The sequence below is a fragment of the Enterococcus ureilyticus genome (assembly GCF_001730315.1).
Classification (GTDB): Bacteria; Bacillota; Bacilli; order Lactobacillales; family Enterococcaceae; genus Enterococcus_L; species Enterococcus_L ureilyticus.
Genome location: NZ_MIKC01000042.1, coordinates 1 through 57,671, shown reverse-complemented (window position 1 = coordinate 57,671; position 57,671 = coordinate 1). Strand labels below are relative to the sequence as shown.

Below are 57,671 nucleotides of genomic sequence, written 5' to 3'. Positions count from 1 at the left end.
GATAATAATCGTTGCTTTTTCTTTTGAACTATTACTAATCGTTAATGACACGTCTTGTTTTTGTCCAGGTGTCATTTTCAAATCAAAATATGTTTTACTCTTATCTATTTGATTCTCCGGAATATTTGCTTTAACAGAATAGGCCATTGTATCAGCATATACTGAATGGCTGAAGAAAAAACAACCGACTATTAAAGCTACTAATGCTGTTAACCTGTACTTCATATTAATTTATGCCTCCATTACTTTACTAAATTGTTACTATCAACACTGCATACCCATGACCTATCTCATTTTTCTATCTCTTTGTTTCTTGAACTAAATTTATTTTTGAGGAATTTGGTATCGCCAAACGATTATTTAGGTGCGTCTGCTAATTCCCAAAGAATTGTTGCTGTGTATTCTGTATTTGCATCTGCCGAACCAGCTAATACTTTTAATTGAACATTGTCATTTTTTTCGCCCTTAGCACTCCAAACATTTAACCATGTTCCACGTCCTTCTCCAGCTTTAGCAGTGAATACAGGCTGTGCTTCAGTATTAGAAAATACTATGTCAGAAGCTTTTGGTTCTACAGAAACTGAATTTGTGCTAGTCGCTTTTACTTCGCCATTTTTAAATGAAAGCTCTGCACCTTTCAACGTTTTAGTCTTATCAGCAGATTGGAAAGTAGATGCTTTTGCCGATAAATGCCAGCCTGCGCCTGTCCCTCTTGTATCTGTTACTTGGACAAAAGGATCTTTATTAATTGCTGAGTAGACCATATCTTTACCTGCAATTTTTTGCTCACCAAATTTGATATTTGAAGCATAGTCGATGGATAATGGTCCTTTATTTCCAGTCCCTGGGTTCGTTGGATCGGTTGGATCTATTGGTGATGGAGCGACTGGATTGGTTGGATCAGTTGGGTCTACAGGCGTTGTTATATCCCCTTCACCAGCTTTAAAGTTTACTGTATTGTTTGAATTTGCTGTGTCACTGACTTCGGCAAACATTGCTTGCGGTGCGTATAAAACAGCTCCTGTGATTAGTGCAGCTGTTAAAAGTCCTGTTGTTTTTTTCATTTTTATTGCTCCTCTTTATTGATTATTTTGGTGCGTCTTGTAATGACCAGTTGATTGTTGCTGTATAAGCTGCAACATAGGCATCAGACGGTACAGTCAATTCTACTTTTTGATTATTTCCTTCAAATAAATCAGACCAAGAACCCATTCCGTTATCTTTGCTTGCGCTGAACACTGTACCTGCAGTGCTATTTAAGATAATTTCACTTGCAACAGCTGCTTTTGAGCTATCTGATGCAGATGTGTTAACTTGACCTGCAGGAATTTTAACGCTGGCTTTCAAGGTTTTGGTTTTATCGGCATTTTGAAATTCAGTAATACTTGCTGAAAGATCCCAACCAGCACCTGTACCACGTTTGTCAGTGACTTGAACTCCGAGTGCTTTTCCTTCAGGAACAACGGCTTCTTTTGTCAGTGTACCTAACTTGATTTTTCCGAAATCAAATGATGACACTGCATCAATCACTAAAGGTCCTTTTTGATTGGTTGGTGGTTCGATGGGATCGATGATTTCATTTGTATCATCCCCTGCGATGATTTCAACGTTTGTTGTTGAAGCGGCTTTGCTTGCTTCTTCTGCAAATGCAGGAACGGATACTGCTGTTGCTCCTAAGAGAAGTGCTAGACATGCGGTTGTTTTAACTGTTTTCATTTTTTATTCCTACTCTCTTTATTATTTTGGTGCGTCTGCTAATGACCATGTGATCTCAGCAGTGTATGTGTCTGCATAGTTTCCTGTTGGTACTTTCAACTGAACTTTTTCGCCTAATCCTTCAAATTCATTTGCCCAAGTTCCCATCCCATTGTCTACTGCAGCTGAAAAAATAGTTGCTGGTTCTTCATTTAAGGTTAGGCCTGAAGCTATCGCGGGTTTTGTATCGTCTACACTATTTGTGCTAACTTTCCCTGTTGGAATCGTTACTTCTGCTCCTTTTAAGACTCTTGTTTTTTCTGCATTTTCGAATGTACTGATTTTAGCAGTTAAATTCCAGCCAGCTCCTGTACCACGAACATCTGTTACTTGAGCCCCTAAAACTTCTCCCTCTGCAACAACCGCATCATAGGTACTTGTTACCTTATCGATTTTCTTTTTACCGAAATCAAAATTTGATACTGCATCAATTGTTAAATTGCCTTTTTGATTAGTTGGTGGGTTGATTGGTACGATTGGATCTACTGGTCCATTATCATCGCTACCTGGTTCTAAAATAAATTTAGCTGTTCTGTCAATATCTTTGTTTACAGCTTCTGGGTTTTCTGGTGGTACTGTCTCTTCAGCAAATGCTGTTGTTCCTAATAAAACGGTTGAAAATAAAGTAGCCGTCAATACCGTTAATTTAATAGTTTTCATTTTTCATTTCTCCCTATCTCTGTTATTATTTTGGTGCATCTAATAGTGACCATGTCATCGTTGCTTGGTAATCGCCTTTTAAGTTCCCTGCTGGAACCATTAATTTTACTTGTGATGCATCAAATTCATTGGTCCAAGTACCTAGTCCTGTTTTTTCTTTTGCTGAAAAAATTGTTTGAGCACTGTCGATGCTTCCTGCAATGACAACGTCTTTAGTTTCTGGTGGGAGTGCAATATTTCCTTCACTTTTGCCCACTGTTCCAGCAGGTATTGAGAGTTCTGCTCCTTTTAAAATCTTTGTATCATCTGTTTTATCAGCAAATTCAGACATGCGGACTTGTAAATTCCATCCTTGTCCTTCACCTCGTCTATCTGATACTTGAACATTAGGTGCTACTGTTTCTGTTGAGAATTCTGCTTTTCCACCGTCAATTTTGTGTTCTCCGAATAGTAACGGACTTACATTGTCAATTGTCAAAGCACCTGTATTCCCTGTTTCACCACTAGGCTCAGACGGCTTAATTGGCGGAACTACGCCTTCTGTATTTGCTTCAAGCTTTAATGTTCCGTATGAAGTTGCACCTTTTCCAGTTTCCGTCCCTTGAATGCCATCTGCCGGTGCAGCACTAGCCATACTTGGCGCAAAAACACTCATACTACCAAACAAAATCAAACCTGTAATTATCTTTTCTTTTCTTTTCACTTTTTTTCCTCCTTTTTTCAAATAGAAAGTTAGCGCAAATATAATGAATAGTGAACCTACTATAAATAGGAGCATACTGGGAGCACTCTCTCCTGTTTTTGGAAAACTATTCGCTTTTTGCGATTTAAGTATCGAGTCATCATTTCCTCCCTTAATAGGAGGATCTTTGCTCTCACTTGTATCAGAATCTTTTGTTTTGTCACCTTCTATAAATTTAATTCCTACTTGACTGTTTGTTTGACTTTCAACAGCATTCACTTGTTGAAATGAGCCTACTCCCAAAAATAAAATCAAAAATACAAACAATCGAATATTTTTCAATTTTCACACCTCCTTTTTAAATAAAATCGAAATTTCGTTTAATTAATTTCTTATTTTATTTTTAGTTTTATTTTTAGTCAGTTGACGAAAACTATTATAGCTTTATTTTTCATACGTTTAGATTCATTTTTTTCGTACAAGCACAACACAAAATGGTCAAAAGCTTGTTTAAGGACCGTTTTCACATTCTGTTTTCTTAGTTTTATCCTTCATTTGAAATAGAAGTAGAAAAAATTGGAAAATTATCAAAAAAAAATTTAATATAATATTTAAAGCATACTTTTTTGATATGCGCTATTTCATTTAATTTGAACTAGTAGAAAAAGGAGGAGCGCTTTTGGAAAAAGAGTTAAAACTAGAATCTTTTCTAACACGAATTGATTCTCGTAGATTTTCAGTTTTAAAACTTTTTGAGCAGGAACATAAAAATTCGCTCTCAGTTGAACAAATTTCGCTTAAATTAGGATTATCTGAACGAACTGTCAAACAAACCATCATTGATATTCAGTCGGACATTGAAACATTTGGCTTTAAGGAGAACGTTAGCTTAGATCTTTATATAGGCTCCAATAGTAAACTTTATTGTTCTCTTCACTACCAACTCACGTTTTCAATACATTACATGTTAAGAGAGTATCTAAAAAATTCGATTTTTTTCTTAATTATTAAAGATTTGCTCTTTGACTCTTCGTTCTCAATAAAAAAGGCTATTGATAAATATTTTGTAACCAATTCAACATTAAGAAGATACTTAAAAAAAATCGATACAGAGTTACATACATTTAATTTAGCCTTATCGGTCAAAAAAGAACTGACTATTACAGGTGATGAGGCTACTATTCGTTTATTTTATACCTCTCTTTTTTTTGAAGTATATGGCGGGGAAAATTGGCCATTTTCTTTTATCTCACAAAAAGAAGTGAATGATTTATTAAACAAATTTCCTTCTTCCATCTATACACCAACTGAGTACTCAAAACGAAATTATTTTCAAATTTTTCTATCCATTTCCATCTTAAGAATTCGTAAAAAGAAACAAATTGAAAATAGAATGCTCTTTTATACTTACCAAAATGAGGCAGAACATCAGCATTTCCTTGAAGAAGTCGATTTTATAAAAGCATTATGTCCCGTAAGTTCTATTGCTCAACTTAAAATCGAATTAGCTTTCATGCATAGCTTAGTTTTATCATACGGTCCTTATTCAAGTTCTATTTCTATTTCTCATTTTTTCATCAAAAACTCTGAACTATCAAAAGCTAATTTCTTTGCCAATGTCCTACTTTGGGTAAACGATATAGAACAGTATCTTTATGAACCGCTCTCTCTAGAAGAAGAAAATGAGTTGATTTATGCAACATGTATATTATTCTATCGCTTAAAATTATTCAATCACTTCAATTTTTCGGCTGATAAAAATTGGATTGAGGAATCGACTTTAGATAAAACGTTCAAATTTCAAATTGATTTATTACGAGGTATTCTTGCGAATATCACAAAAACAACCTCACTTTTGAAAATCAATGATCATTATTTGAAGTTTCATTATATAGAAACGCTATTTTCTTGCGTTGATGTAACAAAATTTATGCCTCCAGTTCATCTAGTTATTTTCTCAACACTCGGGCAAACACTGAAAAAATATATTCTGAATTATGGCGATTTATTTAATAAGTTCAACTTATCGATTGTAGATGATGTACAAACTACTGTCGATGTCGTTATATCTGATCGCCCATTATCAAAAGATAATTTTTCTTATTTGGTTTCAGAACAAACGAATTATGTTTTATGGCAAGAATTCCCTACAAAACAAAATTACGAAGATTTAAAAGAATTATTAGTAAGAATCTGTAAGAACAAACTTCCTTTCGCCATTTAGGCTATTCTTTGTCTCATGTACTTTAGACAATTGTTTCCTAATTAAATAGAAATCTGAAAAACGTATTATATGGAAAAACTTAGGAGGAATATCATGTATAAAATAGGTGAAATCGTTACATCTAAAGAAGAACTCGCTTCATATATAAGTAGTTTAGAAAATGCTGGACACACTATTATTGATTGTAAAAACAAAAAAATACTTTCTGAATTAGATATCATTTTGATCCAAGAAAATACTCCAAATGATTTGAAAGTTATTTGCGAACAAATTTGGGAAGTGAAAAGTCAGACCAATGCACCGCTTTGGATACTCTCAACTCACTTCATCCAAATCAATCGTCTCATTTATTTGCAATTAGGCGCAGACTTAATCATTGACCTTAACCAAGAGCAACCAGATAGTTTCATTTTGCAAATGGAAAATACAATCAAACGATTAAAAAAAAACAATGGCTCTGCCTCTTCCACTGATGATGCTTCCGAGAGTTCAAAAAGTAATTCTAGAATAGAATTATTTCCTGATAGCCTTAGAGTGACCATTGGCGATCAAAAAGAAATCCAACTCACACCTTTAGAATTTTTAGCATTATCCGTTTTAGTAGAGAATACTGGAAAATTAGTAACCTATGAAGATCTTTTTCAAGCTATTTGGAAAAATAATGACAAAGAAAAAGCATACCGTCTAAACAATTTAATTTTTCATTTACGAAAAAAAATCGAAGTCGATACTAAAAATCCAATTTTTATTAAAACGATTCGTTCTAGAGGATACATGGTGTCCATTTAGTTTCACAATTACTGAATGGCTCATTTAACACGACTCTACGTAGAAAAAACTAGGTGTACCTTGGCTTAATGGTCAAGATACACCTAGTTTTTTTCTTTGCTATTCTCAAGTACTTGCAAACGACTTAACAGGTTCTTAAAATAGACTTTTCAAGCTGACTATTTTATGATTACTATAGGACGTTATTCGTACTAAATAAGGAGAGTTTTGTTTATGAAGGAATTATTAAATAAAGAATTCGTTCTTCGCTTAGAATTATTAGATAACCTTTCGCGAGAACGCTTAAATGGTACGAGTGCTCTATCTGTTTCAGATTATGCTAGTAAACTTTCTAAAGATCGTCGAACTATTCTTAAAAATATAGAAGCTTTGAAAATTGATATTAAACATTTAGGCTGCGAAAAATATATCACAATCAGCTTAAGTGACGAAAGTACTATTTATACCGACATTACGCCGGATTTTGATACAAATTATTTTTTTCTTTATTATCTAGAGCACTCCATTTTGTTTAATCTTTGTCTTGAAATTTTCAATGAAACCTTTGTTGATTTGCAAAGCTTCGCTACAAAACGATTTTATAGTTATTCTACTGTCTACAGAAAAATGACTGATTTAAAAAAGATAGTAGCGCAGTATGATTTAACTTTGGATTTAAATACCTCTACCTTAATCCAGGGAAAAGAACAACATATTCGTTTCTTCTTTTTCTCTTTATTTTGGGGATCTTACAAAGTCTTGGAATGGCCGTTCCCAAGTATTGATTTCGATAAACTTAAAAAAACGTTAGAAAGTAGCAGTCTCGAAGTACAACCATTTTTAGAGAAACCAAATATGGTGTTCATCTGGTTTGCTGTGACAATTTTCCGCATAACTAATGACCATATTATTGATGAAGAGTATGAATATAATGAATCAACTTTCCCAATGTTAGCGAAAGAAAAATTTCTCTTTTTTTTCTCAACCTTTACTAAAAACTATTCTCAATTAGATAGTTTAGAGCAGCTAAATTGGCATTACGAAGCAAATTTTTTGTATTTCACACTCTTGACCAGTCAAATCTATCCATTAAAACGAATTCCAACATTGAAATTAACAAGTTTTGTTGCGCCTAAAGCAAATAGTTCCACTTTGATTACAGAGGCTTGGATCAATCAATTTATGAACGAATTTGAGCTTTCCCTAGATATTAATGAATACTTTTATCTTTATTATAATTTACTTTCACTTCACAGTAGATATCTGTATTTGCCTGGTCCCGTTCAAATCATCAATATTTTTAATGATAGTTCCTATGCTGATATGGATTTATTCATTGATTATGAGCTTATTTACGATTTTTTAAATAACTTGTTTTTAGACCCTGTGATTGCACCATTGAGTAGTCAAAAAGAATCATTGAATTATTTTTACCTACTACTTATTTCAGAACTAATGGATAGTAAACGTCCAGCTTTGAATATTGCGGTTTTCTCCCATTCAAGCGTTTTCCAAAAAGATTTTTTTGAAGCAATGCTCACTAAAAACCTCTCGTTCCCTGTGAACTTCCTGCCTTACACTTCTGAGCAGGTAGATTTTCTGATTACTGATGTCAGTTTATCTAAATGGCTTACTAAAGAACTGCCTACTTTTGTCTGGAATTCAACCGTAGAACACGGAAAAATCACTCGTTTGGTTTCCTATTTAAATAAAGTATACACTGAAAAATATAAGGTCCGAAGTCGCTCTCTAAACAATTAGCCTATCCCCCACACCCTATTCTCTTTTTGATCAGTTCGAAAGAGAAAGGGTTCTTTTTTTTACTCTAATTCAAAAAATGTAAAAAATAACAACATTTATTGAAAAAAGAAACTACATATTTTTTATAAATATTGTTGTATGATAAGCTTCAACATTACATAACTATCAATTTTAGTGTAATGAAAAGAATAGACGGAGGAAACATATGACTATAGAAAAACACGATTATGCTTTTATATTAGCCTTATTAATTAGCTTTCTTCTTTTGGCTCCAAACTTCTCCCTAGCTCAAGCTACTCAAACAACGTTCAGTGTGAATCCTAATTATCCTAGTCAGCAAGCACCTGACGTTAATGGCTACTATGATCTTACCGTAACAAACAATGAAGAAGTCGATTTACGCTTTTCTCTTAAAAATCCATCTGATAAAGAGATCATCGTTACGAATACAATCAGTCCTGCAACAACAAACAAAAATGGTCAAATCATTTACGGCCCTACAGAAATCGCTCTTGATGCTTCTGCAGACTATAATTTAGCTGACTTAATCACTGGAGCAAAGGAAACAACTGTACCAGCAAACTCAACAACAGATTTAGTCCTACACTTAAAAAGCCCCACCAAAGAATTTCAAGGAATCATTTTAGGTGGCATTGAATTTGAAGAAAAACGAACGGATAATGCTTCACAGACAATCCAAAATGTGATTGCTTATGACATTCCCATTTTATTACGTCAAAATAGCCAAAGTGTTCCACTGTCTTTTACTTTTGACAAACTCAATCAAAACAAGCAAGCGGATCAACTATTCTTAACTCAACGAATCTATAATTCGACACCTGCCATTGCAAAAAAAGGGAAGCTAGTGACCGAAATACGTAGAGATGGCACTACCGAAATTCTGTACAAAGAAACCAATAACGAGGTCAACTTTGCCCCGAATTCTACCATGGATTTTGAAATTTCTTTGACTGATTCTTCATTGTCTAATGGGAATTATACCGCTAAAACAATCATTCAGTTTGGTGAGCAAAAATGGGAAACAACCGAGTCCTTCACTATTACTGGAAAGACAAAAAGAAACTCTGCCACATCTAATATTGAAAACAAGAAAACAACTAAAGGAATATACCCACTAGTAATTCTAGGGCTAATCGCTGTTATTGTTCTGTTATTGTACAAAAATAAAAAAACGTTGACGTAATTTTTCTGATGTATATAAGGAGGTGTCTAGCCTGAAAAAAGGAATTTTATCCATTATCGTTGCCAGTATGCTGATTGTTTCTATTCTACCTAGTAGTAAAGTTAGCGCTGACTATATTTTTAACCCTTCTGATTCGACATTTTCTAGCAATGAATCGGAAACAAAAATTTCTCAAACTGAAAATACTTCGTCTCCATCAGAAGAAGTAAACATTATAGAATCAACAGAGGTCTTGCTAGAAAAAAGGTCGGATCAACAACAGGATGTAGCCTCAACTGCACCTGAAATTGATTCAACACTTCTTCGCTCTGATTTGACAACACTAGCAAAAGAAAAGCTTCAAGAATTAAAAAAACAGCTAGATCAATCAAAAGGAATCGGTATCTATATTGGAGATAAGTTAACGATTTCAATCGATGGAACTGTTCATTTAGACTATACCCTTTCTGATCAGTCTGTCGTAGCTTACGATGGTCTTCTTTCCTTCGAAAAGCCAACGTATCAAAAGTTTCCCGGTACACAAACTGAACTCACAGGGCAATCTTTAGACATCATTCGAGAGCGAGAAAGCTTGGATAAAAAATTTTATGAGACCCTTTCAGCAAGATGGCATTTTGCGGGCAAAAAAACGATTGATGGCATGAATTCAGTTGATTTTTCTATCAATCAAGTGGAGAATACCTGGGAATATCCATTGTCTATCTCATTGATTTTAAACGTCGATATTCCCCCCTTGATTGTTGATGCTCCTAGAGGAACTAGCAAGGAAAATCCCATTTTGATACAACAAGGTGCTACGGTTAGTGAGGATCCAAAAGATTATTTCCGTGTGGTTTCAAGTGGGTATGATGCTACGATCGAATGGCATGTTAAACCAGATTTTTCTAAAGAAAATGAATTTACAGCTGAACTTGGAATAAGAGATAAGTTTGATCAGTACTGGACGGTAAATGGTCAAAGTTCTGTGATTATTTACTTCAAAGTGGTTGAAGACACACCAGAATATTTAACTACTTTAACCACCCAAATCTCTTATGCTGATATTAAGTTGGAGAATAATGCGCAAGGAATCAGTGTCTCAAACTCAGTCGATGCCGACACCAATACAAAGCTACACTCAATTCCTGCACAGTTAAACTACATGCGTTTCTCTTTTCCAAAAGAATTCGACCTACTTTCTGAAGCTATCAGTATGGAAGCTGTTGTTAAAAGTACTAATCAGAAAATTCCGATTGGGCAAGAGGAGTATTCCATCTTGATTGCTGGACATTCATTTTCTTTAACAAATCTTTCCAAAAGAATAGAAATGTTTTATGCACAAGAAGAGCTCATTATTCATTATGATTTAAGAAAGCTTACACGCTTATCTAAGGATGCTTACTGTGCATTTGAAACCAATTATAGCCCTCAAAACAGTGAGAATAACGTGGCTAAAACCATGGCTAAAATCCAAGAACCTGAAAATTTATTAATGTTGAGTGTTCCAGAAGATTTAGATTTCGGCTCAATTGAAATCGGTCAAGAAAATCAGGCAGCTTTGACGGCAGTTGCCCCTAATAGTCTTTGCATCACAGACAATAGAGAGCAAAAATCCGCGTTGAAGTTGTTTGTAGACTTATCAAATCCGCTAAAAGAAGCTAGCGGTCGAGAAATGCTTGGTACTCTTTTACTAAACAACTCAAAACCCAAGTCGCTTGAGCCCACTCTGTTTTACGAAGGAGCTTTGACTGGACTTGAAGAAAATTCCGTAGACTTGACCCAGCACTTATCTGAAAGCCTACGATTGACTATTCCCAAAAATGAACAAAGTGGACGCTATCAAGGAATAGTAAAATGGACGTTGATTTCAGATGAACCTTGATATATCAGCAGGAGGTCTTATATGAAAAAAAGAGTAGCGATCTATCTAACATTCTTACTTTGCCTTTTTTCCGTTCAATTTTGTTATGCACAAGAAGATAGTCAAGTTAGTCGAGTGATTGTGGATTTAACAGATATAAGACCTGATTTCATCGACCAAGATACGACGACCTCTTCCTTCTATCCAACTGATACCAAACAAGCTTATTTACCAAAAACAGGTGAGAAAAAGAACTTTTTTGCTTTTGAGCTCGGTTTGACGCTCTGTTTATTCGCGATACTCCTTAGAACAACAAGGAATCGTTTAAATAAAAAATAAAAATTGAAATGGAGAAATGAATTATGAAGAACAAAACAATCAATACTGGAGTCGCTTTAACAATTTTAAGTAGCTTATTACTTTTTCCAATGACTATACATGCAGCAGAAGATACAAATGGAAATTCTAAAGTCAATGCTGAATTGGTGGGGGGAACTTTGTCTCTTGGAGATTTATCCAACGGTACTGCTGATATGAGTTTTGTCGGTACGATCGACGGCACAAGTAAGACCCTAACAGATACAAATAAGAGTACCTCTAACGTAGTTGTAAATGATTTTCGCGGTCTTAGTGATGGTTCTTGGGAACTTAGTGTGCAAGAAGCTATTCCCGAAGATAAACAATCCAGTACCTATGGTCTCGAAAATAACAAGATGACACTCTCAGTTAATCTGCAAGGGGACAATACGACTTCCGTTGGCAAAAAAAGTATCACTAATGCTGCCATCAAAGTCACTTCTTCTGAAAATGATGCTGCTCGTGGCTCTCATTCATTATTACTAAATGGGGAATTAGGAATCAATGAAAAAACCAAAGCCCTGAAAGGTGAGCTAACTACTTTAAAATGGACTCTAATCGGTGAGCAACCTTAAGCTAATAAGGATAATCTTTCATTTCACTAACCAAAATAATTGCTTTTTAGTTGAATGGATGTCTTTTTTGTAGTTGATATAAAGCTTTAACTATTCCTAAAAAAAGAAAGAAGAAACCATAACAAAAGTTCCTTACATTTGTCATGGTCTTTTCTTTTTTATTTACTTTCTTTTATTTCAAACACATGAATTTGTAGCACATTGATATTTTGAAATTGACTATTCAAAATGAACGCATACGGCTAAAACTATATCTAGTTGTCACTTTTCTCCAATTTAAACAACTTAAACTCAAGTTTCTATTTCCTAATCACTAATCTTCTTGTATACACTGCTTGACCCGAGTGCATCACTGCATCATCAATAGCCGAGACGATACGTGCTTGACGCGTAACTGCTGGCGTCCAATTTGTGTCTACGATATCACTAAGGCTTGCTTCTGTTAATGCTTCTAAATACATAACGGTAAAATCAATACTTGCCGCTAAATAATCTTGAAGTATTTTTTTATCTAGTACGATAACTTTAGCCGCTTCCTCAGGCGTATGCTGCCAATCTTGTGTATCATCAGGTAAATCCAACCCAAATTTAGTAGACCAGTCTGACTCTAGCCACAGTGGCTTTGTATTATTTAAGTCAGCCATTTGATAATCCAGTTCACGTGCAGTATGCCAAATGAGCCAGGTTACTGATTTAATCAGTGGATTTGGCATTGCATTCGCCTCCTCGACAGTCATTTGAGCAAGAGTTTCTTCCAAACGCTCTTGCGCTCGTTTTAATGTATCGATGGATAGTTGAGTGATTTTCATAGTAAAACCTCCTTTTGTATTCAAGCTGAATCTATTTTATCGTGAAATTCGCCTCTATTAAGTACTTTACTACAGTGCTGACATGACAGCAAACTTTCTAACCTCAGTACTGAGAAACATGGTCAATCGCTGCCCGTTCTTCCAATTTAAGAGAATGTGTATAGGTCTCCAACCTCATTGCATTTTCTTTTTTTCATTATTGTTAGTTGACAGACAAGGTTTTCGACCATTTTTGACCATTACGTGAGTGACACAACATTTTTTTCAAATTCAGTCTTGTTAAATTTAATCTAATCTCTTCAAACGAAATACAAATAAAAATAGAGGTTGGGACGGGAGTGGTTAATCCCGAAAAATAAGCTGAAATTCACGAAAATTACTCTTAAAATCTTTGTGAATTTCTTCTTATTTCCGAAGCCTTCAAATCTTAATGCTTTAGCACTTAGAATTTGATGTGATCGAAGCGAAGCGTAGTGATTGCTTCTGCTCCCACTATTTATACGGATTCCATGTGAACAGGATATGGCTCAAAGAGGTATATCCCACTCTCTATTCATGATACAATTAGTCATTTATCCGATAACTTAAAGATCTTCGCCATTTGTTTCAATCACTTGTTGATACCAATAAAACGAATCTTTTTTCAAACGTTTAAGCGTACCTTTCCCCTCATTATCTTTATCAACATAGATCATGCCATATCTTTTTTCCATCTCGCCACTGCCAAAGCTGACGATATCAATGATTCCCCAAGGTGTATAACCGATAACTGGAACACCGTCTTCTACAATGGCTTTTTTCATTTGTTCAATGTGTTTACTTAAATAATCAATCCGGTATTCATCGTGAACGGTATTTTCTTCGGTTAATTCATCATAGGCACCGAACCCATTTTCCACAATAAACAACGGTAAGTCATAACGTTGATAGACCGTATTTAAAATATAGCGTAAACCAACTTCGTCAATTGGCCAGCCCCAATCGGATACACTTATATATGGATTTTTCACTATTTTTGCATTGGGAATATCTTCTGTTGACCAACCTTCAACGTCTTTAAGTGTTGAGATCGTACCAGACATATAATAACTAAAACCGATATAATCAACTGTTCCTTCTTTCAAAATGGCTAATTCCTGCTCGCTGATATCAATTTGATAGTTCTTACGTTCCCAATACTTTGTAGCATATGTGGGAATTTTACCACGAGCATGAATATCATTATAAAAGAATCTGCGTTCATTCGCTTTTACCGATGCCATCATATCTTCTGGATTACAAGAGTATGGATAGACCGGAACATAAGCCATCATACAACCAATTTGGAAATTAGGATTTATTTTTTTCCCTTCGATCACCGCAGCCGCACTAGCGATTAGTTCATTGACTCCTGCTTGAAAGACAAGTTCTTCTTTCCTGTCTTCATCTTCAATAATCATCGCTGAGTTCGTCCAAACATGCAGCGGCTCTTGCCCATCAGCTTGGTTGTTGATTTCATTGAAGGTCATCCAATAGGTTACCTTATCTTTATAGCGTTCAAACACGCACTTAGCGAATTTCACAAATAACGGAACCACTTCTTTGTTTGCAAAACCGCCAAACTTTTCATAGAGGTAATACGGCATTTCAAAATGAGACAGCGTAATGACTGGTTCAATTCCATTTTCTACTAATTCATCAAAGAGCCGATCATAGTATAGCAGACCTGCTTCATTCGGCTCTGCTTCAGTCCCTTTAGGAAAAATACGACTCCACGATATGGACGTTCGCAAACATTTTAAGCCTAGCTCTTTAAAAAGCTTGATATCCTCTTTATAATGGTGATAAAAATCAATCGCTTCATGATTTGGATAATACTCTCCTTCAAGAATGCCTTTCGTTATTTTCCGAGGAATTCCGTTGCCTCCTGCAGTCATTACATCGGCGGTACTTGGTCCTCTGCCGTCGACATTCCAAGCCCCTTCTGCTTGATGAGCGGCAATTGCGCCACCCCATAAAAAATCTTCTGATATTTTATTCGTCATAATAGATCTCCTTCAATAAAAATAATACCTTTATAAATCAATTTTTTGTGCACGATTTGATGCAATAACAAATGGTAAATAAATCCCCACAGAGACAGCTAAGCAGACGATTCCAACTAATGCAGCCACTATATTTCCACCTGTTCCTAAGAATAAATTAATGATTCCAGGCGTAGTCCACGGGACACCAATCGCAGGCGAAGGCATAATTGGCCAAACGACCGTCACGAAATAACCAATCATAATATTGACCATTGGTACTAAAATAAATGGAACGATCAATAACGGATTTAAAACGATTGGTAACCCAAAAATGATTGGTTCATTAATTTGAAAAATACCTGGAACTAATGACATTTTGGCAATTTCTCGTTGTTCTGGACGTCTAGATGCAATAAAGATCGCAATAATCAAGCCCATCGTCATCCCTGTACCACCCATATTTGCGAACATGTCATTTAATATGCCCCACGTTTCTTTATAAGGAACATCCCAAAGTGAACCGCCTTTATTAATAAAATCAAGATTGGCCAAATCTTGTTCTGTAAAAATAGCAGAACGAACAGCATTTAACGTGTTTGGACCATGAATACCAATTGAAAATAACAATGTTTGAATAAAAGCTAACAGCATTACACCAACAACATTTCCTCCAAGATCACGTAAAGGACTTTGGATTCCTTTGTAGATCAGTTCATTAACTCCTTCTGGTGCGATCATTAACACTAAAAAGTTAATAATTGCCGAGAGCCCAACTACAATAACAATGGGAATCATACTTGAAAAAGAACGAGAAACAGCTGGTGGAACCATTTCCGGCATTTTAATTTGCAGACGTTTCACCTTAAATAGTTTTGGTAAAAATTCCCCAACTAAGCATCCAACAATCATAGCTACAAATAAACCTTGAGCGCCTAAATACTGTGTACTCACAACATTCAAGTCATCTGCATTAAAGGGTTTAGGATACAAAATCATAAAGCTTGCGATACTTGTCAGCCCAACCAAAGTGGAATCTGCGTTAAAATGTTTCGCTAATATTTGCGCAACAAGGTAGGTGATAAAAATACTCATGATATTGATTGTTCCATTTGCCACGGAAGACAACACCTGTTGTGCACTTTCTAAATTCGGAAAAACACTAGATAAGCGTAATAATTGCACGATAAAACTATCATTTGAAAATAAAATATTGTTGACTAAAATAACCAGTGATGCAGAAATCGTTAATGGAAAAATCAACATAAAAGCATCTCGAACAGCTGCAATGTGACGTTGATTATTCAACTTTGTTGCAATTGGCACTAATGAACGATCAATAATATCATTAAATTTTTGCATAGATAAAACTCCTTTCATTTATAAACCTATTATACCTAAATTATCTCGCAAAAAAGTAAGCGCCTTCTTTTTTAAAATAAATTCTTGGGAAATAGAATAAATTCCTTGTGCGGAACGACTTGTTCCTAATTTTAAACAAAAAAATTAACTAAAGTGGGGATCACTCTAGTTAATTTGTTGTAACAGCTTCTATTTATTCATTACGAAAATCTTTAAGATAACTAATCAGCGTTTCTAAGATTGCGATCGATGGCAACTGACTCGTAAGGTCTAAAAAAATATCTTTGCGTTCTTCTTTGATTTCGTACTCAATAGAGTAATCACAAAGTTGAGCGAGCGTACTTTTTTTGTTTAGTGTAATACAATAGTTTTTGACACTATTCTTATCTTCTAAACCTGCAATGACTTCTATCAATTCTTTTGTTTCACCAGAAACACTTAAAAATACGATGACGTTTTTTTGATCCTTGCGTAAAAAGCTGCGAATAGGGTAGGTCAAATCATCTAAACTGATAGATAGATAACCTAAACTCGCTAATTTTCTAGCAATATACTGAGCAATTGCACCAGAGGCTCCCATGCCCATAAACAATATAACATCACTATCGCACAAATCCTGTGCCATTTTTTTGATTTGATATTCTACATCTGGATGAAAAATTCCCATATTAAGAGAATCCACTCGTTCCTCAATACCAATATGCTTTTTACCCTCTTCTTGACGAACATTATCTAAATGAGACTTAATATAAAATCGAAACTCTGGAAAAGAATGAAATCCTATTTTCTGAACAAAACGAAAGACGGATGTAGAAGAGACATGTGCTCCATCCGCAATATCTCGAACACGCATATACGGGATTTTATCTAGATTATTCACAACAAATCGATAAATTTCTTGTTCTACCGAGGACAGGTCATTTAATTTCAGATAATCGAATATCGCCATTTAGGTTAATCTCCTTTAATTTGCTAAGAAAATTATACCATAAAAGAATTTATTTGCTGACAACTTGATGAACCTGATAAACAGCCCCGATAAGTCCTGCATTATTTTTTAATTTAGTTGGCAAGACTGGAGCAATTGTTTTTCCTCTTAAATAATTGATTGATGCATGTCTTTTTTCAACTTCTTCTAAGGTTTTCTGAAGCTCTTGATGGAAAAATTGGTTTGCGCTCACAGCACCACCAATTAAAATAGCTTCTGGATCAAAGCAACTAATTAGATTGACCAATCCTACAGAAAGGTCAACATAAAATTGTTTAGTGATTGCTATTGCAAGAGTATCCCCATTTTCTGCCAAGGTAAAAATCTCCCTTGCATCACTCACTGGAACAAATTCCTCTGGGCTTTGTTCCAGTTGCGCATCATTATAAAGACGCACTAGACCTCCAACAATTGCGGTCCGTTTATTGATAGATACATCCTCAAGGTTTCCAGTTTCAGGTAGTTTATCGATCATCATCCAGCCAAATTCCCCGGCCATGCCGTGAGAACCACGATAAACTTTTCCATTAATGACGATTCCACCGCCAACACCAGTACCTAAAACTAGGCATAAATAATTTTCCATATCGGTTGCATTTCCAATCCATTTTTCAGCTATGGCAACTGCATTTGCATCATTTTCTACAGTGACAGGTAAACTAGTGAATAACGCTAGCTTTTGTTTGAAATTTTCTCCATATAAAGGTCTGATCGCACCCGCCGTTAGCATATATCCATCTTTTTGGACAATTCCTGGAGCACTTATCCCGATTCCTTTTATTTGATACTTTGCTTGAGCAGCTTCAATAATCTTTAGTAAACTTTTGTAAAAGGCCTCCGGTTCATATTCCGTTCCAATACTTCCTTGTTCTAAAATAGTTCCGTATTCATCCAAAATACCGTACTTAATCGTTGTACCGCCTATATCAAATCCTACATACATGTATGAACATCCCTTATTATTTATTTGAATCGCAAAAAAGATAGCGTATTCATTTTTGAATATTGTATCATAATTTTGGAAGGAATTTTTTCCTTTCTAAAATTCTACTATTTACATTATTCCAGAAAGGACGGATAAGCTCGGGTTTCATTGTTTATTCGTTTGATTCATTTTTGCTACTATAGAAAAAAATCGGAAACAAGTATCTAAATAGGGAGACATGCTTACAATGTTCTTTTGTCCAATGGTCTTGTTGACGACTTAGCTTAGTTTAGTCATAGTATCTACGTATTTAGATACTGTCAGAGACAAAATACTCTATTTTTACTTGCCATAGGAAAGATAACTTATTTTTTTATCTTTAACATGAAACGTATAGGATCTACCGCCTGTTCTTCCGCCATCCTCGGTTACTGTATCGAAAGATAATCTATAGATACCATCATAGAAAGTTGATGTATCTAGCCTTAATATCTTTCGACGTACTCTTCGATCCAATTCGTCAATCGTATCAGGAAATAGTTCTTCTGAAACATTTTCATAGCTTATTTCTACTAAGATGAGCCCAAGCTTCATATATTTTTCTACATTGATATCATAATAGCCTTTAAATGGTCGCCCTGCTTTTTGGTTATTTGCTACGTCTTTTTTATACAGTGCAAAATTATCTGAAAAAGAACCGATCTCTTCCGATGAATCTAATAAAGGAAACGTCATCAAATAAGGTTCTACTTCGATCAAATGCAACTTTTCTATCTCAATTTTTTCACTAAGCTCCTTTTTAATCACTTTTGCTAAAGAAACTGATTCCTCTTGAAAAGCAAAACTTTGGACCACGCCAGAATACATACTAAATTCGGTTAAATCTTCAGCTCCAACTGCTTCACTTTCCTGATTTAATGTAGTTGTTTTATGTTCAAAAAACATCGTGTCATTGACCGTCACAGGTTTATCTCCCACAATCTCGGTGTAATCAAAGACCACTCGTGTATAAGGGGTTGAATAGAAGTAACCTTGCCCTTCAACACTCTCTACTGTTATTTCTCCTTTTAATCGGCTTTGAGCATAAATACCTGAAATCGTTTGTTCATATTTTTCCTTGCTCATACCACTACATCCCGCTACTAAAGACAAGACCAAAAGGAAAAACAAGTATAAATTTTTTTGCTTTAGTCTACCAAACATTTAGGCAACTCCTTTTTCTACTACCGTATGATCACTATCTAAAAATAATATCCCTCGATTTCAAATTCGTTACCTTGACTAAATAAACACTTCAATAACTAGAACATTCACTTACAATACAAAAAATCGCATCATAAGTGAATGAAAATAAGTCTATTAAAAAGGAATCTTTAATACGTAATCCAAACTTCATTTACTCCGCTGCCCTTATTGAGACCATCTGTTAGAACCAAACGAGAGGAATAAGAAAGATAGCCATACAGGTTTTGACTTCCTCCATTATTATCCCATTGAATCGTGATTTTAACATTCGAATTGATCGTCTTTGTACTTGGCATCCTGGTTGGATATAAGGTATCCGTATTGTAACTCAAAATATCACCCGAAGCGTTGACAATTGTGGCTCTACCAAAATATTGCGTACCATCATAATTACTTTGAGTAACGCCTCCGTTAGTCGCAATCGTTAATCGGCTTTGTTTTTGGCTGCTTTGAGAATAATAGAATGTATAGGTATTGGCCCATTTAGCTAAATCACCTGTGAAAGTCGATGGATCATCATTTTGCTGCACATTATCAGATGATTTTTTTTGCTCTTGAAGCCCTTTATTGTTTAAATTTGTTAAATTTTCTATAGCTTCCTTGATAGTTGCCCATTCGGGTTTTCCAAGTACACTGACAGGAATGGATGCTAATTTTAATTCAGATTCCTTGTATTTTCCTTCGATATTTAATTCTTTCGCTACTTTAATGATTTCATCGTAATTTTCTGCCTCTTTTTTTGACGAGGTTGTTTCTGTTTGACTACTATTTTTTGTCGTTGAAGTCGTCTCAGTTCGACTACTTTCTGACGAAAGCGCAGAAGTGTTATTTGGCTTTAAATAGATAAATAAAATAATACCAATAATAATGCCCACTAGTGCCACAATCGCGCCAATTAATACAGGCTGTATATTTTTCTGGGCAACCGTAGACTTACTCGTCTCATGTGGTTCATTTGTTGAGCCATTTTCCCCAAGCGGTTTCCCACATTGCTCACAAAATTTAGATTTATCACTGTTTTTAGTATGACAATAACTACATTCTTTCATCATTAACATCCTTTCTTTGTTCAGACCCCTTTTTTTATGTCAGGACTCTTTACCGCATAGTTAAGAGTTCTCATAAATAAATACACTTAAAGTACCAAAAACCACTAGCAATATTTAGGACAATTTTTTAACTTTCTTCAAATGCTTGCAAAGCAAATCCACCAATGGCCTCTCTCATTGCAGAACTGTCATAAACCTCGTTTGTTAAAATAACGATGGCAAAAGGGTTCTTTGGATCAAGGACTAAGCCGATATCATTTTCCACAGTCGTTAACTCTCCCGTCTTATTCGCCACCTGAACCTCGGATGGCAATTTACTTGGAAGCTTAGTTCTGATTGTTTGGTCACTCATGATGGTTAACATTTGCGAGTACGGCCATTCGTTACGATGAACATACATTTTCTTCAAAAATTCCATAGCATCTTCTACTGATGTATAATTTTCCAGCCCATTCATTCTTGCTTGCTCATCCAGCATTTTCCGTTGTAATTTTGTCCCTTTATACCCTTGCTCTTCAAAATAGTGATTCAAATTATCCATACCCAAAAACTCAATAAGTCTATTAGTCGCTTGATTATCACTAATTTGAATCATTCTCCGAACCAATTCTTGAGTGGTTTCCCCCTCTAGCATTCTGTCTAATGCCAGCTCTTTTTCATAAATATACGCCATTATAAACACTTTAATAACACTAGCAGAGATAAAAGGATCTGTATTGTAATTTGTTAGATAGTCATCTTCATTAAAATAATACACACCATACCCTACTTTTCCAGCATTTAAAAATAATTCGGATGCATCTAGTTTAGTCTGCACACTATTTTGATTTTTAACGGGTTCAAGCGAGCTGCTTTGTGTAGAATCTAGTCGATTTACTGTTGAAGTGGCAGAACTTTTTTTCTTTGTTTCGTTGCTAGTGGTTACCGTTTTGCTACTATTGGAATTGTGTTCGTATGTTTGGTTCGTGTATTTTTTGTTTTTTATTGAAATAGCTAGTAAAACAGCTGCTGTTAAAATGATAGACATTAAAAAGATAGAATAATACGTTCGATTGGTCCTTTTTCGTTTCAAATTAAGCTCCTTTAGCCTATTAATATATAAATAGTTTACCATAAATTAAAAATATTTATATAGAGGATTGTTATCATCTGTCTTTCATTTTATAATCTAGCTTTTTTACAGTAACATTCTACAATTATTTCCTTTTTCTTAGATTCAAGATAAGCTATGAAAACTAGTTCATCTTGTTTATCGCTCATTATTTTTACTTGACTTACATTTTTTTAAATAGAATAGACCAATCACTGATTCCAGATGATTGGTCTTCATTATCACGTTCTTTGTAGAGCACAACTCACTTCTTCAGTGACTATCATTGAACGTTGGCTTGCACCACTAGGCTTGAATCTGTCTGAGTAGAGTCAATCCTACTATTCTAGACCTTCAATCACAAGGTTTTCAATACTGGCAGCTTTTGCATCCGCTGTAACGACCGCTTGAAACGCAACCTTGTCTCCTTCTTTTAAGAAAAGAGCCATTGGGCTGTTATTCGTTGTGACGCTATAAATTGTTTTCTCGTTTTCTAATAAGAAGGAAACAACAGTTTGGGCCTCGCTAGCAACAATCGTAATACGAGAGACCGTCCCTTTTATTTTCTCTAAATCAGCAGCATCAGTGCTTGTGTTATTACTTCCTTTCGTTGCTAATTCGATCCGGTAAGCGTCTAATGCATTTTGTGCCGCATCGGCATCTACCACAATATCATTATCTACTGCGTTGACATAAACATATTTTTTGAAGATTCCCTTACTGTCCATTAGAGACACAATCCAGGTTGGAACGCCATCGATGTTATAAAGAACTGGCATGCTTGCTTTCCATTTTTTCTCTGGGTAAATCTTCGCGGCAATCGAAATGGCGCCGTCACTATCCATAATTCCTACTTTTGTATCACGGTAATACGTTACTTGGCCAGTTCTTGCATTGATCAAGGAATAACCTAAAGCAGAATCTTGCTCCTCGTCACCACTTGTAAAGTCTGTAAAGTACAATAATTGACTGCCTTCTTTATTCATCATAGGTGTAATTTGACCAGATGCATAAATACCATTTTCTGTTGGAATTTTAACCTCTTTTTTCGCGCCAAACATCGTTTGATTCCACCATCCTTGGCTGTAACGACCAAAGTATTCATTGATACTATTTGCAGCAGAACTTGTGATTGGAGCATCTACAAAGGCTGGTGCATCATGGCTATTATAAACTTTCACTTCGCCTGTTGTCGCATTTAAAACAGCTGTCTTAAATTCATTGTAGTTCATCCGACCAGAAACGCCATATTCTTTGTATAATGTCTGAATATAGAAGGGATTTCCTTTTTCATCGATTTCTAAATTAATTTTGCCAGTCGCCGCATAATCTGGATAAGCAGCGTAAATTTTACGTGCCGCATCTTTACTAAAATAAGCAGACGGCGTATACACAATCGGTGTTTCAACAAATTTAGGCTGTGCATTAATATCGGTTGCACTGATAATAAAATACCCTGGAACTGCTCCTAGTTTTGACCATTTAAAAAAGCCATTAAATTCCACTGTGGCAACATATACATACTCACCATTCACAACCTGTGCAGTAATACCATCCAAGGTAAACATATTTGAATTTGGAATCACTGAGAATTTTTGCAGCATCTTGCGCTTAGCCGTTTTCGGTGCAATAGCAATCGGTGTTTCTTTGGCGGAGGTTAGAACTTCTGCTTTTTCTTCTGTCTTCAACGGAATGGTTTGGTAAACATCATCAATTGCCGTTACCTTCGTTATAGAACTGATAATGAATAATAAAACCATTGCAGCAATGCTGATTCCTAAAACACGACCAGACCAATCGTTGACCGTATTTGTCCCAACAGTTTTTCGTTCTTTATGCAGCACGTTCATCGATGCCTTATTAATAGAACGAATGGTCAGCAACAAACCGCTTGCAATAACGGCTCCAACGAGATTAATCCATAAAATAGTTGAAAGAGTTTTACTAGGCAATGCAACAAATAAGAAGCCTCCCAATAATAATAATTCAATAACCATTAGTACAATGGTACTTTTTGTATTTCTCCCTTTTGCAGCAATGAGACTTACACCATTTGCTACTAAGATACCTATACCAAAAAACAACGTTAACCCGATAAAATTTACAAACATTTTCTTCCTCCTTTTTAAGTTGAGATAAAAAAAGTACTTCCACTTTAGAGTAGAAGTAGCTTTAATGCTTGCTTTAATTATACAGTATAGAAATTTCACTTACAATGTTCCTTGCAAAAACTTCTAGTTCTTACACCAATTGAAAACAGTAGTACCAACAAAAAAAGACTTGCATTTGATTATTTCAGACACGATAGTTCTGTTTTTTCTTGTCTCAATCTGTCCTATATGAAAACGTCACAGGACTTCTTAATCCTTTTTAGATTGGTTTTATCATCCAAAAAACTTAAACTTTTTTTGGATTAGTTTTCCTGTTAACCAAAAGGATCCAGAAATAATATTTCCTTCCCTAATCTCTTCAGTAACAAGTTCAGGATCAGCGACTACATCAAATTCCCCACCTAACGTTTTGACTTTTGCATAGTAAAAATAAGCATCAGAATAAGGGTTTCTGAGCTTTTCAGCAGCCAAAACCCGACCTCCAAACAGCCCCATAGAGCTCGGTCCGCCTTCTCCATCTCCGCCAAATAAACCTGATGGAATAAAAAATTCACTAGCAAATTTGGCCTCTGTTTCTTGTCCATTATTATATTCTTCTTCATTAGCGTAAACACTCAACTCATGCGCAAAAGCTGCTAACTGTACTTCTCGTATCACAGGGTATTTTATTTTCTGAGCTGCAATATTCGGCATATCAAAAACAAATGGGTATGCAAACGTCCCATCTTCGCCTGGCTTCGCTTCACTATGAACTCTTCCATTTAATACCGTATCTGTAGGATCTTCAACTTTTTCAAGTAAACGAATGGTTGAAACAGCAGTTCCTTCATAATGTGGATTTAACCCAATCATCTCACCTTGTGTATTTAACTGACCCCAAAGTTCGATTCCGTTTCCCATTTTTAGTAGAAGATAGGTTCCACCAGGTGCCTTGACTTTCTTCCCTGATTCAAACACTAGATTTGCATATTCCATGAAATCGGCTTCAGATGAAACAGGTATACCAACTGTTGAAAAATGATTAACCATTTTATTTTCTCACTCCTTTTATTCCAATCACTATTTATTCTATCATAGGCATGAGAATGGAGGGAAGGTGCTTTTGAGCTCTTATCTATTTAAAAAAATGAAATGATCCTAAGTGTTCAATCCTATACCTAAAAAGTGGAATAACAGACAGATTTTTTCTGCCATTATTCCACTTTTTCCTGCATTAAACATGGTCTTTATTTCTGTCGTTTACTTATTTTTCTACTTAGATACTGTATTCACAGGTTCTTTGGTAATTTTCCCATCTAGCTTTATTCGAATTGCTTGAATGGCTAATTTTTGACCTGTTGTACCTGCTATAGCGCCATTTTTGACCCATGGCATCCAGCCCTTTTCAGATACATGTACTTGATAGTAAATATCGTAGTACTTGTCTAGCCCATTTTTCAAGTTGATTTTGACTGCTTGTAACGAAAGTCTTTGACCCACAGTCCCACCTGCATTTGTCAACCAGCCTTTTTCAGCGACATGAGCATCAATTTGTATATTTTCTTTTTTCCCATCCATATAGACTTCTAAACACTGGCTTTCGATTCCTAAACCTGTTGTTCCAGCCATTTGGTTCTCTGTGACATACCCTAACCAACCTTCTTCCGCTAGATGCATACGGTAGCTTAGACCTTTAGCAGTAGGTTGTTTGCTTCCTTGGACGATTGGTTTTCGAACTAATTTCATTTTAATCGCTTGAAGGGTTTTCTTTTGCCCTGTTGTACCGGCTGTCGCACCGTTATTTACCCAACTTAACCACCCATTTCCATCTACATAGGCTTGATATTCCAGATTATAATAATTTGCGGCTTCGCCTGTTAAACGTGCTTGAATTGCTTCAACTGCTTTTGATTGGCCTGTTGTTCCAGCTACTTGTCCACTTTTTACCCATGACATCCAACCCTTTTCAGAAACATGTGCTCGATATTCGACTGAACCATTAATTTGGCCATTTTTAAAGGTAATTTTGACTGCTTCAACAGGTAATTTAAAACCAGTCGATCCAGATAATGCACCATCTTTTACATTGTTCATCCAGCCAACTTTACTCACATGTGTTTCATAATTGATCCCTTTAGAAATAGGTTGTGCCGGATTTTTTGATGGTAATTTAGGTGCTGTTGATGGATTTTTAAAGTTATTACCTGGTGCGTGGAGAATACATTTGACTGTTCTGTTGCTTGAAAGTCCTGTATAGTTGCTTCCATTGTAAGTATATGTCATTCTGCCACTAGCCGAAGCATTTTGCTCTACTGCATAAATGATTCCTTTATCCACATCTGTATAATCGACAACAGAAACGTGTCCATATGGATTTGAGCTATTTCCTGTTTCAATTATTAAATCTCCAGGTACTGGAATATATTTAGATCCTGGATTATATCGGGCTAAACCTGGAGAACCTTCTGGAATATATTGCGCACCACCATTTCCTGCTGCATAGACTCTTGGCCATCCCATTTTAGGATATAACCTTTGTTGCGGTAATTCGACACATTGATAATACGTACCATAATTACCACCATTTGAATACACATGAACTCCTTGTCCTTGTAACCATTGACTTCCTGAAATTAAAATCGATCCCTCTACTGCCATTTTTGTTTCCTCTTCTCTTTTTATGTTTTATTCTCAATTATTCATTTAGAAGCTTCTGAACTAATAACTAATTGATTAATTAAAGTATAGTGAATAACTAGATCTTCAAACTTTTAGATTCCTTTCGAAATACTCCCAGTTTAAATTCTGTTTTGTAGTCATCTTCCAGCTAGATTTTCCATTGGTTAGGTAGTCGTATAGTCTACTGAAAATCAATCCATAAAAAAGAGACCAATCACCGATTTGAATGATTGATCTTCGCATATATACTGGTGAAAATAAAATTGATGAAGCCCCCTATAATCAAGACGGATTGCCCGTTATTTCAAGATTTTACAAACTTCTTCTTCAATATTTACTGACAATAAATCAACAAACCTCACTTGGACTTTTGCACCTAATTCTGCGTTTGCTTTTTTTATGCTTCTGAATTCTTGTTCATTATAGTTTTCTGAATAGGGATAAAGGAGAATAACTTTATCTACATCTTCCTTATTGTGCTTATACCTAGTGAAATAAACATACATTTGATATAAATCGGCTTGTGTTGGCCCAGTATGGTCAAGAAGTTTCCACTTAGTATCTACAATAATCGTTTGCTTGCTAGTAACATCTCTCAACACCAAGTCAGGTCGAAGTTGATATCCACGACTTGTTTCTTCTGTACCATCGAATAACCAATAAGTTTTGTCTTGTGCAGAAATCTCATATTCAGGTAAACTCTTTATAGCGATACTTGAAATATACGCCTCGAAAATTTTATCCATCGGGAAAAGCAGTGCAAATGCTAATGATGATCCTTTGAACGAAGTAAATGATTGCCCTCTCAAGAAAATTTTGCACCACTCAAGTGCTTGCCTATAGTAAACATAGTCTCTTCCCAGTTGAACCTTATGAAACGTTTGATTTGGGTCACGGATTTCATCAACATTATCAAAATAGAGCAATTGCTCTTTGATCAATCTAAGATTCTGATGATCTTTACTTCTTTTTAGAAGAAATATAAGAGTCGTTTTTAACAATTGATTTTCTGGAATATTTGCTTGGTATTCATCAAATTCATTGTAAAATTTAGAATTATTAAAACTATTTTTCCTAATATGACTTCCTGTTAATAGTTTACCTTTAAGAAAACGTTCATTACTTTGAATTGAAACATAGTTGGCCTTAATTCCTTGCTTAAAAATACGGCTAGATTGGGTTAAAAACATTGAAATGAATACTTCAAAAATTGTATTCCTTCGCATATCAAGATTTGTCATTTCATAGTACTTTCCATTAATATTCCTGGCAGTTTTTAACATTTGAAAAAATAAATTTCTAATAACCTTTTTATCTTCTAATGAAGCAGACTTTCCATAGATTTTGGGAAGAATTTCAATTGTTAAACCTGAGTCAGTTTGCAAGACACCTACATAATTATTTACTTGAACACCATTTCTGATGGGCTTCAAAAAATCATAATAATGTGCTTTTTCACCACTAACTTTTGTATTCTGCTCGTCAATATACCCTCTTAACTCTTGAATATCTTTTGGTTGTATCATCACACCATCATATGTTTGACCAGCATATATTCTACCAAATTCTGAAACTGTGATTGTTCTAGCATCAATAGCTGACATATTTACTCACCACCAACAACTACTGATTGAATAAATTGAACAAATTCTTCATCGCTAACATTGGTCTTCAAAACAAATCGATCTGTATCGTAGTCACTAATTAAGTTAGCAAATTTTGAATCAAAAAGATTGATTGACTGCTTGGATTCTCGCTTGATATAAATGCCGTTTATATCATTTAATACCGCTTGGATTTTTTCATAATCTTCATAGAAGTATTCTTGCAATAGTGGAATTATCTTATTTTCATAAACTGACTGTAATTCTTTAATAGTTGAAATATTCAAGAAAAAGGCATGACCTAAAGTATGTTCACGATCATAAAAAAATTCAATTCGATCATTCATTACTTGGAGTATATCTGCAATTTCAATACCGTCAATTTCTCCAACTTCATCCCTTATAATATCTGCATCGGGCATCCGTTCTATAAATTCAAAGCGTCTACGAAGTGCTGTGTCCATCAATGCAATGGATCGATCTGCTGTATTCATAGTACCTAGTATAAATACATTTTGAGGGACGCCAAAGATATCACCCGAATAAGGAAGGGTGATCGATAGTCCTTCCTCTTTTCCTAAACGTTTACATGGTTCAATTAAAGTAATCAGCTCCCCAAAAATTTTGCTGATATTTCCACGATTAATTTCGTCAATGACAAATAAAAAATTTTTGTTTGGATATTCTTTCGCACGATTACAAAATTCTTTAAATACACCATCTTTAACACTGTAGTGGATCTGACCGTCCTCTGTCTCTGCATAAATACCTTCAATAAAATCTTCATAACCATAAGACTGATGAAATGTCACAAGTGAAAAGTAAAAGTCAGCTTCAGCTAGTCGTTCTGTATTCACAACATCCTCAACTTCATCTGCTTCAATTTTACCATCTTCAGTAAGTATCCATTTTTTTTCAGATAAACCATCTACGCGTTCAAATAAATCCGTGCCCTTTCGATAAATAGTCCCTGTTGATTTTTCAGTTGCATTCTCAATTATTGTTGTACTTAATGTTCCATAGGGTGTTTTGCTGCTTTTCGTTTTTGCATATTGTTTTACAACTTCACTTTGTTCAATTTGTTTAATCGTCATTGGATTATTATTATTTCGCTTGAACGCTAAATAAATAGCTTCTTTCCAAGATAATGTCGCATAATTTAGAAGTGTTCTTGAGGTACTATGTTGACCGTTAATCAGATTTTCTTTTACTTCATTAATACTATACGTTTTACCTGTACCTGGCGGACCGTATAAAATACGATTCCAACCTGAAATATTGTATGATTCTCCTATATTATTTTCCAAACCATTTTCACACTCCTTTAAATACTGCTCGTAATTCTTAGCCCAAGATGTCCTCTTAAAGTTAGAATATTCCCAGCTTCTCCACCTTTTATCTGTTTCTCTATCCAACAAGTTGAAAGAAGTAATTTCCCTATTTACTTCACTAGAATGATCTGAAAATATTTTATTTAATATTTCTTTGGCCTCTTGAAACTCTTTAAGGTTATTAAACGAAAATAGATTTTCTGGTAGCTCCCATACCGCATTTCTTTCATTTTCAGTTAAGCCTTGGATATTTAATGCAATATTTTTAATAGGAATGAATTTTATTTTTTCATACTTAGACCCTTCATCACAATAGCCAGATAGCCAATTAGCTTTAGGATAAACTGAAGTCCATTTCCCTCCACTTTTTTTACTTCCCCACTTCAAAAATGCCGCTTTTCGATTGGCCAGTTCCTCTTTCGAAAGCGAAAGTTTTTTTATCTTGAACCCCAGCTTTTCAAGAAAAGAATTCGTTCGTACTCCCCCTTTAAACCAAGAGGTATCAACTGTAGTATTCGGCTCAATCGAAATCCCCTCCGACAACTGCTTTCCAATAGAGATTACAAATTTTACTGGATACTGTTTTCCGTTATACTCTAATACATAATCTTTCGCTGTCTTTTCATTTGGATACCCATAATTATCAATAAATTGAATAGCTTCAATGATATTTTGTTTGTTAATTGACTCTGGAATTGACACAGTCTGCTTCATCCTCTCCATATTAGGTTATATATCCCTTATTTTATCACAGGATAGGTTTCTAGAATAATTTGTAATGTATGAAATAAATAAAAAACTCTAAGCTATTCAATAAACATCATAAGAATGTATCTTCTTACCAAAAATAGACCAACCACTAACTACAATGGTTGGTTTTTCAGAAATCTACTATATATTTACTCTCTTCTTTTTCTGTAGAATCGTCAGGAAATTCATACATTGACTAGCACATCATTTATCTATTTTGGCCTCGATTGTTTTGATTAAGTAGCCATTTTCGTCATGAACAACAGTCTTGCCATCGGGCTTTACAATCATAATTAGCCCTTTGGATAAAAATATCTGTTCGTCTTCTTTTGATTGATAAAATAACTGTCCATCCTTATCATAGTAATACTTTGTAGTTTTTTTCCCTGGCAAACTCTTTGATACTTGATAGCTATTTTGCATTTGCTCTATCTCGATTTCTGAGCCTTTGCTTGCTTCTATAAGGATCTTCCCTTTTTGATTCACTAACCCTTGATCGTAATTCTTTGTGCTAAAAATAGATAATCCGGAATCTGTAAATTTACCAAAATGATGAATTTCTTTGGTTTGGCTCTCAGTTTTGGAAAAAATTTCTTTTCCAGAACTATTTATAACGGTAGGGAAACTATCTGCCCCAACTTCTCGAATCGAAAACAGGCCATTACCTAGATAAATTGGTGAGGCTTTATAGTCACTTGAAAATTTTTTGACTACTTCGAATTTTTCATTCATCAGAGCATATTGTTCTTCTCTAACATTCCCTAATCTAACTAAAATAGTATTCTCTTTTAAAAAGCCATCAACGATCCTAGCCTCTTCTTTTCGTTGATCTGCAACTACTGTCACCACTTCTCCAGCCTCATTGATGACAAGGTCATCACCATATGACTTAGCTAAAGCAAGACCTTTTTCAGAAAAGGGTGAAATGTATTTAAACAACACGGGTTCTTCATCCTCATAGACTACTTTACCTTCTTGATTAATCAAGCCATACTTTTCTTCTTTTGTTTTATAAATAGCCGTTGCACGTTGTGCATATGGAAAGATCTCTGTTATTTCAAGCTTCTTAGCTTCTTCTGGAGAAAAAATCAACCCCTTCTTTTCGTGGACGATTCCGTAACTTCCCTCCATCCGAATAACAGCTAACTCACCCTCTTCTCCCTCTTTTTCTAGATAACTCAGGTCTTCAGTTTCTTTCAATAACAGATTTCCCTCGTTATTCATTAGCCCAGATGTACCATCTTTAAAGCGAACATGAGCAAAGCTTGCATTGCTAAAACTAAAATCTCTTATACCATCTGGCATATCTTTGGCTTCTTTCACTACTGTGCCATCATTCAAAATAAGTCCATACTTTTTCAAATTGGGATCTTCATAACGACCATATTTACTATTTTTAAACGTCCAATTTGGGATTCTAAGTTCTGGATTTTCAGGAAAAATTTGATAACTATCTGTATTGAAATAAAACACTTCGTGCATAGTTGTAGTATATTGCAACAATGTACTATTAGAAAAGGCCTCAATTTCTTTTACTCGCTCTTTTTCTCCATCCATTAAAATGGTTCCCGTAGTATCCATCAAGCCCATAAAATTATTGGACATGTAAATAATTGGACGCTCTGCTATGGCTTTTTCCGCTTTTTTTATCAATTTTTCTTTATTAGCAGCTCGCTCTGCCTCTTCCTTGTTCGCGCAACCACTAACAAAAAGACTTAAAAGTAACATCATACCTAAACCCCAACGCTTTTTCTTCATTTCAATCCCCCAATAATAATCAACTAGATAGAACTCTTTTATTCTAGCAAATAGTTTAATGAGATTACAAGGGGGCTTTTCTGTGGCTCCTTTGTATGGCATTCAAATAGAAATAACGAATGTGATAACAAGAGCTAATGCTACTTAAAACAGATAAACCCTCTTTGACCTTATCTCTGCAAGCGCAAACTACCTACAAGCCCTTCTTTTGCTTCAGCTTTACTGGCTTGTCACTTGATTCCATTTGTTAAAAACGATTACACAAGTTTTCTATTAAATCATAGATTTGGCCAGTTTTTTTCACTATGAAATCAGGCTCACTAGCTTCATCTGTTATAAAGTGATCACGTTGATTGTACCAAATCGTTTTCCAGCCGGCACTTTTTGCTCCAAGCATATCATTTTTATAAGAATCGCCAATGTAAAATGTCTGTTGTCGTTCCAACTTCATCTGATTTTCTACATAATGAAAAATTTGTTTGTCCGGCTTTGCCATCTTCAATTCACCCGAAATAAATAGATGCTCTGGTTTTATCCAATGAGTGATGTTTAAATTTTTTATCTTGTTTCGTTGATGCTTGGAAGGTCCATTTGTAATAATGCCCGTGGTTACGTTATTTGTTTTACAGTACTGCAATGTTTTCTCCATATCTGGAAGTAAAGTGATTTCCTTTTGAAATCTTGCATAGTCCTTTTGAAAAGCTAAAGCTTGCTGTGGTTTGATTGTAATATCAAACACATTAAAAGCCTTAGTGAGACGGTAGATATGCATTTCATCCATAGAAATAGTTCCTTGTTGCGACTGTTCAAAAACTTCATCACTAAATTTACGACTATAGCGATATAATCCTTCTATAGAAATTTCGTTATTTGTCGAAAAGTTTTCATAATATGCCCTCTTGAAAGGCTCTAGCTGATCGTATAATGTATCATCAACATCGAAAATAAAATTATACAAAGTTTTCCTCCTAACGTTTTTACGTTCCATCTCTCATACGAAAAATGGTTTGACTTTAACTGGATTGAATACAGCTTCAAACCAACATGTAAATTTTGTTTATCTATAGTATACAACGAACTTTCAGCATTAGGTAGACTATGAGAAGATCTCTAAAATTGCGAAAGAGAGGGGAAAGTAAAACAAGAACCGTTTTACTTTCCCCTCTCTTTACTGATTGTTTTTTTACCCTAATTGCTTGATCCGACTTGTTACACCTTTTAGATTGTAGCATTCTGCATAGTCTCTGATTGGGCGCTTAATATGGTCGATAACATACCGTTGTCCATGAATATTATGTTTTTCAAGATTTGCGTAAAGTGTCGCTATTTCATTTTTTACTTCCTCATCATTGAAGGTATAATGTCCAGCGATATCAAGAATTTCCTCCGATAATGCCGCATCTTGAATGATTTCATCGACTGTCAATTCTTTTTGTGCACCAACCATCCATTTTCTCCAGCGTTCACTTTTAATGGCATGTACAAGTAAAACCTCTCTTGTTTTCGACGGTTTTGTTATAAGACCATTCTCTACTAATTTCGCTTCTACTGCAGCAAGATTCAAATAAGCACGGGTTTCTTCTGTTCCATATTGTGGTGCAACATTCGTTGCTGTAATTTCTGAAGGAATATGCTCTAGCAAGGTTACATCATCTAAATAGTCCCCATTGTGCTCCTTCAAACCAACGCCATACCCTTTTGCCATTTGTGCTAAATCATAAGCATTTTTGAAATTGAATGTACCAACCTGCTCTGTTTTACGTGTTAGTGTTCCAGTTTGTCCAACTATAAAGGTTGGCATTGGTAATCCACGTTTTTCTAGTTCTTCTTTTAATTGTAGAATGAAGGTTTCGTATGTTTCTGTAGAGGTTAACCCTCCATTGGTCTCCTCTGTTCCAACTTCATAACCAATTGCTGGTAAGTTTCGTGCTTTTCGTTCATTTTCACAAAATTCAATTAATTCAACCGTTCGATTTAAGACGGTTTCTAAAGGAATCACTTTGCCAACTTCAAAAGGGTCTTTGGTAGGATCAATCATCAATAGATCAAATCCTGCTTCAATATCAGCAACATAAGATTTTCTTCCTAGCTCCATCGCCTTTTCTGTAGGTAAATGGTCATTTCTTTCCTGATCACGCTGCCAAGGACCACCATGATCTCGGCACATATAATATAAGTTGTCATAATCAATTTCTTCTGCTACTTCTTTCACTGCTTTTGCAAAGGTAAACTGATTCCAGCCATTTACATAGCCCCCGCCAAGTTCATCTGCATCTACTTGATTTCGACTCGCGATAAACATCACTGGATAGTCATCTTCTTTGGATAGTTCTAGCGTTGCCTGAACACAATTTTTTGACATCGGTCCAATTCCTAACAGCGTTGCACTTTCACCTGTTTTTTGTAACTCTAGTAAACCTTCTACTACTTTTTTGATTGGTAATTTTTCCATTATGCTCACTATCTCCTATTCGTTTTTTCTAGTTCGAACTATTTTTCTGTTTTTATCTTGTCTTCTTCATCCAAATTCGGTTTTGTAAAATGTAGAATTGCCACAGATATCAAGGTACCGATCAGCATTGATAAAACGTACCAAAGTTTTCCGTTAACAACTGGTAAAATAATCAATCCGCCATGAGGCACCAGCGCCTCGACACCATTTGCCATACCCAATGCACCACCAACGGCGCTACCAATAATAATCGCTGGTAATACTCGTTTTATATCCTTTACGGCAAAAGGAATCGCCCCTTCTGTAATCCCAATCAGTCCCATAAAAAACGCAGAAATCCCAAGGTCTTTATCTTCTGCAGTATATTTTTTACGGTCAATAAAGGTAGAAATCGCCATTGCTAGCGGAGGAATCGCTACCGCAATTCTATGTGCGCCATTTGGTCCATAAATCCCTTCTGACATTAAGGCTAAAGTAAAAGCTGTCGCTGTTTTGTTGATTGGGCCGCCCATATCTATTGCTGTCATGGCACCGATGATCAACCCTAGAACAATGGCACTGCCCCCTTGCATTTCTCCTAAGACTTTGACTAACCAATCCATTCCTGCACCAATTGGTACTGCAATGATGTAGATATAAATCATTCCTAAGACAAATGTCGTTAAAACTGGCACAATTAAAATCGGCATAATTGTTCGAATTGTTGTCGGAACTTTCCATGTTTTACACCAGCGGACAAAATAACCAACTGCTACCCCCATGATCATAGCACCCAAGAAACCGGTCTTTACTTGACCTTCTCCGATAGGATTATTAGCAACAAATCCTAAAATCATTGCAGGTGCTAAGGCTGGTTTGCCAGCCAGCGAATTGGCAATATAGCCCGAAAGTAGTGGAATCATCATAGCGAAACCCGCAGCACCCAAATCATTTAGATTTTGCATGAAGGGATTAGTGATCTCCATTCCTGAGTCTGTCGCTTTTCCTGTAGCCAAAGCGACTGCTAAGAAAATCCCTCCAACGACAACTGCAGGCAACATAAACGATACTCCCGTATTAAAGGCTTTTTGCAAATCTTTAAAAAACTTGTTCTCCTTTTTCATTTTGAGTCCTCTCCTCTATTTTTGATTTATTCAGTTGTTTCAACTATTTTTTCAGCGTTGTCTAACACCTCAACAGGATGCTTGATTGCATCTGACGGATCGATTTGCAGTACCTTTCCTTCATCTGTTTTTTCATCGAAGCGTTCTTCGCCCTCAATTCCTATTGCAACTGCTAAAATCACAACATCTGCCTTGTCTACTGTTTCTTGTTCTAATTCATTTTCAATCCCCATACTACCTTGTGTCTCCACTTGTACATCGTATCCTCTTTTTTTACACTCTTTTTCAATTGCTTCTTGGGCCATATATGTGTGGGCTACTCCTGTTGGACATGCCGTTACTGCTACGATTTTCATTTTGCTTCCTCCTATTCATTTTCAGCTTACTACATTGATCGAACGTAGTAGCTTAAAGACCTTCTCTTGATTTTTTTCTTCGATTAATTGATTTCTGAACTCTTCATCTAATAGCTTTTTACTAAGTTGTGAGATAAATTTCAAATGAATATTATTCTCATTTTCAGCTGGTATACCGATTAAAAAGACAAGTTTTACCTGCTCCTCATGCCCTTTTGTCCAAATAAATTCCTCTTCTGTTTGTAAGAAACCAATAAAAGGTGTTTTCACTACCTCACTTTTCCCATGAGGAATAGCAATTTGATACCCAATTGCAGTAGGTACTTCTGCCTCACGATTCAATACTGCATTCAGAAAAAGAGTTTCATCTGAAATCAATCCCGCTTCACCAGCTTTTTGAACTAATGCGTGTAATACTTCATCCTTCATTTGAAACTTTGTCTGTAATAAAATCATGTCTTTCTTAATTACATCACTTGCACGATTATTCAAGAGTCTCACATCCTATCTTTCGTCTTAACGCTTCTTTTGTTGGGGATTCTGTAAACTGATTCAGTCTTTCTTTACTTTCTACTATTTGGTAGATATCAGATAATATTCCTTTAATTTTTTGGGTGTCCTTTTCAGCAATACACACAATCATCACGGTTTTTACAGAAGATTCATTCCATTTGATGTACTTGTTATTTTTTACAATAGCAACAACCGTTCTCTTAACATATTTGGGATTTCCATGAGGAATAGCTGCTCCAGTCACTAGGTCTGTTCCCCCCAGTCGTTCCCGGCTCATCATACTCTCAATGAATTTGTCTGTTACGACCTTGGCTTTTTGAAGTCGGTTCCCAATCTCATTGAGTAATTCACTTTTTGACTTGAAATTCTCATTCCAAAAGATAAATTCTTCTGATACATACGGACTAAGATTACTTAATTTATTCTGTGTCTCGTCAGCAAATTCCTTTGAGAACATAAATTGTTCATTATAAGCGGCAGAAATATTTTTTATATCTTGATCACTTAACAGCGGTGAAACAACAATTACCTTTTTATTCACTAGATTTAGCTGGACTGTAGAGATGACGAAATCGATTTGCTCTAAATCGATTGCAGCAACCTCTTTAATTGACGCTACTTCTAACATATCAAAAGACGGCAGAACATTTTTGATTCGATTCAAGAGTAGCTCTGAGGTTGCAATACCAGTTGGGCAGACGATTAAAATTTTTTTACTTAATTTCGCCCGCTCCATTGCTGATTGAAAATAAATCGTTAAAAATCCTATTTCATCTTCATTAAAAATCACTTCAAGCGCCTCTTCATATTCACTTAAAATAACCCAGATTAAGTTAAATACGATAGTAAACTCATTCTTTATTTGATCAATAAAAGGATTAGTGGTTTGAACCCCTTCTCGTAATCGATAAATCATCGGCGGGATGTGTAGCATTAATTGGTCCTTTAATTTTTGATCTTCTGTGAAATCCATTTTGAGCGAATTGCTCACTTTTTCAATAATATTGGAAACAACCTTATGATATTTTTTTTTCGTCGGCAAAGGTTCAAAACGATTTGAAATTAGATACGTTGATAAGTATTCAATATCATTGCGAGTAAATTGAAGGTTTAAGCGCAAGGATATTGTATTCAGCATCTCTTGCGCACTTTTTTCAAAAAAGACACGCTCCTTTTTATTCTCTACCTCACCCAGTCCTTCAACATGATGGTTATTCCTGACCCGGTAGACCAAAATAATCATCATATTCAATACGTTTGATACATAATGTTCTGCTATTACGGTTACATCTTTTTTGATATATCCGTAAAGAACTCTTGTACACACCCGAACAATATCTTCCCCGTAATACTGACTAAGCAATGCTTCTTTTTTTTCGTCATCTGGTTCAAATATGTTGTTTTTTTCCTCAGTTAGGTACTGATTAAACGCTAGATATGCCTTTTGTAACTCCTTTTCTTGCCCTGATATCCTAGTTCCTTGAGAATCGCTAATAATTTTTACTGTGTTTCCTAACGTTAATATTTTTTTTATAAACTTAAGGTCATTATTGATAGATGTCCTGCTGATCAAAAACATCTCCGATAATAATTCAAAGGTCACTGTTCGATTTTCAAATAAAAGTAATTGAATAATTTTTTCCCGTCTACCATTCGTAGAGTATATATTTTGTTCTGGTAGTTCATTCGTTTTCGGTGGACTTCCAATGCTTCTTTTTACCCGAATCCCTATACCAGGTTTTCTCTCCACCTGATAACCTTCTTGTAAAAGGTATTTCTCTACACTCTTTAAATCAGAATGAACTGTTCTTTCAGAAATGTTTAACTTTTTTGCATAGTGCTTAACTGTTTGAAAGCCATTCTGTTTTATAAGTATTGAGGCTAAAAGTGACTGTCTTTGCGTCAATTTCATATTCCCCCTCCATTCTTGTGCTATGTCATTTCTGAAACTCAAATGCAAGCGCTATCATTCTTTACACTTTCGATTATATCGGTACCGCTTCCTTTTTTACATCACAAATCCTTTCAAGAACTTGTTGCAATTTCTTGTACTGTTTCGTTCTAAACGCTGCTGTTCTATAGAAAATATAAGCGATCGATTCGTTGGTATGATTATGTTGCCTGCCTAATTTGTATTTATTTTTCCCATATGTGCAATCACCTCCGACTATCCGTAATCACATCATAAATTAGATTTAGAAAAAGTACATGTTTCAATTATGTTCAGCACTAAATAGTAAATAAAAAAAAGCAAAATGCCTTGTATAAGTAGCTCGCTTTAAATAAGCTTCCTTTACAGTTCATCTTGCACTCTCCAATCAATCTTACGTAAAAAAGACCAGTCACCGATTAGAATGTCTGGTCTTTGAAAGAGAATTTATAGTGGTTTCTTTTTTACAACATCGGTTATTATTCACTATCCTTAGCTACGCTTGCAAATACAAATCCTTCGCTAAAGCGAGACACCCGATTACACCTGCGTTGTCCTCTAATTGAGGAGTAACAATATAGGTCGACAAATCAGGGTATTTCACATAATCATTGATCAACTTGGCGAATTGTTCTTGGACTTTTTTTCTTAATTGTTCTTGCTTCATCACACCGCCACCAAAGATAATGACCTGAGGCGAAAAGAGCAAAGTGGTATTGTAAGCGCATTGCGCAATATAGTATGCCTCAATATCCCATGATGGGTCTTCTGGCGGTAGATCTTGTCCTTTGGTTCCAGTTCGTTTTTCGATAGCGGGACCTGCAGCTAATCCTTCCAAGCAGTCTGTATGATACGGACAATTACCGATAAATGTATCATCAGGATGACGTCGAACCATGGCGTGTCCCATTTCCGGATGACTAAATCCTTCAACAAATTGACCGTCTACTAAAGCACCGCCACCAACGCCAGTTCCGATAGTATAATAGACTACACTTGATAATCCTTTACCGCATCCCGCAATATATTCGCCATAGCAAGCAGCATTTACATCCGTTGTCCAAGCAACAGAAATATTATTCAACTGTTCTTTTAAATGTCCAACAAAATCAAAATTTTCCCAGGCAAGTTTAGGTGTAGAGGTGATATAGCCATAGGTTTCGGACTCCCGTTTAACATCGATTGGGCCAAATGATCCGACTCCAATAGTTGAAAGTGTTTCAAATTTTTTGAAAAAATCAATCACAGAGCGCATGGTTTTTTCAGGTGTTTCTGTAGGAAACGATACACGCTCAATTATTTCTAAGTTTTCATTTCCTACTGCACAAACAAATTTCGTGCCTCCAGCTTCGATCGCACCGTATAACATATTGTTCACTCCTTTTAAAGATTATGTTGTTTGACCTTGAATTAGTTTTACCGGTAATAGGTAATTTTTTTCAAGTTTTTTTTCTGGATTTTGGATTCTTTGTAGCAATAAGTCCACTAAAATTTCTGCATAGTCAGCCATTGGTTGAGCAATCGTCGAAAGTTGTGGAAAATAATTTTGAACGAATTTTGTTCCATCATACCCAATGATCTTGATTTGTTCAGGAACTTTTATCTTCAATTGCTGGCATTGATTATAGACAAGGATAGCCGTTAAATCATCCGTACAAAACAAGCTGTCAATTTCTTCTGTTTCTAAAATATGTTTGATCTCTAAATTTTTCAAGGTTGTTGATCTAGCCGTTGTTTGAATCTGAAACATTTTTGGTGTTAATTCGTGCTTCTCTAGAAAACTTAAATACCCGTTTAAACGAAAATTTGTAGGCGAGTTTGATTCTTGTGATCCTGTGAGAATCGCAATTTTTCGTGCACCTTTGACAAATAATGTTTCAGTAGCTAAATAGCCCCCTTGAAAATTATCACTGCCAATAATTGGAATATTGTCAGCTAAATAACGGTCAAAAGAAACAATCGGCAGCTCGATATCTTCATATTCTGTGATTCCTAGGTTATGAGCACCGGCTATGATTCCATCTACTTTATTGGCCGCAAGCATATTAATATAATGACGCTCTTTTTCTTTATTATTGGCACTATCACACAAAATAACACGGTAGCCTAAATCAAATAGTTTCCCTTCGATCCTTTCAACAAGCTCCCCAAAAAAAGGATTGGCAACGGTTGGAAAAATCAGTCCGATCAATTGTGTATTTTTTCCTTGTAAGGAACGAGCTAAAGAATTCGGTTGATAATTCAGCTCTTTCATCGCCAAATTTACTTTATCAATGGTTTTTTGACTTAAGGAGCCGTAATTATTAATCACACGAGAAACAGTAGTGGGCGAGACGCCAGCCTTTTTGGCTACATCCGTTAGTTTGATGACCATGTCCGTTCATCCTTTATTGGTTAGTTTTCCGCAGTTGCCATAATTTCCCTTGATAGCCCCCATCACACTCTAGATGGACTCCTGTCTGATGTGTTTCTGGAAATACTCGCATGGTTGCCACTTTTTCACCTTCGTTGATGAAGACTTCAACAATCGATGAATCTACAAAAATTTGTAGGTCTAATGGTTTTTGTTCAACCGAAAACGATCGAACAAATCCATATTCTTTTCCAAAAACAGTACCAGCTTGACTACGGTCTATCATTATTTTACCATGTTGCGAATCAAAATTAATCGTTAATCCCTCATTTTGTTCTTTATTCGTAAATAAAGTAAGCGTTCCACTGGAAAGTGGGTCAAATGACAGCCTGATCTCATACTGATTTGTCTCTGTTTCAAAAAAAGAATCGGAATCTTTGTTCAACTCAATCGCTTCACCTATGCGTAATTGCTTCATTTCTGCGACAGGGCGTTGATACAATTTTTTGTCTTTTATAAACAGCTCTTTTACACTACTTAGACAATGGGCCCATTCTTCTTGATCGGTTGGATAATCAATTTCTGGTAATCCCACCCAACTAATAGATAATAAACGGTTATCTGGTGCTTGAAAGGCTTGAGTAGCGTATACATCAAACCCTTCATCCAGATTTTTTAATACAGTAGGCTGAATCAAACAATTCGCTTCACTGTCGTAAGAATCCCCGATGACATACGTATTAGGATAAATATTTCCATAAGAACAGATATCTGGTTCTAACCCTTGAGGACAAAAGATAAGTAAAGCCGCGTCTTCTGTTACTAGTAAATTAGGGCATTCAATCATAAAGCCCATTTCTTTATCGGTAAACTCCAATTCACCCTTGCACTGCCATGTAAGCAAATCAGAACTTTGATAAGTAAGAATCTTTCCTTTTTCTGTCTCATCTTGAGCACCTATGACCATCAAGTAACGATCATTATAGCGAAAGACTTGGGGATCTCTAAATTCTGATGTATATCCTTTCGGCGGTGCAGCGATCAATGGCGTCTCGATTTTTTGAACCGTTCCAGATTCATCCATCCAGGCACCTAACTGGTAGGAATGACGAACCCAATTATCATCACGAACATTTCCTGTATAAGCAAGAAACAATTGATCCGAAACAGGCAAAGCGGTTCCTGAATAGACGCCATGACTATCGTACAAACTATCTGGAAATACTTTTGTTCCTTCTTCTTTCCAGTCCACTAAATTATCAGATGTCAGATGATACCAAGATTTTAATCCATGAACAGCTCCCATTGGATAGGATTGATAAAAAACATGCCATTGATCATTAAAAAATGAAAAACCATTTGGATCATTTAGTAAGCCAGTATTTGGTTGAATATGGTACCCTAAACGCCATTTAGAATTGGCGATTTTCTCTTTTAATAAAGCAAGATGCGTTTTATCCCATTCTTGATATGGACGATAACGTTCTTCTTTCGTCCAAACTTTTTTTACAGACATATATACTCTCCTCGTAAGCGTATTCTTGCATATAGTTTAACTTTAAAGGCAATTATTGTCAAACGTTAATCAATTTCAATCCCTAATTATATAAACACCTTTTAAAATCTATTTTATTAATTGTCATACGTTTGACATTTTTATGAAAAATGGTATACTTTGGATGTGAAAAAGCGATTTCATTTCTAGTTTTCATATACAAGATAACAACTTCTATTGAGATCGTTTAAATGACATTTAGGAGGAACGAGAATGGATTACAAAAAAGTGGCAGAGGAAATCAATCAAGCACTCGGCGAAGATAATATTCAAGCAGCAGCGCATTGTGCGACACGACTAAGGTTAGTTCTAAAAGATTCAAGCAAGGTGGATCAGAAAGCTTTAGACAACAATGATGCTGTTAAAGGAACCTTTGAAGCCAATGACCAGTTTCAAATCATTATTGGAGCTGGTGATGTCAACAATGTCTATGATGAACTGATAAAAATAACCAATGTCAAAGAAGCATCCACCGCTGATTTGAAAGCAGTCGCGGCAAACGGTAAGAAGAACAATCCAATTATGGCCTTTATTAAAGTATTATCTGATATTTTTGTTCCGATTGTTCCTGCTTTAGTTGCGGGTGGTTTATTGATGGCCTTGAATAATGTGTTAACTGCACAACATTTATTTGGTCCTCAATCCGTTGTAGAAATGTTTCCAGCTGTAACGGATGTTGCTAGCATCATTAATTTGTTGGCCTCTGCTCCTTTTGCCTTTTTACCTATCTTAGTTGGATTTTCTGCAACCAAACGCTTTGGTGGTAATCCTTATCTAGGTGCTGCCATTGGAATGGCGATGGTTATGCCCGATTTGGTCAATGGATATGGCGTGGCTAATGCGATTGCAGAAGGAAGTATGAATTATTGGCATGTCTTTGGGATGAATGTTGCCCAAGCCGGTTATCAAGGTTCTGTATTGCCAGTATTAGTGGTTGCTTGGATTTTGGCAACTTTAGAAAAATTCTTCCACAAGCGCATTCCAAATGCATTTGATTTTACTTTCACCCCAATGTTAGCCATCATTATTACTGGATTTTTGACATTTATCGTTGTAGGACCTGTTATGAGAATCGTTTCAGATGGTTTAACTGATGGACTTGTTTGGTTGTATAATACAACAGGCGCAATTGGTTTAGGTGTATTCGGACTATTTTATTCCCCTATTGTTATCACAGGTCTACATCAAAGTTTTCCAGCAATCGAGACCACCTTGTTAGCAGATGTAGCACGTACTGGCGGTTCCTTCATTTTCCCAGTCGCTTCTATGGCAAACGTTGGTCAAGGTGCAGCAACACTTGCTATTATGTTACTAACTAAAAATAAAAAACAAAAAAGCTTAGCGACCTCAGCAAGTATTTCAGCGATGCTAGGAATTACGGAACCAGCAATTTTCGGGGTCAATTTAAAACTTAAATTTCCATTTATCTGTGGAATGATCGCTTCAGCAGTTGCTTGTGTATTTATCGGTGCATTTCATGTTTTATCCGTTGCAATGGGCCCTGCAAGTGTGATCGGATTCATTTCAATCGCACCAAAATCAATTCCTTATTTCATGATTGGGATCGTCATCAGCATTTTAGTTGGTTTCGTTACGACATATGCTTATGGTAAACGTCATATGGCTGTATTTGCAGATGATGACACTAGTGCAGGTGAAGTTGCGGTTGCAATCAATGAAGATCCTGAAGCGGAAGTGATCGCGGTTCAAGATGAAATCTTAGCTGCACCAGTCAAAGGCACACCTATTGCTTTAAAAGAAGTCAACGATCCTGTCTTTGCACAAGAAATGATGGGGAAAGGCATTGCGGTAATTCCAGAAAAAGGGATTATTTACGCCCCAGCCGATGGGGAATTAACGGTCGTATACGATTCAAAACATGCGTATGGATTAAAAACAACCCATGGTGCAGAAGTCCTGATCCATATTGGGATCGATACGGTAAAATTAAATGGAGAATTCTTTGAAACGACTAAAAAATACGGAGACTTAGTGAAAAAAGGCGATCTCTTAGGCACAGTTGATTTAGACGCTGTCAAACAAGCTGGCTTTGATCCAACGGTGATGATGATCGTTACGAATACGAACGACTATGAAGCCGTTGAAGTAATTGACACATTAAGTGTAGATGAAAACCAAGATCTACTAGCTTTGAGTGTGCGCTATGAAAACTAATTGGTGGAAAAAGGCAACAATCTATCAAGTCTATCCACGTAGCTTTCAAGATACGAATGCAGATGGTATCGGGGATCTTCCTGGAATTATTCAACGTCTAGATTATCTTGCTTTTCTAGGGATAGAAGCAATTTGGTTAAGTCCTGTGTATCAATCCCCTAATGAAGATAATGGCTATGATATCAGTGATTATCAAGCGATCGATCCAGAATATGGAACAATGAAGGATATGGACACACTAATTGAAGAAGCGAAAAAGAGGAATATCAAGATCATCATGGACTTAGTCGTCAATCATACGTCCTCTGAACATCCATGGTTTCAATCTGCGCTTCATGATTCAAAGAGTGAGTTTCATGATTTTTACGTTTGGAGAAAGGACGTTGACGGACGACCGCCGAACACCCTGCAGTCAAATTTTGGCGGTTCTGCCTGGACATTAGTTCCAGAACTTGGAGAGTATTATCTTCACTTACACGCCAAAGAGCAGCCTGACTTAAATTGGGAAAATAAAACGATGCGCTACGAAATTTATCGTATGATGAATTACTGGATCGAAAAAGGAGTAGGCGGATTCCGTCTAGATGTTATTGATTTAATCGGAAAAGAACCCGACCAATTAATTACTAAAAATGGGCCAAAACTCCATGAGCTATTACAGGAAATGAATCAAAATACCTTTGGTGAATATGATTTGGTCACGGTTGGCGAAACTTGGGGCGCAACACCCGAAATTGCTCAACTTTATTCAGATGAGAGTAGAGATGAATTGTCGATGGTTTTCCAATTTGAGCATATCAATTTGGATAAACAACCAGGCAAACGAAAGTGGGATCTAAAAAAACTTGATCCAAAAGAACTACATCACGTTTTTTCTAAATGGCAAACTGAATTAACTGGAAAAGGCTGGAACTCCCTGTTTTGGAATAATCACGATTTACCACGAATCATTTCTCGTTGGGGCGATGATCAAGAGTTTAGGGTACTTAGTGGGAAAATGTTGGCAATCTATCTTTATTTTCTTCAAGGAACACCTTATATTTACCAAGGTGAAGAAATTGGGATGATCAATTATCCAATTAAATCTATTGATGAGGTCGATGATATTGAAAGTCGTAGAATGTATGATGAACGCATCTCTTTGGGCTATACAGAAGAAGAAATCATTGCCTCTATCAATGCCAAAGGACGGGATAATGCACGCCATCCAATGCAGTGGGATGATTCTAAACAAGCGGGCTTTACAACTGGGATTCCTTGGCTACCTGCAGGAGATTCAAGTGAGATCAATGTAGCCGCTGCTTTAAACGACCCAGACTCCTTATTTTATACGTACAAAAAATTGATTCAGTTCCGAAAACAATTACCCGTGATTACAGAAGGAACATTTGAGCATATTCAAACAGAAGATGCAGCAGTTTTGGCCTATATCCGTAAGCACGAAGGCGAGCAATTATTAGTTGTTGTCAATTTTTCCAATAAGCCAGCTCAATTCTTATTGGAGGCAACACACCAAATCAAAGAAATCTTGATTCATACTTATGAAAAAGAGATCAGTCAAACGCTTCTTCCTTTCGAAGCCTATGCTGTTTTATTAAATTAACAAAAAGCCTCCCTACGGCGAATCGCCGTAGGGAGGCTTTTTAATGTATCGTTTACCCAATGACCGTCCAATGAATATAAAAACAATTGAAATCCCCTTTGATCCTTGGAACAAGAATACCGGCATGATTTAATTCACTACCGCTGTATATTTCCCCTGTACGCATATCCTTATAAAGAGCCGATTCCTCAAGATATTTTGTTTTTAAATACTGAATCGTTTGTGCTGCTTGAGCGAGTCCATTGGAATAGACAAGTAGCGCTTCTGTTTCGTTTTTGAATAGCCAAGCAGTGGAGCACGCCGCATCAAGTTCTTTTAAACGATAAAATTGCCCAAACTGTAATAGCCTACGATGCTTTTTATAAAATACAATTTGCTCTTTTATCATTTCTAGGTCTTGTGGCGATTGTTTTTCTATCGCTAATTCATAGCCAAAGTTTCCACTCATTGCAATTAAAAAGCGACTTTCCAAGGGGGTGTTTCGACCTACCTGATGATTAGGACTATCTGAAACATGAGCCCCCATCATAATTGGCGGATACAGATAGCTATAGCCGTATTGAATTTTCGAGCGACATAATGCGTCTGTGTTATCGCTTGCCCAAGTTTGTGGCATATAGGCAACCATGCCTGGGTCAAATCGACCGCCACCACTAGAGCAATTTTCAAAAAGGACTTGGGGAAATTGTTCTGTCACTTCAGATAAAATCCGATAAAGCCCTAGAACATAACGATGGCTCACTTCCTTTTGTTGGTCATTTGGTAAAAGAAAACTGCTCACTTCCGTTAAATGTCGATTCATGTCCCATTTTATATAATCAATTTTATTTGAAGAAAGATAGGCTGTCAGCATGTTAATAAGGTGATCTTGAACTTCTGGCAAACTTAAGTTTAAGACTAGCTGTTGTCGCCCTTGTGTTTGAGGATAATTTGGAACCTGTAAACTCCATTCTGGATGTTTCTCAAACAAGCGACTTTTTACAGAAATCATTTCTGGCTCAAACCATAAACCAAATTTCATCTTTTGTTGGTGAATAACATCTGCAAGATGCTCGATCCCATTTGGCAGTTTTACTTCGTTCACATGCCAATCACCTAAAGAAGTTGTATCATCTACACGTTGACCAAACCACCCGTCATCTAAAACAAATAATTCAATCCCTAAAGTACTCGCTAATTGAGCTTGGCGGATCAAATCCTCTTCAGTAAAATCAAAATAATTCCCTTCCCAAGAATTAAGTAAAATGGGACGTTCCATCTGCTTCCACTGCTTAGGAATCAAATAGGTTTGGTATAATTTATGAAATGTCTGGGAAAGTTGATTAAATCCTTGCCCACTAAAATTCAATACAACTTCTGGTGTTTGAAATGTTGCTCCTGGTGACAATTTCCATTCAAAGTTCTCTGGATTAATTCCGATTTGAATCCGTGTACTACCATATTGCTCTACTTCTGCTTGAGCAACAAAATTTCCACTGTAAATAAAATGAAAGCCATAAACGTCCCCTTGATCTTCATTCGTATACCGATCAGCAAGCCCCAAGAACGGATGATGTTGCGGACTACTTGTTCCTCTAGTTGATGCGATTTTTTGTATACCAGGATGGAGGGCTTGGCGATGGATTGTTGCTTCATTTGTATGCGCTCCATTAAGTGTTAGCAAGTCGAAGTCACAACGAGGAAAATCTAACAGCATCGAACCAGCATTTTCTATATAGACTGCTTGTGTTCCATTATTTTTATACCCCACACTCCGTGTAATGACAGGAAGATCTTCATATATCGTATAATACAACACCATTTCAAGTAACTGAATATGGTCTACAAGATAAATCGCTAAGGTTTGTGCTTGTTCTCCCCTTAGTGAAGGCAGACCCTCTAAAGATCGTTTGCCTTCTATAATTTCAAAGTGATCATAGACAAGATTGGTAATACAATATCCGTCTAGATTCCGAAACTGATAGTTACTCACCCGATAATCTAAGCTACCTTGTGTACTCGTTTCAAGTGGCAGCGTATTTAACGAAAAAGTCCGTTCTTCACTGATTGGATTCGTGGCAAAGCCGCGATCGATCATTTGCAGCTGATTGACTTGATGATACTCTGCTAAACGAGGACCAAAATACCTATGGGTAAGATATTTTTCTTTTTCGATACCAATGATATAACTAATTTCATTATTGCTCAGGTGAAAAACATTTTGTGATGCATCAAAATAAATTGGCATATTTACCATTCCTCTTCTTTTATTCTCTCCATGATATCGAGTATAATCAGAAGTAACAAGAAGAAATTATTTTAAGGAGGGTAATAAATTGCAGAATTTTGTGCGTCAATTCCATTATATCGATGACCGACATTTACCACTCATCCGAGGCATTGGTGTCGGACAAGGAAGTATTCATTATGACTGGGATGCACGTCTTCGAAAAGAACAACTAATTGTTTTGCAAGTAACATTAAGTGGGCAAGGATTTATACAAATAGGAGACAAAACTGTTAGCTTAACAAAAAATAGAGCTTTCTTTGCTAAAATCCCTGGAAATTTTCGCTACTTCGGTGAGGATTGGCAGTTTCTATTTGTAGAGTTTTCAGGAAATATGATCCAATGGTTGGATAGATCACTTGCGATCGTTGAACTCTCTGATTCATTTATTGAAATGTTACGAAGCGTTATTCTTGATCTAAAAATACGAGAATTAACCGTTACACAAAATGCCAAAATAGCATTTGCCCTTTTTTTAGATAGTAAAGAAGAGATCCAAAAAGAAATCCAACAAAAAACAGATACCATCATAGCTGTAAAAAAATATATTGATGAACACTATTTTGAAGATATTAGCTTGGATTTTTTATCTGAAAAATATGAGCTATCAAAATACAAGCTAATTCGACAATTCGAAGGCGCTTATAGCTCCCCACCAATCCACTATTTAAAAAAAGTCCGCATCCTTCATTCATTATCGCTATTATGGGCGGATGAAGCGGTGGAAATAGTCGCAAAAAAAGTTGGTTTTTCAACAGGAAACTATTTTAGTAAAGTATTTAAAAAAGAAATGGGAATCTCTCCTAGTGAGTATAAAAATAAAAGAACACAGTATTATTAAGGATTCGTTCCTTTTTAAGAGCTATGTTGATTGAGAAATTAGATAGATGGACATTCTATTTTTAATAGCATAAACAATAGTTTAATGAATTTATACAGATAATTATTGAATAGACTAGTACGTTACTTGATAATCTCTCTCGATCAATTAAATTACCCATTCATTGTTGAGGTATTTGTTTGAAACTGATAGAATGCCTTTTTATTATTTCTTAATAAAGATAGTTATTAGAGATAACGTTTAAAATGCATGCTATTATGTGAAAAATAATAACTATCATAGAAAAATTTTTCATTACCATAACAAAAAAAGCACCTAGACAAGTGCCTTTCTAAATACCTTATCGACATAATCACAAAAAATAAGGCAGATTGCGAATACAAATGCACATTATTTACAATTTGAGTAAAAAAAATACAAATAATATGGTATGCTAATCATGTAATGAAAATTACAAAAAGCAACTATGTTAGTGGAGCGTATACTTGTCAATTTATTTTCAAGTATAACTGATGCTCAAACTACAAGTCAGCTTGAATAAATATTGGAATATCTTTGCTTTCTGAAATGATAGAGTAAACTTCTCGCTCAATGCTTTTTGCGAAATGCTGCTCTCCAAGTTTAGTTAATAAATGAATATAGTCAACTATATTTTCTTTATAACGGTCATCGCCAGTAATTAAATAGCTCGTTAAGTTATCTAAATACTGAATGACTAATTTATAATCAAATGTAAGACTGCCTTCTTTTGTAATGGCTAATTTTAAGTAATAACGGCTTTCTTCATATTCTTTTTTACGTAGCAGCGTCGTGATTAAATTATTGATCATGTTCTTAATGAATTCTGTTGTTTCAACATTTCTAATTTCGATATCTTTAACAGGCAAGACTTTTTTGGCTAGGCTCTTGATTTGTTTATCATTAAATAGAAAAATTGTATTGGATAACACCGCATAGTCATACTGAAAAAAATACTCTTTTTTGATTAGAAGATCATAGATTTGGTTTAATTCCTCTTGGCTCACAGGAGAAATTTCTTTCCAATAATTGGAGAATAACGTTTTTATGCCGATAAAATTTGCCATTTCTCTAAGATGCATCTCTTTAGAAAAGCTTAATTGGTTATAGTAGCTGAGTAGCTCATATTTACTTGATTCATCAGTTGGGTTATTACCACACTGTTTAAATAGTTTACGAAACTTTTTTTGTTCTATACTGTCTTCTAAATATTCTGAAAATTCTTCTAGTGGGATAGAGAAACGTTCTAGAATATCTGTTAACTCAGAAAATCTTAAAATCTTTTTGCCGGTCTCAATTTTGGAATAGACGGAGGTATCAGTATAGGTAAGAACATCTTTTTGCTTTAAATTTTTATTTTTTCTAAAAAAATAAAGTGCTTCTTCTACGTTCATTCTAGTTCCACTCCCTTTTGTACAAGTATAGCACATTATTACATATAAATTGTTTGAAATATTCTATTTTTGAAAGGGGGGATTGTTGTGATTACAGTTGCTAGTGCATTTGCTATTTCAGTTTTTATTTGGGTTAATGTTTAATTTTATTAGACAGCTATTATCTGAGATAACTGGATAATTATGTTGCAAATAGCCCATTGTATCTTTTTCGATACAATGGGCTATTTAGCAATCTAATTTTTTTTATTGGTCCAACCATTCTACTATCCTATTACATCTATATCGTGTGAGGCATCATTATAAACATTAGTTCCTATTTTAAGTTTAGAATACTGATAAAGCCTAAAATAAAAAGGATAATTATGTTTTCACCAAACGTTATACTCGTAAATTAATAGGTAGACATAAAATCAAAACAGCATGAATTGTTTTTGTACCGCCGCCAATTTTTATGATAAAAAAGAGCTGAGCATTTTATCTACTGGTAAAATATGTCTCAAAAAATTGTTCTACTGCTCTAATATAAATCGCGTACTTTTAATATATTTCGTATACGTCCCTTCTATCTCTAATTTATTCCCCTCTTCCCAGCCATCACCATACACATGGTCTAACCGTCCTAGATCGTCAAAGGTAAAAACCAGACTTACTTCATAGCCGTTCCTCAAAAATAACGTTGGCTCATCAGCTTTCAAGTCACTACTCTTTTCCATATCCATATAGAGATCTGTGTTGATTAAGTCTTTGGACATATCCAGTGATAAGCGATCATTTACTAATGAGCGGATATTATCGCTAAAATACTCATCATATTTTGCTAGATTTTCTTGTTTTTCACTTGAAAATAATATATATCGAATAAAAATTTTTACCGCCTCTTCGTAATCAACCACTTTAAGAGGCGTATAAGAATTTTCACCTTGGAAATTCCAACTATCACCAACTAATCCATTGATTTTTGGTTCATTATCTCCAGGATAAAATCTAAGGGTACAAAAAGGAGTATCTTTATAACGAATATAGACTATTTCTGAGATATCATTATCCGTTTTTTCCTTCGTTATAAAAGAGAAATCTGACATAGAACTATTCACATAAGGTTTAGCAGGAACAAAATCAGTCATCTGTTCTCGTAATAAATTATCATAAGTGAAACTAATTTTAAAAATGTCTTTTAATAACTGATTGTCTGTACTATAAAAAATGTAAATAAATCTTTCAGCTAATGAACTAAACGGTATATCTAAATCGTCAAAATTTACCGGAGTAAACTGCTCTATTCGTTCCCAGCCTTCCCCATAAATTTTGTCTATCTTCTGATTGTAATCATTTATCCCAAGTAGATTGATAGGTTCGTCACGATAATAGATGATGGTGTATTCTGTCAATTTATTTTTTTTGATTGTAAAATCACTTAATACAGCCTGTTCAAATTTTGGTTGAGCATTTAGCTGTGCTGCTGCTTCAATTGATACATTTTCCTCCATATAGTCAATCTGAAACTGTTTTTGCTGCTCTAATTGATTCGATAGGTAAAAAGCCTCAATAAATGTTCGCTCAATTAATTCTTCGTTTAAATCTTTTTCTACATAACTATCTTCTTCGTCTTCCAGCGAACTGGATAGCTGTTCAAGAAGTTTCGTTTTTGAAATTCTATGTACGGTATTCGGACCAGTATTATTAAATACAGCAAATATGAAAAACATAACGATCAGAACAAGTGAACAGAAGAACATTATTTTAGAAGATTCACTGCTTTTCCCTTCCTTTTGTTTCCTCTTTTTCATTTCATTTTGCAGGTACAAATAGTCTTGTTTATGCGTACGCCATAACTGTTTCTTCATTTCCTTTAAAGAATCTTCCAAATAAACTATTTCTTGTAATGGAAGCTTTTTCCACATCTCAAAAGCTATTACGTATTTATGTTGGAAAAAAAAGACATACCCTTCCAACAAGTAATAGAGTTGTTGAGGAATAATCAATTGCGCCTTCTTCCAGGTAATCGTTTCTTGAACTACTTGACGAGCTTGACTTTTCTTTAGTGCTTGGATATACGTTCTTAAAAATTCTGTTGTCTCATTTTTTTGACCCTCTTCAGTGGATAGCAGGGCGTTTTCAATTTTTGTTAAAATCACCTGATTTTTGATATTGCCGTGATCAATTTTTAAAGTAGTCAGAACATACAAATTTGACAGATCGCTGTCTTTAGAAAAAATGAGCTTCGCTCTGTCTATTTTTTTCTCGATTAAATGAACATCTGCATCACTTTCAAGCATACAATAAATAGAATAGCGTAAATTGAAATATTCTTCCCGACTGTTTCTATCAAGATCTTGCGCTATTGCAAATGAAAATGGCGGAACATGATATATTTTATATCTTAAGGCTGTAAAGTCTCCGTATACATAATTTTCTTGTCCAATTTCATCACGAAGCTCTAATAAGTCAAACGTATGAAATAAAAAATGAATAATTTCTTTTGCTATAATTGTAAAATGCTCAACTAGAAAGACTTGAATGCTATAAGAGTTTGCCATAAATTCATCAATAGACCATTCATTGATCGGTTCTACTAGCTTCTCCCAGTATGCTAACTTATAAAAATAATCTTTTTCCGCAACGATTCGTTGTAGCTGTGTTGAAAAAGGAATATCAAAAATACTACCATTCTCTTGATCATCTATTTGATCTTGTCGAGCTACCTCCGAATCTAAGATGTTTTCATCTTTTATAAGAATAGTAGCAGGCCCATCATCAGATGCTTTAGCTATAGCTAAGGCCGCATCAAAAGCTAGTTTTAATGCCTGAAATTCTTCTGGTTGTTCATCAGGAAAAATCAATTTCAACTTTTTAGCATACGCTCTCTTTATTTTTCTACTATCTGTTGTATAGTCAATCTCTAAAACTTCCCATGGATTCATATGCACTTATCACCTTCAAATTTAGGTTTCTACTCGATTACTTAGTTGAAAATCTGATTTTATTTTTCAAGGACTTCGTTACGCTCTAGTATCAGCTTTTGACTACGCTCTTTTTCCATTTTTACCAAAAAAAGTTCATCCAATTTCGCCAGTACTACTTAATTTCTAACTTTATCCTTATTCTATATTTTCAACTATCACTTGTTACGGAGCGGTCTCTAACACATTAATTACTTTAGCAATAATTTAGTAAGAACCAAATACTATGCTCTTTGTTATAAAATGAGTCAATAAAATTATAACATAGGAAATTTTTAGCTTTCGTCAAATTATTTTATTTTTTTTAAAATTATTGATAATAAATTAGTCGTAGAAATTCTTCTAGCATAAAAAAAGACACTCAAACAAGTGCCTTCAAAGATCCCTTATTGATCATCGCCAGTAATTAAACAGCATGTTACATTCTCCAAGTACTGAATACCCCATTTATAACTGAACGTAACATTACCGTTTTTGATAGAGGCTGGTTATAAATAATAACGGCTTTCTTTCTGTTCCTTTTTATGTAATAACGTTGTACTTTAAAATTCGCATGATTACCAATTATGCGAATAATAATTGAAAACAGGGTATCGCTTTATCAAATATTCACCTAACTGTCGCTCTAAATTATTGACAATTTTTGACTCATCAGAATTTACAGGAATTATTAAAGCATACGTAGTAAAGGAATTCATTTTAGCGTTTATTCGTTCCATTTCTTTTTTGGCCTCTTCAGAATCAATCAGAAATGTTACTATTAATTTTTGGGTTCCAGTACCAAAGATATCAAACGGATCAAACAAATCACCGTAACCAGATTTTTTAGAAAATGAAGTTCTTCCAATCGTCACGATCATTCCATTATCTCGAAATGAAACCCAGAGATAGTGATATTTCTCTTTCTCGCCGGACCTTTTCATGATCTCTTTTTTTACTTCCTCTTTGTTCATATCAGAAACGAGTATCGGAAGATTATCAGCAATCATCAGTTTGTTCGGTTTTTCTTTTATTATCCACTCTTGTATAGATCTTTTAACTTGTTGAACATGATTCTCTGCTGTAAGGTTCTCCTTATATTTTAAGACCTGAATTTTGGCTATTTCATCTCTTATACTCCAGTTTCTAGGTCGTGTAAACTCTTTTAAAATTTTTTCTCTATCATTCATCTATTAACTCCTACTCCAAAATTCTTAATACTAGCCCTATTTATGATACAGTTCCATGTATCGTTAGGGGATGATATTTAAGAAAAACTGCTGGCATTAATCCTAAAATAGGATTTACCAGCAGTCTAAGTTCACGTATTTCATACTCGCAATAGTAATACACTTAATCTAACACAATATTTTCAGAACATTGATCAATACTCGTAAAGTATTTTCGTTTGATTATAGACCTTCTCAAACTGTTAAATATTGTTCATTGATGAAAATTTCCCGAATTTGATCAAATGATTAAATTTATCATACAGCTCGTTCAAAGAGAGTAATATTGTTTCTCTTTCTCTCATATTATTAATGATTTGAGTTTGGTTTTCTTTAGAGTATTCACCAGCCTCGTTAATAGGTATCTGAATTTCAATATAAGATATCAGATTGTCTCTATTTGATTTGATAGTGTACCCAAATCCAAACCTTTTTTTTATATCTTTTATTGCATAATAAACATACTCTGTTTTTATATTTTTATTTAAAACTTTAAAAGCTAACCTACTTGTATTCAGATAAAATGGCGTTTTATGCAAAATAATATTGGTTCCTGCAGTACCATCTCCATCTGTCGCTACTGAAATAAACATCTCTTTTTCAGTAGCATCAAATAACGCTTTTGGAAATCTTTTTTTACTCTCTACAGCATCAAAGAAAGCTACCGGTTTAGCAGCCGCAGTATACACTGGAATTCCATTTTCTCTCCTCATAGGGATATATTCTTTCTGCTTTAATCCGAGATTCTTAGAAGAAAATTCAAAATCCTTCTCATTTAATGAAATATCAACAAAATTGTAATGCTCAAATAGTTCTGCTTTTTTATCCAACGCTTTCAAATCCTCAAGCATTTGGGTTATTGTACTTGAGATATCTTCTAATTCTGTTTCTAAATCCTCATAAGATGTGACAACATCTTCAACTTCCAAATTCAGCTCTTTTCTGATCTCTTTACTTATCAACATGTCCGACATCCACAGGTTGTTTTCTTTATAATAATTTATATCTTTCAAAAAAATTTGTGGCTTATCTGCTTTATAGTTGTCTTTGTCAAAATAAAACTTTTTATATTCTATTTCCAAAGTATTCAAATCATGCAAGCTAGTATTCACTCTATTTGCATCTAAGCTTTCGCCAACATCCGTAACAATGTAATTAAACACTTTGTTCGTTTGCTTGATCCTTTTCGCATTCTTTTTTGTTAAACATAAGATATAGGTCTTTTTTGGGGTAGTATAAAAAGTCCTAGACGGTAACGATATGATCCCGTCAATTATACATTCCTCTATAACGAAATTTCGCAAGTTTCTGTCACTTTTAGTATGGAAAAAACCATCCGGCAAAATCACAAATGCCTTTCCCCCATTTTTTAAGGATTTTACAATATTTACCAAAAATAATCCTTCTTTGCTGCTAGCTGACACATTATAATACTCGTTTAAAGAGGTATTAGAATGAATATAGCTATGATATACACTTAGACCTTTTCTAACATAAGGTGGATTTGATAGGATTAAATCATATTCTTTCTTAATATTACTTAACGAACCAATACTACTTGAATGAAAACTTTTGAATACTTCATTTAAGTATCTTGATATCTTTTTTAATGAATAATTTATTTCACTAGCTTCTGCTATATAGTTCGATAATAGAACAGTCAATGAAGCTTTTGCAAGAGTGATTGTTTCAGGATCAAGATCGTAGCCGCTGTATCTTAATAAAGAAGAAAAATTATCCTTCTCAAAATTGAACTCATTTTCAATTCCACGCTTTATCATTGTTTCTTGAATAAATCCACCAACACCACAGGCTGGATCACATACAGACTGATCTTGAGTCAGCTTGGTTACTTGTGCCATTTCAGTAATAGAACGCACAATATTTCTTGGTGTAAAAAATTGTGCCATTAGTTTTATCCCATTTGTGCCTTTTAAAAATTCTTCAAAGAGACTAGACTTAAATTCAATAGAAACGCCCTTCAAACTTCCAAATGCCCTGAACTGTGTTAATATATCAAAAAATAACTTGTCTTGATTATTATCAGCTTTTAAACTAAGCCCATTGATAATTGAAGTATGATCCTCTCCCGCTGGAAATAGTTCTTTTATTCTTGTTCTAACCGTATTTTGGTAAAATTTCAAACAATGTTTCTCACCTTTTTGGTATGTATCTTCAAAGGATATTTCAATCCCTTCATCGTTCTCTTTGATTACTTCCAAATCACTAAGATACTTGTACATGAATATTTCAGTAAAGGTCATTAAACATTTTTTAGGATCATCTCCAGTAGCTAGCCAAATAGATTGCCATACTTTTTTGGCTAATGCCGTTGGATCAGTCATGACTTTTTCAGAATCCAAGACAGACGAGGCAACTGTAATTGACTTAATTATCTCAATTACAGTTAATTGTGAAGCACGGTCACTTGTAAAATCGTCGGTAATGATAGCATCACCCTTCGCATCAATAATTCTGTTGACGTTTAGTTCCTCATAGACATCAGAGCTAAACGTTTCATCGTGAATTAAATCTTCTGAGGCGATATTAAACCAATAAAATGAGGAACCGTTTGTAATAGCGCCCAGATGTGTTTGAGTCGCCCAACAATACTCTGAAACTTGTCTAATCGCATCCGTTTTTTGTTTGTTTGTTTTTAGCTCTTTCGGATCTTTATATTCAATAATTGCTTTAATTTGATAGGGTTCTTTTATACCTGATAAAATGAGACCATCTGGTTTCTTTTTTAGAAATTCCTTTTTCACTTTATTCTTTATGATGTTTGATCGGCTTAGGTCCTGGAAAGTCGTGTTTCCTATATTTAAGTACTTATATTCTCCAATTGTAATCATATTTTCTAGAGATTTTTTTTGATATAACTCTTCGCTCAATTTAATCCCTCCAAAATTCACTTCATTGGAGTTATCATACCATAATCTGTCGTTTTTTTCTTTATCACCAATTATCTTCCTCTCTACTTCCGCCCTTTATTTATCCTTGTTTCAGAGTTCTATAACAAATAGCTAAGTATGAAACTTTTTGAATAGTAATCAAGTTACTTGCGATATACCCCATCTTTTATTCGCGAACAAGTCATCAACTTTTGGTTAATAAGTAAAAAATATCCGTAATTATGATACGGTTCTGCGTATCGGAAGGGGCTGATATTTTCTTAAATCTAAATTGATTTAAAATGTGATTGGGTCATAACTCTACGAGTTATGATGTGACCCCCAAAAGTTGTACGTGGAAAATACAATTTTTGGAGGTTATTTTTTATGAGTTATTATGAGGTAGAATTCAAATTAAAGCTAGTGAAAGAGTACCTAGAAGGCCCTCTGGGCGGACGAGCCTTGGCTAAAAAATACGGACTCCCATCAAATGCCTTAATTTACAATTGGAAACACTCCTATCAATTATTTGGGAAAGAAG

43 protein-coding genes (1 of these 43 running past the window's edge) are annotated in these 57,671 nt (G+C 35.1%); 10 read left to right on the top strand and 33 right to left on the bottom strand.

Annotated elements, in window-relative coordinates; translation table 11 throughout:
- The 5 genes from BCR24_RS15860 to BCR24_RS16585 form a co-directional block, all read right to left on the bottom strand.
- Nucleotides 1-225: the 5' portion of a WxLIP family cell surface protein gene (locus tag BCR24_RS15860; protein ID WP_069641475.1), read on the bottom strand. 882 nt of this gene lie to the left of the window's left edge; 225 of the gene's 1,107 nt are visible here — the first part of the coding sequence; its start codon is at nt 223-225; its stop codon lies beyond the left edge, outside the window.
- Nucleotides 226-356: 131 nt separating this feature from the next.
- Complete coding sequence (locus tag BCR24_RS15855; protein WP_069641474.1) at nt 357-1,064, bottom strand: WxL domain-containing protein; 708 nt, start codon at nt 1,062-1,064, stop codon at nt 357-359.
- A 22-nt stretch (nt 1,065-1,086) separates the two neighbouring features.
- Nucleotides 1,087-1,716, bottom strand: a complete 630-nt coding sequence (locus BCR24_RS15850) for a WxL domain-containing protein (protein ID WP_069641473.1) — start codon at nt 1,714-1,716, stop codon at nt 1,087-1,089.
- Nucleotides 1,717-1,737: 21 nt separating this feature from the next.
- Nucleotides 1,738-2,415: a WxL domain-containing protein gene (locus tag BCR24_RS15845; RefSeq protein WP_069641472.1), complete on the bottom strand. Its 678-nt coding sequence runs from the start codon at nt 2,413-2,415 to the stop codon at nt 1,738-1,740.
- Nucleotides 2,416-2,440: 25 nt separating this feature from the next.
- Complete coding sequence (locus BCR24_RS16585) at nt 2,441-3,439, bottom strand: WxL domain-containing protein (protein WP_083244435.1); 999 nt, start codon at nt 3,437-3,439, stop codon at nt 2,441-2,443.
- 337 nt (nt 3,440-3,776) lie between these two features.
- Between BCR24_RS16585 and BCR24_RS15835 the strand changes: the two genes are divergently transcribed.
- The 7 genes from BCR24_RS15835 to BCR24_RS15805 all read left to right on the top strand — a co-directional run bounded on the left by BCR24_RS15835 (nt 3,777) and on the right by BCR24_RS15805 (nt 11,826).
- On the top strand, nt 3,777-5,321 hold the full coding sequence (locus tag BCR24_RS15835; protein ID WP_069641471.1) for a helix-turn-helix domain-containing protein: 1,545 nt from the start codon (nt 3,777-3,779) through the stop codon (nt 5,319-5,321).
- A gap of 93 nt (nt 5,322-5,414) precedes the next feature.
- Nucleotides 5,415-6,110: a winged helix-turn-helix domain-containing protein gene (locus BCR24_RS15830; RefSeq protein ID WP_069641470.1), complete on the top strand. Its 696-nt coding sequence runs from the start codon at nt 5,415-5,417 to the stop codon at nt 6,108-6,110.
- A gap of 213 nt (nt 6,111-6,323) precedes the next feature.
- Complete coding sequence (locus BCR24_RS15825) at nt 6,324-7,850, top strand: helix-turn-helix domain-containing protein (protein ID WP_069641469.1); 1,527 nt, start codon at nt 6,324-6,326, stop codon at nt 7,848-7,850.
- A gap of 205 nt (nt 7,851-8,055) precedes the next feature.
- Complete coding sequence (locus tag BCR24_RS15820) at nt 8,056-9,054, top strand: DUF916 domain-containing protein (RefSeq protein WP_069641468.1); 999 nt, start codon at nt 8,056-8,058, stop codon at nt 9,052-9,054.
- 22 nt (nt 9,055-9,076) lie between these two features.
- Complete coding sequence (locus BCR24_RS15815; RefSeq protein WP_141707066.1) at nt 9,077-10,915, top strand: hypothetical protein; 1,839 nt, start codon at nt 9,077-9,079, stop codon at nt 10,913-10,915.
- Nucleotides 10,916-10,936: 21 nt separating this feature from the next.
- Nucleotides 10,937-11,233: an LPXTG cell wall anchor domain-containing protein gene (locus BCR24_RS15810; protein ID WP_069641466.1), complete on the top strand. Its 297-nt coding sequence runs from the start codon at nt 10,937-10,939 to the stop codon at nt 11,231-11,233.
- Nucleotides 11,234-11,256: 23 nt separating this feature from the next.
- Nucleotides 11,257-11,826: a hypothetical protein gene (locus tag BCR24_RS15805; RefSeq protein ID WP_069641465.1), complete on the top strand. Its 570-nt coding sequence runs from the start codon at nt 11,257-11,259 to the stop codon at nt 11,824-11,826.
- A 299-nt stretch (nt 11,827-12,125) separates the two neighbouring features.
- Here BCR24_RS15805 and BCR24_RS15800 read toward each other — a convergent pair whose 3' ends face one another.
- The 23 genes from BCR24_RS15800 to BCR24_RS15690 form a co-directional block, all read right to left on the bottom strand.
- Complete coding sequence (locus BCR24_RS15800; RefSeq protein ID WP_069641464.1) at nt 12,126-12,635, bottom strand: DinB family protein; 510 nt, start codon at nt 12,633-12,635, stop codon at nt 12,126-12,128.
- 584 nt (nt 12,636-13,219) lie between these two features.
- Nucleotides 13,220-14,659, bottom strand: a complete 1,440-nt coding sequence (locus BCR24_RS15795) for a 6-phospho-beta-glucosidase (RefSeq protein WP_069641463.1) — start codon at nt 14,657-14,659, stop codon at nt 13,220-13,222.
- 30 nt (nt 14,660-14,689) lie between these two features.
- Nucleotides 14,690-16,000 (bottom strand): PTS sugar transporter subunit IIC, encoded by a 1,311-nt coding sequence (locus BCR24_RS15790; protein ID WP_069641462.1) that lies wholly within the window; start codon nt 15,998-16,000, stop codon nt 14,690-14,692.
- A gap of 193 nt (nt 16,001-16,193) precedes the next feature.
- A complete protein-coding gene (locus BCR24_RS15785) occupies nt 16,194-16,949 on the bottom strand; it encodes a MurR/RpiR family transcriptional regulator (RefSeq protein WP_069641461.1) in 756 nt (251 codons plus the stop codon).
- 49 nt (nt 16,950-16,998) lie between these two features.
- On the bottom strand, nt 16,999-17,931 hold the full coding sequence (locus tag BCR24_RS15780; protein WP_069641460.1) for an ROK family protein: 933 nt from the start codon (nt 17,929-17,931) through the stop codon (nt 16,999-17,001).
- Nucleotides 17,932-18,255: 324 nt separating this feature from the next.
- Nucleotides 18,256-19,116, bottom strand: a complete 861-nt coding sequence (locus tag BCR24_RS15775; protein WP_069641459.1) for a hypothetical protein — start codon at nt 19,114-19,116, stop codon at nt 18,256-18,258.
- A 170-nt stretch (nt 19,117-19,286) separates the two neighbouring features.
- Entirely contained in the window at nt 19,287-20,210 is a 924-nt protein-coding gene (locus tag BCR24_RS15770) for a zinc ribbon domain-containing protein (protein WP_069641458.1), read from the bottom strand.
- A gap of 124 nt (nt 20,211-20,334) precedes the next feature.
- Nucleotides 20,335-21,279, bottom strand: coding sequence for a serine hydrolase (locus BCR24_RS15765; protein ID WP_157804646.1), 945 nt, complete (start codon nt 21,277-21,279; stop codon nt 20,335-20,337).
- Between the two features lie 359 nt (nt 21,280-21,638).
- A complete protein-coding gene (locus BCR24_RS15760) occupies nt 21,639-23,408 on the bottom strand; it encodes a DNA-binding protein (RefSeq protein WP_069641457.1) in 1,770 nt (589 codons plus the stop codon).
- 273 nt (nt 23,409-23,681) lie between these two features.
- Nucleotides 23,682-24,437 (bottom strand): hypothetical protein, encoded by a 756-nt coding sequence (locus BCR24_RS15755; RefSeq protein WP_069641456.1) that lies wholly within the window; start codon nt 24,435-24,437, stop codon nt 23,682-23,684.
- A gap of 222 nt (nt 24,438-24,659) precedes the next feature.
- Nucleotides 24,660-26,045, bottom strand: a complete 1,386-nt coding sequence (locus BCR24_RS15750; RefSeq protein ID WP_069641455.1) for a CHAP domain-containing protein — start codon at nt 26,043-26,045, stop codon at nt 24,660-24,662.
- Nucleotides 26,046-26,365: 320 nt separating this feature from the next.
- On the bottom strand, nt 26,366-27,670 hold the full coding sequence (locus BCR24_RS15745; RefSeq protein ID WP_069641454.1) for an McrC family protein: 1,305 nt from the start codon (nt 27,668-27,670) through the stop codon (nt 26,366-26,368).
- Between the two features lie 2 nt (nt 27,671-27,672).
- On the bottom strand, nt 27,673-29,715 hold the full coding sequence (locus BCR24_RS15740; protein WP_100630411.1) for an McrB family protein: 2,043 nt from the start codon (nt 29,713-29,715) through the stop codon (nt 27,673-27,675).
- A gap of 240 nt (nt 29,716-29,955) precedes the next feature.
- Nucleotides 29,956-31,509 carry a WG repeat-containing protein gene (locus tag BCR24_RS15735; protein ID WP_069641452.1) on the bottom strand — a complete coding sequence of 518 codons (1,554 nt, stop codon included), beginning with the start codon at nt 31,507-31,509 and terminating at the stop codon, nt 29,956-29,958.
- Between the two features lie 247 nt (nt 31,510-31,756).
- Nucleotides 31,757-32,467, bottom strand: coding sequence for an HAD family hydrolase (locus BCR24_RS15730; RefSeq protein ID WP_069641451.1), 711 nt, complete (start codon nt 32,465-32,467; stop codon nt 31,757-31,759).
- 225 nt (nt 32,468-32,692) lie between these two features.
- Entirely contained in the window at nt 32,693-33,961 is a 1,269-nt protein-coding gene (locus tag BCR24_RS15725; protein WP_069641450.1) for a class II D-tagatose-bisphosphate aldolase non-catalytic subunit, read from the bottom strand.
- 38 nt (nt 33,962-33,999) lie between these two features.
- The gene (locus BCR24_RS15720) at nt 34,000-35,064 is read right to left on the bottom strand and encodes a PTS fructose transporter subunit IIC (protein ID WP_069641449.1); all 1,065 of its coding nucleotides are present in this window, start codon (nt 35,062-35,064) and stop codon (nt 34,000-34,002) included.
- Nucleotides 35,065-35,090: 26 nt separating this feature from the next.
- The gene (locus tag BCR24_RS15715; protein ID WP_069641448.1) at nt 35,091-35,420 is read right to left on the bottom strand and encodes a PTS fructose transporter subunit IIB; all 330 of its coding nucleotides are present in this window, start codon (nt 35,418-35,420) and stop codon (nt 35,091-35,093) included.
- 21 nt (nt 35,421-35,441) lie between these two features.
- Nucleotides 35,442-35,921 carry a PTS sugar transporter subunit IIA gene (locus BCR24_RS15710; RefSeq protein ID WP_338064540.1) on the bottom strand — a complete coding sequence of 160 codons (480 nt, stop codon included), beginning with the start codon at nt 35,919-35,921 and terminating at the stop codon, nt 35,442-35,444.
- Nucleotides 35,905-37,845 carry a BglG family transcription antiterminator gene (locus BCR24_RS15705; RefSeq protein WP_069641447.1) on the bottom strand — a complete coding sequence of 647 codons (1,941 nt, stop codon included), beginning with the start codon at nt 37,843-37,845 and terminating at the stop codon, nt 35,905-35,907. Before BCR24_RS15705 ends, BCR24_RS15710 begins: the two co-directional genes overlap by 17 nt.
- Before the next feature lie 514 nt (nt 37,846-38,359).
- Nucleotides 38,360-39,232 carry an ROK family protein gene (locus BCR24_RS15700; protein WP_069641446.1) on the bottom strand — a complete coding sequence of 291 codons (873 nt, stop codon included), beginning with the start codon at nt 39,230-39,232 and terminating at the stop codon, nt 38,360-38,362.
- 21 nt (nt 39,233-39,253) lie between these two features.
- Nucleotides 39,254-40,237 carry a LacI family DNA-binding transcriptional regulator gene (locus BCR24_RS15695; protein ID WP_069641445.1) on the bottom strand — a complete coding sequence of 328 codons (984 nt, stop codon included), beginning with the start codon at nt 40,235-40,237 and terminating at the stop codon, nt 39,254-39,256.
- 13 nt (nt 40,238-40,250) lie between these two features.
- Entirely contained in the window at nt 40,251-41,732 is a 1,482-nt protein-coding gene (locus BCR24_RS15690; RefSeq protein ID WP_069641444.1) for a sucrose-6-phosphate hydrolase, read from the bottom strand.
- A 252-nt stretch (nt 41,733-41,984) separates the two neighbouring features.
- Between BCR24_RS15690 and BCR24_RS15685 the strand changes: the two genes are divergently transcribed.
- Together BCR24_RS15685 and BCR24_RS15680 are read left to right on the top strand one after the other, a co-directional pair.
- The gene (locus tag BCR24_RS15685) at nt 41,985-43,946 is read left to right on the top strand and encodes a sucrose-specific PTS transporter subunit IIBC (RefSeq protein ID WP_069641443.1); all 1,962 of its coding nucleotides are present in this window, start codon (nt 41,985-41,987) and stop codon (nt 43,944-43,946) included.
- Entirely contained in the window at nt 43,936-45,549 is a 1,614-nt protein-coding gene (locus BCR24_RS15680) for a glycoside hydrolase family 13 protein (RefSeq protein WP_069641442.1), read from the top strand. The genes BCR24_RS15685 and BCR24_RS15680 overlap by 11 nt, the downstream gene beginning before the upstream one ends.
- Before the next feature lie 52 nt (nt 45,550-45,601).
- On the opposite strand, the gene BCR24_RS15675 is transcribed toward BCR24_RS15680, so the two are convergent.
- Entirely contained in the window at nt 45,602-47,776 is a 2,175-nt protein-coding gene (locus BCR24_RS15675; RefSeq protein WP_069641441.1) for an alpha-galactosidase, read from the bottom strand.
- 88 nt (nt 47,777-47,864) lie between these two features.
- Here BCR24_RS15675 and BCR24_RS15670 point away from each other — a divergent pair, with 88 nt between their 5' ends.
- Nucleotides 47,865-48,656 carry a helix-turn-helix domain-containing protein gene (locus BCR24_RS15670; RefSeq protein ID WP_069641440.1) on the top strand — a complete coding sequence of 264 codons (792 nt, stop codon included), beginning with the start codon at nt 47,865-47,867 and terminating at the stop codon, nt 48,654-48,656.
- A 521-nt stretch (nt 48,657-49,177) separates the two neighbouring features.
- Here the strand turns inward: BCR24_RS15670 and BCR24_RS15665 are convergent.
- From BCR24_RS15665 to BCR24_RS15650, 4 genes are all read right to left on the bottom strand, one after another.
- Nucleotides 49,178-50,068, bottom strand: coding sequence for a helix-turn-helix domain-containing protein (locus tag BCR24_RS15665; RefSeq protein WP_069641439.1), 891 nt, complete (start codon nt 50,066-50,068; stop codon nt 49,178-49,180).
- Between the two features lie 512 nt (nt 50,069-50,580).
- A complete protein-coding gene (locus BCR24_RS15660; RefSeq protein ID WP_069641438.1) occupies nt 50,581-52,992 on the bottom strand; it encodes a hypothetical protein in 2,412 nt (803 codons plus the stop codon).
- Nucleotides 52,993-53,588: 596 nt separating this feature from the next.
- Nucleotides 53,589-54,200, bottom strand: a complete 612-nt coding sequence (locus BCR24_RS15655; RefSeq protein ID WP_069641437.1) for a hypothetical protein — start codon at nt 54,198-54,200, stop codon at nt 53,589-53,591.
- Nucleotides 54,201-54,442: 242 nt separating this feature from the next.
- The gene (locus BCR24_RS15650; protein WP_069641436.1) at nt 54,443-57,130 is read right to left on the bottom strand and encodes an N-6 DNA methylase; all 2,688 of its coding nucleotides are present in this window, start codon (nt 57,128-57,130) and stop codon (nt 54,443-54,445) included.
- Nucleotides 57,131-57,671: the final 541 nt, after the last annotated feature.

Coding starts and splice junctions, on each gene's coding strand:
- BCR24_RS15855 (WP_069641474.1), bottom strand. CDS start 1,064: ATGAAAAAAACAACAGGACTTTTAACAGCTGCACTAATCACAGGAGCT.
- BCR24_RS15850 (WP_069641473.1), bottom strand. CDS start 1,716: ATGAAAACAGTTAAAACAACCGCATGTCTAGCACTTCTCTTAGGAGCA.
- BCR24_RS15845 (WP_069641472.1), bottom strand. CDS start 2,415: ATGAAAACTATTAAATTAACGGTATTGACGGCTACTTTATTTTCAACC.
- BCR24_RS15830 (WP_069641470.1), top strand. CDS start 5,415: ATGTATAAAATAGGTGAAATCGTTACATCTAAAGAAGAACTCGCTTCA.
- BCR24_RS15825 (WP_069641469.1), top strand. CDS start 6,324: ATGAAGGAATTATTAAATAAAGAATTCGTTCTTCGCTTAGAATTATTA.
- BCR24_RS15820 (WP_069641468.1), top strand. CDS start 8,056: ATGACTATAGAAAAACACGATTATGCTTTTATATTAGCCTTATTAATT.
- BCR24_RS15810 (WP_069641466.1), top strand. CDS start 10,937: ATGAAAAAAAGAGTAGCGATCTATCTAACATTCTTACTTTGCCTTTTT.
- BCR24_RS15805 (WP_069641465.1), top strand. CDS start 11,257: ATGAAGAACAAAACAATCAATACTGGAGTCGCTTTAACAATTTTAAGT.
- BCR24_RS15800 (WP_069641464.1), bottom strand. CDS start 12,635: ATGAAAATCACTCAACTATCCATCGATACATTAAAACGAGCGCAAGAG.
- BCR24_RS15795 (WP_069641463.1), bottom strand. CDS start 14,659: ATGACGAATAAAATATCAGAAGATTTTTTATGGGGTGGCGCAATTGCC.
- BCR24_RS15790 (WP_069641462.1), bottom strand. CDS start 16,000: ATGCAAAAATTTAATGATATTATTGATCGTTCATTAGTGCCAATTGCA.
- BCR24_RS15785 (WP_069641461.1), bottom strand. CDS start 16,949: ATGGCGATATTCGATTATCTGAAATTAAATGACCTGTCCTCGGTAGAA.
- BCR24_RS15780 (WP_069641460.1), bottom strand. CDS start 17,931: ATGTATGTAGGATTTGATATAGGCGGTACAACGATTAAGTACGGTATT.
- BCR24_RS15775 (WP_069641459.1), bottom strand. CDS start 19,116: ATGTTTGGTAGACTAAAGCAAAAAAATTTATACTTGTTTTTCCTTTTG.
- BCR24_RS15770 (WP_069641458.1), bottom strand. CDS start 20,210: ATGATGAAAGAATGTAGTTATTGTCATACTAAAAACAGTGATAAATCT.
- BCR24_RS15760 (WP_069641457.1), bottom strand. CDS start 23,408: ATGTTTGTAAATTTTATCGGGTTAACGTTGTTTTTTGGTATAGGTATC.
- BCR24_RS15755 (WP_069641456.1), bottom strand. CDS start 24,437: ATGGTTAATCATTTTTCAACAGTTGGTATACCTGTTTCATCTGAAGCC.
- BCR24_RS15750 (WP_069641455.1), bottom strand. CDS start 26,045: ATGGCAGTAGAGGGATCGATTTTAATTTCAGGAAGTCAATGGTTACAA.
- BCR24_RS15745 (WP_069641454.1), bottom strand. CDS start 27,670: ATGTCAGCTATTGATGCTAGAACAATCACAGTTTCAGAATTTGGTAGA.
- BCR24_RS15740 (WP_100630411.1), bottom strand. CDS start 29,715: ATGAAGCAGACTGTGTCAATTCCAGAGTCAATTAACAAACAAAATATC.
- BCR24_RS15735 (WP_069641452.1), bottom strand. CDS start 31,509: ATGAAGAAAAAGCGTTGGGGTTTAGGTATGATGTTACTTTTAAGTCTT.
- BCR24_RS15725 (WP_069641450.1), bottom strand. CDS start 33,961: ATGGAAAAATTACCAATCAAAAAAGTAGTAGAAGGTTTACTAGAGTTA.
- BCR24_RS15720 (WP_069641449.1), bottom strand. CDS start 35,064: ATGAAAAAGGAGAACAAGTTTTTTAAAGATTTGCAAAAAGCCTTTAAT.
- BCR24_RS15715 (WP_069641448.1), bottom strand. CDS start 35,420: ATGAAAATCGTAGCAGTAACGGCATGTCCAACAGGAGTAGCCCACACA.
- BCR24_RS15705 (WP_069641447.1), bottom strand. CDS start 37,845: ATGAAATTGACGCAAAGACAGTCACTTTTAGCCTCAATACTTATAAAA.
- BCR24_RS15700 (WP_069641446.1), bottom strand. CDS start 39,232: ATGTTATACGGTGCGATCGAAGCTGGAGGCACGAAATTTGTTTGTGCA.
- BCR24_RS15695 (WP_069641445.1), bottom strand. CDS start 40,237: ATGGTCATCAAACTAACGGATGTAGCCAAAAAGGCTGGCGTCTCGCCC.
- BCR24_RS15690 (WP_069641444.1), bottom strand. CDS start 41,732: ATGTCTGTAAAAAAAGTTTGGACGAAAGAAGAACGTTATCGTCCATAT.
- BCR24_RS15685 (WP_069641443.1), top strand. CDS start 41,985: ATGGATTACAAAAAAGTGGCAGAGGAAATCAATCAAGCACTCGGCGAA.
- BCR24_RS15680 (WP_069641442.1), top strand. CDS start 43,936: ATGAAAACTAATTGGTGGAAAAAGGCAACAATCTATCAAGTCTATCCA.
- BCR24_RS15675 (WP_069641441.1), bottom strand. CDS start 47,776: ATGCCAATTTATTTTGATGCATCACAAAATGTTTTTCACCTGAGCAAT.
- BCR24_RS15665 (WP_069641439.1), bottom strand. CDS start 50,068: ATGAACGTAGAAGAAGCACTTTATTTTTTTAGAAAAAATAAAAATTTA.
- BCR24_RS15660 (WP_069641438.1), bottom strand. CDS start 52,992: ATGAATCCATGGGAAGTTTTAGAGATTGACTATACAACAGATAGTAGA.
- BCR24_RS15655 (WP_069641437.1), bottom strand. CDS start 54,200: ATGAATGATAGAGAAAAAATTTTAAAAGAGTTTACACGACCTAGAAAC.